General features: G+C 72.9%; 44 protein-coding genes (1 of these 44 running past the window's edge). 17 read left to right on the forward strand and 27 right to left on the reverse strand.

Annotated elements, in window-relative coordinates; translation table 11 throughout:
• Positions 1-347 precede the first annotated feature (347 nt).
• Both R2S09_RS02720 and ptsP read left to right on the forward strand, forming a co-directional pair.
• On the forward strand, positions 348-797 hold the full coding sequence (locus tag R2S09_RS02720; protein ID WP_306188358.1) for a PTS glucose transporter subunit IIA: 450 nt from the start codon (positions 348-350) through the stop codon (positions 795-797).
• A gap of 84 nt (positions 798-881) precedes the next feature.
• On the forward strand, positions 882-2,552 hold the full coding sequence (gene ptsP / locus R2S09_RS02725) for a phosphoenolpyruvate--protein phosphotransferase (protein ID WP_306188360.1): 1,671 nt from the start codon (positions 882-884) through the stop codon (positions 2,550-2,552).
• A gap of 68 nt (positions 2,553-2,620) precedes the next feature.
• Here the strand turns inward: ptsP and R2S09_RS02730 are convergent, their stop codons facing one another.
• On the reverse strand, positions 2,621-3,529 hold the full coding sequence (locus tag R2S09_RS02730) for a hypothetical protein (RefSeq protein WP_306188362.1): 909 nt from the start codon (positions 3,527-3,529) through the stop codon (positions 2,621-2,623).
• Between the two features lie 25 nt (positions 3,530-3,554).
• Positions 3,555-4,763 (reverse strand): MFS transporter, encoded by a 1,209-nt coding sequence (locus R2S09_RS02735; protein WP_316739619.1) that lies wholly within the window; start codon positions 4,761-4,763, stop codon positions 3,555-3,557.
• Positions 4,764-4,884: 121 nt separating this feature from the next.
• Between R2S09_RS02735 and R2S09_RS02740 the strand changes: the two genes are divergently transcribed.
• Positions 4,885-6,204: an aminotransferase class I/II-fold pyridoxal phosphate-dependent enzyme gene (locus R2S09_RS02740; RefSeq protein ID WP_316739621.1), complete on the forward strand. Its 1,320-nt coding sequence runs from the start codon at positions 4,885-4,887 to the stop codon at positions 6,202-6,204.
• Between the two features lie 9 nt (positions 6,205-6,213).
• Here R2S09_RS02740 and R2S09_RS02745 read toward each other — a convergent pair whose 3' ends face one another.
• Complete coding sequence (locus R2S09_RS02745) at positions 6,214-8,190, reverse strand: acetoacetate--CoA ligase (protein ID WP_316739623.1); 1,977 nt, start codon at positions 8,188-8,190, stop codon at positions 6,214-6,216.
• Between the two features lie 214 nt (positions 8,191-8,404).
• Between R2S09_RS02745 and R2S09_RS02750 the strand changes: the two genes are divergently transcribed.
• Complete coding sequence (locus R2S09_RS02750) at positions 8,405-10,771, forward strand: TIM-barrel domain-containing protein (protein ID WP_316739624.1); 2,367 nt, start codon at positions 8,405-8,407, stop codon at positions 10,769-10,771.
• 9 nt (positions 10,772-10,780) lie between these two features.
• Here the strand turns inward: R2S09_RS02750 and R2S09_RS02755 are convergent, their stop codons facing one another.
• Together R2S09_RS02755 and R2S09_RS02760 are read right to left on the reverse strand one after the other, a co-directional pair.
• Complete coding sequence (locus R2S09_RS02755; protein ID WP_306188372.1) at positions 10,781-11,317, reverse strand: NUDIX domain-containing protein; 537 nt, start codon at positions 11,315-11,317, stop codon at positions 10,781-10,783.
• Between the two features lie 58 nt (positions 11,318-11,375).
• Positions 11,376-12,188: a M15 family metallopeptidase gene (locus R2S09_RS02760; protein WP_306188374.1), complete on the reverse strand. Its 813-nt coding sequence runs from the start codon at positions 12,186-12,188 to the stop codon at positions 11,376-11,378.
• A gap of 228 nt (positions 12,189-12,416) precedes the next feature.
• Between R2S09_RS02760 and R2S09_RS02765 the strand changes: the two genes are divergently transcribed.
• Both R2S09_RS02765 and glpK read left to right on the forward strand, forming a co-directional pair.
• On the forward strand, positions 12,417-14,042 hold the full coding sequence (locus R2S09_RS02765) for a GGDEF domain-containing protein (protein ID WP_316739627.1): 1,626 nt from the start codon (positions 12,417-12,419) through the stop codon (positions 14,040-14,042).
• A gap of 449 nt (positions 14,043-14,491) precedes the next feature.
• Positions 14,492-16,012, forward strand: a complete 1,521-nt coding sequence (gene glpK, locus R2S09_RS02770; RefSeq protein ID WP_316739628.1) for a glycerol kinase GlpK — start codon at positions 14,492-14,494, stop codon at positions 16,010-16,012.
• Between the two features lie 104 nt (positions 16,013-16,116).
• On the opposite strand, the gene R2S09_RS02775 is transcribed toward glpK, so the two are convergent.
• The 5 genes from R2S09_RS02775 to R2S09_RS02795 are packed head-to-tail and all read right to left on the reverse strand — an operon-like array spanning position 16,117 to position 24,057.
• A complete protein-coding gene (locus R2S09_RS02775; RefSeq protein ID WP_306188380.1) occupies positions 16,117-16,722 on the reverse strand; it encodes an ATP/GTP-binding protein in 606 nt (201 codons plus the stop codon).
• On the reverse strand, positions 16,703-20,338 hold the full coding sequence (locus R2S09_RS02780) for a hydantoinase B/oxoprolinase family protein (protein ID WP_316739630.1): 3,636 nt from the start codon (positions 20,336-20,338) through the stop codon (positions 16,703-16,705). Before R2S09_RS02780 ends, R2S09_RS02775 begins: the two co-directional genes overlap by 20 nt.
• Positions 20,339-20,362: 24 nt before the next feature.
• The gene (locus tag R2S09_RS02785) at positions 20,363-20,758 is read right to left on the reverse strand and encodes a DUF742 domain-containing protein (RefSeq protein WP_306188383.1); all 396 of its coding nucleotides are present in this window, start codon (positions 20,756-20,758) and stop codon (positions 20,363-20,365) included.
• Positions 20,759-20,767: 9 nt separating this feature from the next.
• Positions 20,768-21,202: a roadblock/LC7 domain-containing protein gene (locus R2S09_RS02790; protein WP_316739632.1), complete on the reverse strand. Its 435-nt coding sequence runs from the start codon at positions 21,200-21,202 to the stop codon at positions 20,768-20,770.
• Positions 21,199-24,057 carry a nitrate- and nitrite sensing domain-containing protein gene (locus R2S09_RS02795; protein ID WP_316739633.1) on the reverse strand — a complete coding sequence of 953 codons (2,859 nt, stop codon included), beginning with the start codon at positions 24,055-24,057 and terminating at the stop codon, positions 21,199-21,201. The genes R2S09_RS02790 and R2S09_RS02795 overlap by 4 nt, the downstream gene beginning before the upstream one ends.
• A 420-nt stretch (positions 24,058-24,477) precedes the next feature.
• On the opposite strand from R2S09_RS02795, the gene R2S09_RS02800 reads away from it, so the two are divergent.
• Positions 24,478-25,044, forward strand: coding sequence for a hypothetical protein (locus tag R2S09_RS02800; RefSeq protein ID WP_306188389.1), 567 nt, complete (start codon positions 24,478-24,480; stop codon positions 25,042-25,044).
• Positions 25,045-25,155: 111 nt separating this feature from the next.
• Here the strand turns inward: R2S09_RS02800 and R2S09_RS02805 are convergent, their stop codons facing one another.
• From R2S09_RS02805 to R2S09_RS02820, 4 genes are all read right to left on the reverse strand, one after another.
• Positions 25,156-29,907 (reverse strand): hypothetical protein, encoded by a 4,752-nt coding sequence (locus R2S09_RS02805; protein ID WP_316739634.1) that lies wholly within the window; start codon positions 29,905-29,907, stop codon positions 25,156-25,158.
• Positions 29,908-29,999: 92 nt separating this feature from the next.
• A complete protein-coding gene (locus tag R2S09_RS02810; protein ID WP_316739635.1) occupies positions 30,000-30,893 on the reverse strand; it encodes a hypothetical protein in 894 nt (297 codons plus the stop codon).
• 31 nt (positions 30,894-30,924) lie between these two features.
• On the reverse strand, positions 30,925-32,454 hold the full coding sequence (locus tag R2S09_RS02815; RefSeq protein ID WP_316739636.1) for a hypothetical protein: 1,530 nt from the start codon (positions 32,452-32,454) through the stop codon (positions 30,925-30,927).
• A 231-nt stretch (positions 32,455-32,685) separates the two neighbouring features.
• A complete protein-coding gene (locus R2S09_RS02820) occupies positions 32,686-33,381 on the reverse strand; it encodes a GntR family transcriptional regulator (protein WP_306188395.1) in 696 nt (231 codons plus the stop codon).
• 195 nt (positions 33,382-33,576) lie between these two features.
• On the opposite strand from R2S09_RS02820, the gene R2S09_RS02825 reads away from it, so the two are divergent.
• Both R2S09_RS02825 and R2S09_RS02830 read left to right on the forward strand, forming a co-directional pair.
• Positions 33,577-34,896 (forward strand): MFS transporter, encoded by a 1,320-nt coding sequence (locus tag R2S09_RS02825; RefSeq protein ID WP_316739637.1) that lies wholly within the window; start codon positions 33,577-33,579, stop codon positions 34,894-34,896.
• A complete protein-coding gene (locus R2S09_RS02830; RefSeq protein ID WP_316739638.1) occupies positions 34,893-35,774 on the forward strand; it encodes a putative hydro-lyase in 882 nt (293 codons plus the stop codon). The genes R2S09_RS02825 and R2S09_RS02830 overlap by 4 nt, the downstream gene beginning before the upstream one ends.
• A gap of 307 nt (positions 35,775-36,081) precedes the next feature.
• Here the strand turns inward: R2S09_RS02830 and R2S09_RS02835 are convergent, their stop codons facing one another.
• The 5 genes from R2S09_RS02835 to R2S09_RS02855 all read right to left on the reverse strand — a co-directional run bounded on the left by R2S09_RS02835 (position 36,082) and on the right by R2S09_RS02855 (position 41,594).
• Complete coding sequence (locus tag R2S09_RS02835; RefSeq protein ID WP_316739639.1) at positions 36,082-36,936, reverse strand: SGNH/GDSL hydrolase family protein; 855 nt, start codon at positions 36,934-36,936, stop codon at positions 36,082-36,084.
• Positions 36,933-38,096, reverse strand: coding sequence for a glycosyltransferase (locus R2S09_RS02840; RefSeq protein WP_306188399.1), 1,164 nt, complete (start codon positions 38,094-38,096; stop codon positions 36,933-36,935). The genes R2S09_RS02835 and R2S09_RS02840 overlap by 4 nt, the downstream gene beginning before the upstream one ends.
• Positions 38,093-39,238 carry a glycosyltransferase family 1 protein gene (locus R2S09_RS02845; protein ID WP_316739640.1) on the reverse strand — a complete coding sequence of 382 codons (1,146 nt, stop codon included), beginning with the start codon at positions 39,236-39,238 and terminating at the stop codon, positions 38,093-38,095. Before R2S09_RS02845 ends, R2S09_RS02840 begins: the two co-directional genes overlap by 4 nt.
• A 210-nt stretch (positions 39,239-39,448) precedes the next feature.
• Complete coding sequence (locus R2S09_RS02850) at positions 39,449-40,867, reverse strand: HEAT repeat domain-containing protein (protein ID WP_306188403.1); 1,419 nt, start codon at positions 40,865-40,867, stop codon at positions 39,449-39,451.
• Between the two features lie 322 nt (positions 40,868-41,189).
• On the reverse strand, positions 41,190-41,594 hold the full coding sequence (locus R2S09_RS02855) for an ankyrin repeat domain-containing protein (protein ID WP_316739641.1): 405 nt from the start codon (positions 41,592-41,594) through the stop codon (positions 41,190-41,192).
• Positions 41,595-42,022: 428 nt separating this feature from the next.
• Between R2S09_RS02855 and R2S09_RS02860 the strand changes: the two genes are divergently transcribed.
• Positions 42,023-42,217 carry a hypothetical protein gene (locus tag R2S09_RS02860; protein ID WP_306188406.1) on the forward strand — a complete coding sequence of 65 codons (195 nt, stop codon included), beginning with the start codon at positions 42,023-42,025 and terminating at the stop codon, positions 42,215-42,217.
• 50 nt (positions 42,218-42,267) lie between these two features.
• A complete protein-coding gene (locus tag R2S09_RS02865) occupies positions 42,268-43,848 on the forward strand; it encodes a hypothetical protein (protein ID WP_306188408.1) in 1,581 nt (526 codons plus the stop codon).
• Between the two features lie 36 nt (positions 43,849-43,884).
• Here the strand turns inward: R2S09_RS02865 and R2S09_RS02870 are convergent, their stop codons facing one another.
• Positions 43,885-45,384 (reverse strand): PLP-dependent aminotransferase family protein, encoded by a 1,500-nt coding sequence (locus R2S09_RS02870; protein WP_306188410.1) that lies wholly within the window; start codon positions 45,382-45,384, stop codon positions 43,885-43,887.
• Positions 45,385-45,484: 100 nt separating this feature from the next.
• Between R2S09_RS02870 and R2S09_RS02875 the strand changes: the two genes are divergently transcribed.
• The 4 genes from R2S09_RS02875 to R2S09_RS02890 all read left to right on the forward strand — a co-directional run bounded on the left by R2S09_RS02875 (position 45,485) and on the right by R2S09_RS02890 (position 48,994).
• Positions 45,485-46,138, forward strand: coding sequence for a YitT family protein (locus R2S09_RS02875; protein ID WP_306188412.1), 654 nt, complete (start codon positions 45,485-45,487; stop codon positions 46,136-46,138).
• Positions 46,135-46,902, forward strand: coding sequence for a glycerophosphodiester phosphodiesterase (locus R2S09_RS02880; protein WP_316739642.1), 768 nt, complete (start codon positions 46,135-46,137; stop codon positions 46,900-46,902). The genes R2S09_RS02875 and R2S09_RS02880 overlap by 4 nt, the downstream gene beginning before the upstream one ends.
• Before the next feature lie 91 nt (positions 46,903-46,993).
• The gene (locus R2S09_RS02885) at positions 46,994-48,340 is read left to right on the forward strand and encodes an MFS transporter (RefSeq protein WP_316739643.1); all 1,347 of its coding nucleotides are present in this window, start codon (positions 46,994-46,996) and stop codon (positions 48,338-48,340) included.
• Positions 48,341-48,619: 279 nt separating this feature from the next.
• Positions 48,620-48,994 carry an RNA polymerase-binding protein RbpA gene (locus R2S09_RS02890; RefSeq protein WP_003977404.1) on the forward strand — a complete coding sequence of 125 codons (375 nt, stop codon included), beginning with the start codon at positions 48,620-48,622 and terminating at the stop codon, positions 48,992-48,994.
• A 211-nt stretch (positions 48,995-49,205) separates the two neighbouring features.
• On the opposite strand, the gene fxsA is transcribed toward R2S09_RS02890, so the two are convergent.
• The 4 genes from fxsA to R2S09_RS02910 form a co-directional block, all read right to left on the reverse strand.
• On the reverse strand, positions 49,206-49,763 hold the full coding sequence (gene fxsA, locus R2S09_RS02895) for an FxsA family membrane protein (RefSeq protein WP_316739644.1): 558 nt from the start codon (positions 49,761-49,763) through the stop codon (positions 49,206-49,208).
• Positions 49,764-49,804: 41 nt separating this feature from the next.
• Positions 49,805-50,605: a polyprenol monophosphomannose synthase gene (locus R2S09_RS02900; RefSeq protein ID WP_306188419.1), complete on the reverse strand. Its 801-nt coding sequence runs from the start codon at positions 50,603-50,605 to the stop codon at positions 49,805-49,807.
• Between the two features lie 585 nt (positions 50,606-51,190).
• Entirely contained in the window at positions 51,191-52,795 is a 1,605-nt protein-coding gene (locus R2S09_RS02905) for an amidohydrolase (protein ID WP_316739645.1), read from the reverse strand.
• 428 nt (positions 52,796-53,223) lie between these two features.
• Positions 53,224-53,664 (reverse strand): Lrp/AsnC family transcriptional regulator, encoded by a 441-nt coding sequence (locus tag R2S09_RS02910; RefSeq protein ID WP_306188601.1) that lies wholly within the window; start codon positions 53,662-53,664, stop codon positions 53,224-53,226.
• Positions 53,665-53,902: 238 nt separating this feature from the next.
• Between R2S09_RS02910 and R2S09_RS02915 the strand changes: the two genes are divergently transcribed.
• Together R2S09_RS02915 and R2S09_RS40510 are read left to right on the forward strand one after the other, a co-directional pair.
• Positions 53,903-54,340 carry a hypothetical protein gene (locus tag R2S09_RS02915; RefSeq protein WP_306188422.1) on the forward strand — a complete coding sequence of 146 codons (438 nt, stop codon included), beginning with the start codon at positions 53,903-53,905 and terminating at the stop codon, positions 54,338-54,340.
• Between the two features lie 156 nt (positions 54,341-54,496).
• The gene (locus R2S09_RS40510) at positions 54,497-54,745 is read left to right on the forward strand and encodes a hypothetical protein (RefSeq protein WP_078917231.1); all 249 of its coding nucleotides are present in this window, start codon (positions 54,497-54,499) and stop codon (positions 54,743-54,745) included.
• Here the strand turns inward: R2S09_RS40510 and R2S09_RS02920 are convergent.
• The 3 genes from R2S09_RS02920 to R2S09_RS02930 all read right to left on the reverse strand — a co-directional run.
• Complete coding sequence (locus tag R2S09_RS02920; RefSeq protein WP_306188424.1) at positions 54,708-55,880, reverse strand: acyl-CoA dehydrogenase; 1,173 nt, start codon at positions 55,878-55,880, stop codon at positions 54,708-54,710. The two genes, R2S09_RS40510 and R2S09_RS02920, sit on opposite strands and share 38 nt — an antisense overlap.
• A 258-nt stretch (positions 55,881-56,138) precedes the next feature.
• A complete protein-coding gene (locus tag R2S09_RS02925) occupies positions 56,139-56,798 on the reverse strand; it encodes a TetR/AcrR family transcriptional regulator (protein WP_316739646.1) in 660 nt (219 codons plus the stop codon).
• Between the two features lie 119 nt (positions 56,799-56,917).
• Positions 56,918-57,671, reverse strand: partial view of a peptidase C39 family protein gene (locus R2S09_RS02930; protein ID WP_306188428.1) — the 3' portion only. The gene runs 617 nt beyond the window's last position; 754 of the gene's 1,371 nt are visible here — the last part of the coding sequence; its start codon lies beyond the right edge, outside the window — the gene reads right to left on this strand; the stop codon is at positions 56,918-56,920.

A 57,671-nucleotide genomic window follows, 5' to 3' on the forward strand; every position in this document is an offset into this window, starting at 1 on the left:
AGGCGCTTCCCTTCGGTGATCCACACTCTATCAGGCTTTTCCGGTCTCTCTGACCACCGCCCCGCGGACATGCCGAAGGCGATCCAGAGATAGGATCTGACAAGTTGGGTGCTGCCCGAGCAAGGACGCTTGGTCCGCGTCACTCTCTCCCCCGGACAGGGGTACGACTCTACATCGGCCTGCAGAGCCGGTGCAAATCGACGCGTTTGGTGGTCTAGACCACCAACGTGAGCTGTCGTAAGCTCTCGCCCGGATCCGGTACTTACCGTGACATACCCTGCTGCACAGTGCGCCGTCCGGGACAGGCAGTGACGGCACATACGATCTCCACCCCTGGGAGGCTTCCCATGACCACCGTGACGTCCCCGCTCGCCGGACGCGCCATCGGACTGGCCGCAGTGCCGGACCCGGTCTTCTCCGGCGCCATGGTCGGCCCGGGCACCGCCATCGACCCTGTGCGTGAGCCCTCCGAGGCGGTGGCTCCGGTGGCAGGTGTCATCGTCTCGCTGCACCCGCACGCGTTCGTCGTCGTCGACGAACAGGGACACGGCGTGCTCGTCCACCTCGGCATCGACACCGTGCAGCTCAACGGCGAGGGCTTCGAACTGCTCGCGAACAAGGGCGACACCGTCACACGCGGCCAGGCCGTGGTGCGCTGGGACCCCGCCGCCGTCGAGGCCAAGGGAAAGTCGCCGGTCTGCCCGGTCGTGGCCCTGGAGGCCACCGCCGACTCCCTCTCCGATCTTCGCGACAACGGCGATGTGAAGGCCGGCGACAGCCTCTTCGCCTGGAAGTGACACCCCTGCTGTCCTCGAGGACGAGGACGGCGAACAGAACGACCACCGCGGCGGGAGCCGCCGCCCGAACCGGAGACCGGTGAGATGGAGACAACGCTGCGAGGCGTCGGTGTGAGCCACGGAGTGGCGATCGGCGAGGTACGGCACATGGGGACGGCGGTGCTCGAGCCGCCGGCCAAGCAGATACCGGCGGAGGACGCGGAGCGCGAACAGGGGCGCGCCCGCCAGGCCGTGGAGGCGGTGGCGGCCGATCTGATGGCGCGCGGCAACCTGGCCGGGGGTGAGGCCCAGGCCGTGCTGGAGGCGCAGGCCATGATGGCGCAGGACCCCGAGCTGATCGCGGACGTGGACCGGCGCATCGCCGTCGGCAGTACGGCGGAGCGCGCGGTGTACGACGCGTTCGCCGCCTACCGGGATCTGCTGGCCGGTGCGGGTGAGTACCTGGCGGGCCGCGTGGCCGACCTCGACGACGTGCGGAACCGTATCGTCGCGCGGCTGCTCGGCGTTCCCATGCCGGGTGTTCCGGACAGCGACGAGCCGTACGTCCTGGTCGCCCGTGACCTGGCGCCCGCCGACACCGCGCTGCTGGACCCGGGCCTGGTGCTGGGCTTCGTCACCGAGGAGGGCGGGCCGACGAGCCACAGCGCGATTCTGGCGCGTGCGCTCGGGGTGCCCGCGGTCGTCGCGCTGCCCGGTGCCGGGGAGCTGTCCGAGGGCACGTTGATCGCGGTGGACGGCAGCACCGGCGAGATCTTCGTGAACCCCAGTGACGAGAAGAAGGCGCAGTTGGAGGCGGCGGCCGCGGAGCGCAAGGCCGCGCTGGCGGCCTCGGTGGGTCCGGGCGCCACGTCCGACGGTCACAAGGTGCCGCTGCTGGCCAACATCGGCGGTCCCGCCGACGTGCCGGCGGCGGTCGAGGCCGGTGCGGAGGGCGTCGGCTTGTTCCGGACCGAGTTCCTGTTCCTGGACGACAACAAGAACGCGCCGTCCGAGGAGAAGCAGATCGAGGCCTACCGGCAGGTCCTGGAGGCCTTCCCCGAAGGCCGTGTTGTCGTGCGGGTGCTGGACGCGGGCGCGGACAAGCCGCTGGACTTCCTGACCCCGGCCGACGAGCCGAACCCCGCCCTGGGCGTGCGGGGTCTGCGGACGCTGCTCGACCACCCGGAGGTGCTGCGTACGCAGCTGACGGCGCTGGCCAAGGCGGCCGAGGGGCTGCCGGTCTATCTCGAGGTCATGGCTCCCATGGTCGCGGACCGGGCCGACGCCAAGGCGTTCGCGGACGCGTGCCGTGCGGCGGGGCTGCGGGCGAAGTTCGGTGCGATGGTCGAGATCCCGTCGGCGGCGCTGCGGGCCCGCTCGGTGCTCCAGGAGGTCGAGTTCCTGTCGCTGGGGACCAACGACCTCGCTCAGTACACCTTCGCCGCGGACCGTCAGGTGGGCGCGGTGTCCCGGCTGCAGGACCCGTGGCAGCCCGCGCTGCTGGACCTGGTGGCGCTGGCCGCCGAGGCGGCGAAGGCCGAGGGCAAGAGCTGTGGTGTCTGTGGTGAGGCCGCGTCGGATCCGCTGCTCGCGTGTGTGCTGACGGGTCTGGGTGTCACCTCCTTGTCCATGGGTGCGGCGTCGATTCCGTATGTCCGGGCGTCGCTGGCCAAGCACACGCTGGCCCAGTGCGAGCGGGCGGCGGCGGCCGCGCGTGCCGCGGACAGCGCCGACGAGGCGCGTAGCGCGGCGCAGGTGGTGCTGTCCGGCGAGTGAGGGGCCGGGCCCGTAGCGGGCCGGCTGTCGAGGGGCGCTCCACGTGGGTGGGGCGCCCCTTCGCGTGTTCAGTGGCGGTGCCGGGGGTTATGTCCCTTCTCTCCGAGGCCGTTCTCTCCGAGATCGGGTGGTACGCAGTAATCGACGCCGGATTCCGGGCCGATCAGGTCGCCGGATTCGGCGTCGGTGCAGTAGGCGTCGAAGACCTCGCCCTCGGTGAGGGGGGCCAGGCCGTCGCCGCGCAGGCGCCAGCCGTAGACGCGGTCGCGGGCGCCGGGCTGGGTGGTGCGCATGACGAGTCCACCGGGACTGCGGGCGGCCATGCCGAGGGCGAGGACCGTGGTGAACTCGAGTGCCTCGGCCTCGTCGAGCCGGGTGGCGCCGCTGTCGTCGGCATCGGCGTGGAGGGCGGCGACGAGGGTTTCGGCTGGGGCGGTGACGCTGCACACCAGGTGCCGCTCTCCCGGCGGTGCCGTCTCGAGGATGCGGGCGAGGAGGCCGGCGGCTCGGTCGAAGGCGGCGCGGCCGATGTCCTCGCCGCAGGTGGTGCAGGGGCCGAGCCGGCCGAGGAGTGTGGAGGCGTATTCCCAGGTGACCTGGCGGACGGCCTCGTCGACGAGGGTGGGTACGAGTTCGGTGAGGGGCCGTCCGTCGTAGGGGACGGTCGGGCCGGTGGTGGCGATCTGGGCGGTGAAGCGGGCGCGGCTGGCCGGGACGTCGGGGTCGAGGCCGGTGCCGGCGCAGTATTCGGCGTATTCCTCGGGGTCGAAGAGGGCCACCGCGGTGTGGCTGCCTTGGGCGGCCCGGGTCTTCAGGAGTGCTTCCACCTGCTGGAGGTAGGTGGTGTGGTCGTCGAAGGTGAAGCTGCGGTAGCGCCGCATGGCGCGGAAGTCGTGTTCGTCGGTGAGCAGGCCGATGGTGCCGGCGATTTCGCGGCGCAGGACGCGTCGCATGCTCTGGTGGTCGGTGTGCGCCATGTTCTCCCCCTGTGTGCACGGTCGATCACTGCTCACTCACAGTAACCGGCGGCACTGACAACGAGGGGCGGGCGAGTCGGTCACGGACCGTGCGGTGCTGGATGACGCAGGTCAGGGCGATGGTGGCGCCGAAGAGCGTCCATCCGGCGGGGCCCGCGGCGATGGCCGCGGTGACGGCGAGCGGTCCGATGCTGCGCTGTGCGGACTGTGCGAGTCCGTGCACGCCCAGGTAGGTGCCCTGGGCCTGGGCGGGGGCGAGTGCGACGGACAGTTCCCAGGAGATGGTGGCGTGGAGCATTTCCGCCGTGGTGAAGGCGGCGGCTGCGGCGGTCAGGAGCAGGGTGGCGCCGACGGTGCCGGCGGTCGCGGACAGCGCCATGGCGGTGCCGCCGGCGGCGTAGGCGGCCGAGAGCGGGATCAGGAGGCCACGGGCGGCTGCCGTGGTGGCGCCGAAGCGGGCCAGGGGGACCTGGAGGACGACCACCATCACGTTGTTGAGGACCATGAGCAGGGGTGCGAGGCCGTGGGGTGTGGTGCCGGTGTGCGCGATCCACAGGGGCAGGCCGACCTTGAAGACGGCGTCGTCGAGGAAGAGGACGGTTTCGGTGGCGACGTAGCGGAGGTAGGTGCTGTCCCGCCAGGGGCTGTTGGGCTTGGTGGCGGGCTCGGGGGTGTGTGAGCCGGCGACGGTCCTGGAGGGGGAAGGGGGTTCCGCGCAGCGCACGGTGAGAAGGGCGGCGGCGACGAAGGAGAGCGCGTCACCGATGAGCAGCCACCGGTAGGCGGCGGTGGTGCCGAGGGTGAGGGCGGCTGCGGCACCGAGCCCGCCGAGTGCCCAGCCGACATTGGCCAGGGTGCGGTTGAGGGCCTGGTAGCGGACGCGGTCGGGGCCGGCGACGCGGGTGGCGTAGAGCTTGGTGAGGACGCTCGCGGCGCGGTCGCCGAGGCTGCCCACGGCGGAGAAGGTGACCAGCAGGGCGTAGTTGTCGCTGGTGAGGAGGGCGAGGGAGGCGAGTGCGCGCAGGAGTTGCAGGGCGATGAGTACGCGGGTGAGGGGGAGGCGGTCGGCGAGGTGGCCGCCGAGGGGGGCGCCTGCGATGCCGACGGCTCCGGCGAGGGCGGCGAGGGTGCCGACCTGGGCGACGGAGAGGCCGGAGACGTAGGTGAAGTACAGGACGGAGACGGATGTCCACAGTCCGCTGCCGGTGCGGTCGACGAGGGCGACGGCGAGCATTCTGCGGCCGTCCCGTCCTCCGGGGATGCGTTGTCGTCCTGCTCCTGCGCGTCCTGTGCGGCGGGTGGCCCCCACTGCTCCCCCTTGCCATTAAGTTATGTACTGATACATAATTATCTGTGTGGCAGCACAATATGCGATCAGTGGTACGACGGCCAAGGGAATTGCCGCGTCCGTGGAGCGGGGCGTGGCGGAGGGCGCCCTGGCTCCGGGTACGGCGCTGCCGCCGGTGCGGCGGCTGGCCGACGATCTGGGGGTGAGTCCAGGGACGGTCGCCACCGCGTACAAGGAGCTGCGGGGGCGGGGCATCGTCGTCACCCGGGGCCGCGGCGGGACCGTCGTGGCGCCGGCCCCGGCGGTGGCCTCGCGCCGCCCGCCGAAGGTGCCCCCGGGGTTGCGGGACCTCGCTGGCGGGCATCCGGATCCCGCGTTTCTCCCTGGCCTGGTGCCGCCGTCGCGCCTGGCTCCGGGTGCCCGGTCGCACCGCTCGACGCCCCGGCTGGCGCGGCTGGAGGAGGTCGTGCGCGATTGGCTGCGGCCCGACGGGGTGCCGGTGGAGCACGTGACGTTCGCCCACGGTGCGCTGGATCTCGTCGGACGGCTGCTGTCCGTGGAGCTGCGGCCCGGTGACGCGGTGGCGATGGAGGATCCCGGCTACCACCATCTGCTGGACCTGGTCACGGCGCTGGGGCTGCGCAGCGTCCCGGTGGCGGTGGACGACGAGGGGATGCGTCCCGATGCCCTGCGGCGGGCGCTGCGGGCGGGCGCGCGGGCCGTGGTGTGCAGTCCGCGGGGCCAGAACCCGTACGGCGGGTGCTTCTCGCCGGAGCGTCGCGAGGCGCTGGTCGACGTACTGCGCGAGGCCCCGGACGTGCTGGTCGTCGAGAACGACCACGCCTCGGCGGTCACCGACGCGCCCCTGCGGACGCTCACCGCCGACGGTCCGGCGCGCTGGGTGCATGTGCGCACCGTGAGCAAGTTCCTGGGCGCCGATCTGCGCTGGGCCGCCGCGGCCTGCGACGCCACCACCCTGGCCCGTCACGACGGGCGGCTGCTGCTGACGTCCGGCTGGGTCAGCCATCTGCTCCAGGAGACGGTCCACGGGCTGATGACGGACGAGGGCACGCGCGCGCTGGTGTCCCGGGCACGCGCGGCGTACACGGCGCGCCGTGACGCTCTCCTCGGGGAGCTGGCGTTCAGGGGGATCCCGGCGCACGGGGCGAGCGGCATGAACGTGTGGGTGCCGGTGGCGGACGAGTCCGCCGTGGTGAACGGGTTGCGGTCCTATGGCTGGTGGGTCGCCGCGGGCGCGCGGTTCCGGCTGTCCTCGGGGCCCGGGGTGCGGATCTCCGTCGCCGAGCTGGAACCGGCCGACGCGGCGCGGCTGGCCTCGGACTTCGCCGCCGTGCTCGGCGAGTCCGAGGCCACCTACGGGGGCTGAGCGGTGTGGTCAGGCGCGCTTGCGGGCCAGGTCCTCGTAGAAGCGCAGCAGCTCGATGTCGTCGATGGACCCGGGGTTGACCGCCTTGTCCAGCGGGGTGCCCTGGAGGAGGCGCTTGACCGGTACCTCGATGCGCTTGCCGGTGAGGGTGTGCGGGATGCCGGGCACCTCGACGACCTCGTCGGGGATGTGGCGCGGGGAGAGCTGTTCGCGGATGGTCTGCCTGATCCGGTTCAGGAGCGCGTCGTCGAGGACGGCTCCGGGCACCAGATGCACGAACAGAGGCATCCAGTAGCCGCCGTCGGGCTGTTCGACGCCGATGACGAGGGATTCCTTGATCTCGGGCAACCGTTCGACGGCTTCGTAGATGTCGGCGGATCCCATGCGTACGCCCTGGCGGTTGAGCGTGGAGTCGGAGCGGCCGTGGATGATCACCGAGCCGCGGGAGGTGAGCGTGATCCAGTCGCCGTGGCGCCAGACGCCGGGGTACATCGCGAAGTAGCTGTCGTGGTAGCGGCTGCCGTCGGGGTCGTTCCAGAAGTGGATCGGCATCGACGGCATGGGGTTGGTGACGACGAGTTCGCCGACCTCGTCGACCAGGGGTTCGCCGCTCGGGTCCCAGGACTGCAGGTCGGTGCCCAGGCAGGGGGCCTGGAGCTCGCCGATGTGGACCGGGAGGGTCGGGACGGCTCCTGCGAAGCAGGAGCACACGTCGGTGCCGCCGCTGACGGAGGCGATCCACAGGTCGGCCCCGCTCTCCGCGAACTCGTCGTGCAGCCAGCGGAACCCGTCGGGCGGCAGCGGGGAGCCGGTGGTGGCCACGCACTGGACCTTGGACAGGTCGTGGTCGCGGGAGGGATGGATCTGCGCCTTGCGGCAGGCCATCACGTACGCGGCGGAGGTGCCGAACAGGGTGGCTCCGGTGCGCTCGGCGACCCGCCACTGGGCGCCGGTGTCGGGATGGCCGGGGCTGCCGTCGTACAGGACGATCGTCGTGCCGGTCAGCAGGCCGGAGACGAGGAAGTTCCACATCATCCAGCCGGTCGACGTGTACCAGAAGAAGCGGTCCTCGGGGCCGAGGTCGCAGTGCAGGCCGAGCTGCTTGAGGTGTTCGACCAGGATGCCGCCCTGGGACTGCACGATGGCCTTGGGCAGACCGGTGGTGCCGGACGAGTACAGCACCCACAGCGGATGGTCGAAGGGCACCTGTTCGAAGACGGGCTCGACGTCGCCGGAGGTCAGGGCCGACCACTCCAGGGCGCCCTCGGGGGCCGCGGTGCCGAGCAGGGGGATGTGGACGACGGCGCGCAGAGTGGGCAGTTCGCGGCGCAGTTCGGCGACGACGTCGCGGCGGTCGTGCTCCTTGCCGCCGTAGCGGTAGCCGTCGACGGTGAACAGCACGACCGGTTCGACCTGCTGGAAGCGGTCCAGGACGCTGCGGGCGCCGAAGTCGGGGGCGCAGGAGGTCCACACGGCGCCCACGGCGGCTGTGGCGAGGAGGGCGACGACCGCCTGGGGGATGTTCGGCAGGTAGCCGCTGACACGGTCTCCGGGGCGTACGCCGAGGGCGCGCAGTTCGCCGGCCAGGGAGCCCACCTGGCGGCGCAGCTCGGACCAGGTCAGCGGGCTCGGTTCGTGGGTCTCGTCGACGTACAGGAGGGCCGGCTCGTGTGCGCGGGTGTCAGCGGCGCGCAGGGCGTGCTCGGCGTAGTTCAGGGTGGCTCCGGGGAACCATTGCGCCCCGGGCATGGTGCGGTCGCCCAGCACGCGCGCGTAGGGGGTGGAGAAGCGTACGTCGAACCATTCCGTGACGGCCTTCCAGAAGGTGTCCAGGTCGTCGACGGACCAACGGTGCAGGGCCGCGTAGCCGCCCTCGGCGGGCGCTCCGTGGTGCTCGGCCGCCCAGGCCTGGAACTTCGTGATCCGTGCCTGGGCGATGCGCTGCGGATCGGGCTGCCAGAGCGGCAGGGGGTTCGCGGTCGACATGGGGCGGCTCCCGGACTGTGCGCGTCGTGTGCGTCGGTCCGCGCACGTGCTGGGGTGTGCGCGTGACGCGGCTGACACGGACGATGCCATGTGATCGACTTCTGCACCAGGGTGCGCCCCACATAGTCCGTGTCGTGACGATGTGGTCCGGGCCTGGGTGAACGGCAGTTGAACGACACGCGCGCGGAGCGCTGTCGATGGCAGGGTGAGCAGCATGGACGGTCGTGACCTGGTGCGTTCGGTGAAAGCGGTCGGCTCTGCGGGCGGGGCCCAGGGCCTGCGCACCGTACGGGCCGCCTGGCGCAGGCGGCGTGCCGACGCCAGGGCCCTGCCGCCACGGGGGCCCGAGCGCGCACGGACGCCGGGCGTGGTGCGGGACGCGGCGCCCGGGCCCGGGGGCGGGATCGTGCGGTTCAGCCGGTCGGAGCTGCGGATCCTGGTCGCGGTGAACGGTGCCGTCTTCTGGGGCTGGGACGGGGATGGCCCCGAGCCGTCGCACGCGCTGGCCGGCCGCTGCCCCGAGCCGGACCCCCGCGCGGTGCTGGAGCCGGACAAGGAGGGCGGCTGGCGGGTGGTGGCCGAGCGGGTCACCGTCGCGGTCTCGCGGCAGGGCGCGATCGAGGTGCGCACTCCCGGGGGCGTGCCTCTGCGGCGGGATCTGCCGCCCCGTTGGTGGGAGCCGGTCGGCGGGGGTCCGGCGCGCTGGCTCCAGCGGTCGGAGGTGGCGGCCGACGCGCGGTTCTTCGGCCTGGGCGGGCGGGCGTCCGGGCCTCGGTTGCGTGACGGCACCTATCGGCTGTGGAACACCGATCCCGGTCACTCGTTCGGACCCGGTGACGACCCGCTGTACATCACCATGCCGGTCCAGTGGGTGGTGGCCGACGCGGGCACGCATCTGGCGTTCCACGACAACACCTGGGACGGCACGGTCGTCCTGCGGGAGGGTGAGGAGGGTGCCGGCTCGGGCCACGACCGGGCCGGGGTGAGCGAACTGCGGATGGACGGCGGCCCGCTGCGCTGCTGGGTGATCGTCGGTACTCCCGCGCGCGTGGTGCACGCCTGGGCGTCGCTGACAGGGGCGGCGGCGCTGCCGCCCGCGTGGGCTCTGGGCCACCATCACGCACGGTGGGGTTTCGGCACCGAGGAGGAGGTGCGGCGGATCGTCGCGGGCTACCACGAGCACGGCCTGCCCCTGGACGCCGTGCACCTGGACATCGACCACTTCGACGCGCACCAGGTGTTCACCGTCGACCAGGACCGCTTCCCGAAGCTGCCGGTGCTGGCGGAGGAGCTGCGCCGGGACGGGATCAGGCTGGTGTCGATCGTCGACCCTGCCGTGCGGGCCACTCCGGGCAACGCCGTGTACGACACCGGCACGGCCGAGGACGCCTTCGTACGGGACGCCTCGGGCAAGGTCGTACGGGGCGTGGCGTGGCCCGGGGAGACGGTCTTCCCGGACTTCACGCACGCGCGCGTGCGGCAGTGGTGGGGCCGGCTGTACGAGGAGCGGCTGGCCGAGGGGTTCGCGGGCTTCTGGCACGACATGAACGAGCCGACCTCCTTCGCCGCCTTCGGTGAGACGACGCTGCCCCGGTCGGCCCGGCACGCCCTGGAGGGCCGGGGCGGCGACCACCGCGAGGCGCACAACGTGTACGGCCTCTGCATGGCCCGGGCCGGGTACGAGGGGCTGCGCGAGCTGGTACCCGGCGAGCGGCCGTACGTCTTCTCCCGCTCGGGGTGGGCCGGCCTGCAACGCTACGGCGGCACCTGGTCGGGGGACGTGGCCACGAGCTGGCCGGGGCTGAAGGCGTCGTTGTCGCTGGTGGTGGGCCTCGGGCTGTGCGGGGTGCCCTACTCGGGGCCGGACGTGGGCGGGTTCGACGGCAGTCCCTCGCCCGAGCTGTATCTGCGCTGGTTCCAGCTGGGCGCCTGGCTGCCGCTGTTCCGGACGCACGCGAGCCTGCGGGCGGGCCGGAGGGAGCCGTGGGAGTTCGGGCCGGAGGTGCTCGAGCACGCGCGCGTGGCGCTCGTCGAGCGCCGGCGTCTGCTGCCGTACTTCGTGACGCTGGCGCATCTGGCACGGCGCACCGGGGCGCCCTATGTGCGGCCGGTGTGGTGGGGCGCGCCGGAGGACCGCGCCCTGCGCGACTGCGAGGACGCCTTCCTGCTCGGCGACAGCCTGCTGGTGGCACCGGTGCTCCGGCCGGGCACGGAGCGGCGGGCGGTGCGGCTGCCACCGGGCCGCTGGTACGACACGGCCACGGGGCGGGCGTACGAGGGGCCGGGGCAGGTGCTGGTCGACGCCCCCTTGGAGCGGATTCCCGTACTCGCGCGCGCGGGATCCGTGATCCCCGTGCGGGGCGAGCAGGGCGGGCTGGAGCTGGAGGTGTGGGCGCCCGCCCCTGGCCGCACGGGGGGCGGGCTGGTGGTGCCGGACGCGGGCGACGGGTGGGACGAGCCGGAGATCGAGCGCTACGTGGTCCGCCTGCACGGCCGGCGGGTGGTCGTGGAGCGCGAGCGGGAGGAGGGGTTGGGTGCCCCGTCCCACCCGCTCCGCGTCCGGGGGCTCGGCGAGCACTGAGCGCACAGCTCAGACGTACCGGCCCTCGAACCAGGCGCGGACGGCCAGCGTGTGCAGCGGGAAGGCCAGCTCCTCGGGCCTGCGCAGCAGGTGCCATCCCTCCGTCTCGTCGGTGGCGGCGGACTGTGGCAGACCCTCGGCCGGACGTTCCGGGAGCAGCCCGAAGAGGAGCAGATGGCCGTCGGGCGAGCTCATGGCATCGGCGAGCCGCACGTCCCGGGCGGCGGCGTCGATGCCCGTCTCCTCCTTGAGCTCGCGGACGACGGCGTGCCGCCAGTCCTCTCGGTCGTCGATGTAGCCACCGGGCAGAGCCGTGCCCCCGCGCGCGGGGGTCACGGTGCGGGTGATCACGACCAGGGCGGTGCCCTTGGTGTCGTACACGGGCTGGAGGGCCACCGCGACCGGCAGCGGGTTGCGGTAGGCCACGGTCCCGCAGGCCCGGCAGGTGCGGGGCCAGCCGGAGATGCCCTCCCCATAGGGCGCTCCGCAGCTCGAACAGTGGGAGTCCGGTACGGAGTTGACAGTCAGGTGCTGATTTTCGGACACGCGCGGACTGTATCCGATCAGAGGAGGGGCGTCTCCTGTCAGATGTTCGGGCAGTCGCTCAGCGCCCCGGAGTGAGGGACTTCCGGGAGACCGGGAAGTCGAAGTAGGTGTCCGGGTAGGGCTCGGGCCGGTAGGTGTAGTGCCACCATTCCTCGGCGAGGTTCACGAATCCGAGGTTCTCCAGGGTGCTCTTGAGCAGCAGCCTGTTGGCACGCTGTTGTCCCTGGATCCTGGGGTCGAGCGTGTGCGCGAGGGTGTCGAAGCAGTCGAATCCGGTCCCCATGTCGAGGGAGTTGTCCGGAAAGCGCTGGTCCTTGGGCGCGTAGCAGGGCACGAGGGGCTGGCCGGGGACGTAGGGGTGGGTCGGCCGGGCCGGGAGCCGGACGATGGTGAGGTCCATCGTGGAGCCGCGACTGTGGCCGGATTTCGCCGCGATGTAGCCGTCGTCGAACAGCCGGGTCTTGTCGACGCGCGGATAGAACTCCGCCTTCATGGCCTGGTCGTCGAGGTCCTTGGCCCAGCGGACGAAGTGGTCCACTGCGCGTTGCGGCCGGTAGCAGTCGTAGACCTTCAGGCTGTAGCCCTTGCGCAGCAGTTCCTTCTGGGCCTTGTGCAGGCCCTCGGCGGCGGGCCGGGTGAGGATGCACATCGGCTGCTCGTAGCCGTCGACGCGCTCGCCGACGAAGTTGTGAGGCGTGAAGTAGCGCATCTCCTGGATGATCGTGGGATCCACGGCGCTCAGGGCCACGAAGTCCTTCGGCGCCCTGGGATCGGCCGGGGTGGCCCGGGCGGTGGCGGAGGCGGCGGTCACGGTCAGCAGGGCGGCCACTGCGGTGATCACACCGCGGAGGGCACGGGACAGACGTGTCATGTCTCCTACATCTATCGGGACGAGGTCCGCCGTGGGAAGCGTTTGCGCACCGTTCGGGCGGCGCGCGAGTGCGGTCGTGCGCGCTTCCGGTAGGGCGCGGATGCGGACGTACGCGCTCCACAAGGGACCGAAAGCCCTTTCGCATACGCGCTGTGATTGCTCTGGAATCCTGCGTTAACGTCTCATGAACTCGGCCTGGGGGTGCGCGGGCGGCGCCATCATGCTCCCGTGCATTCCTGGACGGATACTCTCCGCTTCGCCTTCCAGCCCGTGGTCAATCTGACCACCGGTGGGATCACGGCTCTGGAGGTCCTGGCCCGGCCGGAGAGCGGCGACGTCCTGGCCGACGCCCGCCGCGACCCCGAGCTCGACGGCCGTCTGGCGGTGTCGGCGCTCCGCGCGGCGACCCGTACGGAGACGCTGCTCCCCCTCCATCTCAACGTGTTCGCCGGCACCCTCGCCGACCTCGGGGGCCTCGGCCCGCTGCACGACGCCGTGCGCGGGGCGGGGCGGCTGCCGTGGGAGGTCACGGTCGATGTCGTGCCGCCGTACACGCACGTACCGCAGCGGGCGCTGCTGGAGGCGATCGCCGTCCTGCGCGCCGAGGGTTTCCGGATCGCCGCGGACGGCGTCGGCGATGGGGACGTGCCCCTGCGACTGCTCACCGACCTCGCCCCCGACCTGCTGAAGCTCGACGCCTCACTGCTGGCGCGGCCCGCGGCGGTTCGGGCGATGCGGACGCTGTGCGAGCAGCTGGGGGCACTGCTGGCCGTCGAGGGCGTGGAGACCGAACGCCAGTGCGCGCTCGCGCTGTCGGCCGGCGCCCAACTGGCGCAGGGCGAGCTGTTCGCGCCGCCGGCCCGGCTGCCCGTCGCGGACGTGTACGTTCCGCCGCGCTCCCCCGAGGCCCTGCCGGCTCCGCGCTCCGGGCCCTCGGTGCGGGAGTTCCTGCGGCCCGCCGCGATGCTGCCCGCCGACGCCTCCGCCGGCCAGGTCCAGGCGCTGCTGACCGGGTCGCCCGACGTGTCCGGCGTGCTCCTCGTGGACGCGCACGGAACGCCGCTGCGGTCGGTGCACCGGTCCCGCTTCCTGCTGATGATGTCGGGGCGCTACGGCCACGCCCTGTACGCCGACCGGCCGGCCGCCAGACTGGGCGACCCGCCGCGCACGGTCGGCGTCGACGCCACCGCCTGGCAGGTTCTGGACGTCGTCGCGGTCGGCGGCCGCGACCGCACGTCGGACGACGTCGCGGTCGTCGACCGGCGCGGGCGGTGCGTGGGCGTCGTCCGGCTGGCGGACCTGGTCCGGGCACTGGCGGAGTCCCGGGTGGAGGAGGCGGCGCGGCTCAATCCACTGACCCGGCTGCCCGGCTCGGACGCGATCACCGGTGAGGTGGACCGGCGGATTTCCGGAGGGCGGCCGTTCGCGCTGAGCTGGCTGGACATCGACCACTTCAAGCAGGTCAACGACGGTGCCGGGTTCGCGGCGGGCGACGAGCTCATCCGTTCGGTGGGGCGGGCGCTGCAGGGTGCGGCGAGCGGGCACGCGCGCGTGGGGCACATCGGCGGGGACGACTTCCTGGTGCTGGCGGAACCGGAGGGACTGGATTCCTTGTTCGCCTCCGTGCTGGACGTCTCCTGGTCGGCGGCCGGTTTTCCGGTCACGTTGTCGCTGGCCACGGTCGTCTGTGCGGCGGGCAGCGTGACCGACCACCGGCAGGCGGCGGCCTGCCTGGCGCCGTTGAAGAAGGCCGCGAAGGCACTCCAGGGACCGAGCTGGGTCCTGGGCCGGGCGGGCCGGCCCGGCCACGAGGTCCGCCGCGGGTCGGCGGTGGCGGCCACCCGGGCGGGCTGAGGCGCGCGGACGGGGGGCCGGAAGGGTCCGCAACCGCCGCGTGCGTGTTTCCGAGGAGGACGCCGCCTGGCCCGGCAGCGACCCGGGCGCGCCCGCTGTCACTGTCGCCGTCGGGCGCCTTGACGCTCCTTGTGCACGGGTGAACACTTTCCGTGCCAGTCGTCGTCCCCGCGCGTCTCCGGCGCGTCCTGGTCGGTTCCCGATGCACGGCCCGCACGCCCCCGGCCTCCTCCACGGGCGATCCGGCTGCCACGGCACGCACGTCACGCACCTTGTCGGCCATCTCGCGCAGTCCGCCGCACTACTGGGACAAACTGATACGAGCGAGGGCGGAAAGGTTGAAACCTCTCCGATCTCCCGCCTCCGCGCACCGCTTCCGTCGATCGGAGGTACGCCCGCGGGCGTCGACCACACCGCAGCATTCCGACCCTCGCCACCAAGGGGTAGCCATGACGGACAACGCCGAGAAGTACGTGGCCGCAATCGACCAGGGCACCACCTCCAGCCGCTGCATCATCTTCGACCACAGCGGGGCCGTCGTCGCCGTCGACCAGCGCGAACACCGCCAGATCTTCCCCAAGCCGGGCTGGGTGGAGCACGACGCCACCGAGATCTGGTCGAAGGTGCAGGCGGTGGTCGCGGGCGCGGTCGCCAAGGCCGGGCTTCGCGCCGACCAGCTCAGCGCGCTGGGCATCACCAATCAGCGCGAGACGACCGTGCTGTGGGACCGCGCCACCGGCAAGCCCGTGCACAACGCGATCGTCTGGCAGGACACCCGCACCGCGGCCCTGTGCAACCAGCTCGGCGGCTCCATCGGACAGGATCGATTCCGCGAGCAGACCGGGCTACCGCTCGCCAGCTACTTCTCGGGGCCGAAGGCGGCCTGGCTGCTCGACAACGTGGCCGGTCTGCGCGACCGGGCCGAGCGTGGCGAACTCGCCTTCGGCACCATCGACTCCTGGCTCATCTGGAACCTCACCGGCGGCACGGACGGCGGCCGGCACGTCACCGACGTCACCAACGCCGGCCGCACCATGCTCATGAACCTGGAGACCCTCCAGTGGGACGAGTCCATCCTGTCCGCCATGAACGTGCCCGTGGCGATCCTGCCCGAGATCAGGTCCTCCTCCGAGGTGTACGGGACCGCCGTCGGCCAGCTGGGGGGCGTACCGGTGGCATCGGCCCTGGGGGACCAGCAGGCGGCCGTGTTCGGCCAGGCCTGCTACGACGTGGGGGACGCCAAGAACACCTACGGCACCGGCAGCTTCCTGCTGCTGAACACCGGGAACCGGCCCGTGCCGTCCAAGAGCGGTCTGCTCACCACCATGGGCTACAAGATCGGCGACGAGCCGCCGGTCTACTGCCTGGAGGGGGCCATCGCGATCACCGGCGCGCTGGTGCAGTGGTTCCGCGACCAGCTCGGCATCATCCGCACCGCGGACGAGATCGAGCCCCTCGCGGCAAGCGTGGCGGACAACGGCGGGGCGTACATCGTGCCCGCGTTCTCCGGCCTGTTCGCGCCGTACTGGCGTTCGGACGCGCGCGGGGTGGTCACCGGCCTGACCCGGTACGTGACCAAGGCGCACCTTGCGCGGGCGGTGCTGGAGGCCACCAGCTGGCAGACGCGCGAGGTCGTGGACGCCATGTACCAGGACTCCGGGGTGAAGCTCACCACCTTGAAGGTCGACGGCGGCATGACCAAGAACAACCTGCTGATGCAGCACCAGGCGGACGTTCTCGGCGTCCCGGTGATCCGGCCCAGGGTCTCGGAGACCACCTGTCTGGGCGCCGCCTACGCGGCCGGGCTCGCGACGGGCGTCTGGAACGACCTCGACGAACTCAAGTCCCACTGGCAGATGGACGCCGAGTGGACTCCGTCCATGGAGGCCTCGGTCCGCGACCGCGAGTACCACAACTGGCGCAAGGCAGTGGAGAAGAGCTTCGGATGGCTCGAGGACGGAGAGGGCTGACCCGCGGTTGAACCGTCGTGACGCACGCGCGCGTGCCCATGGATCGCGGCCCGTACCCCGGTCGGCGGGGGTACGGGCCGTGCGGCGTCCGCCCGGTGGCGGCGTCAGGTGGTGACGGCCTGGCGGCGCTCCGCGGCAAGCGCCATCGCGTGCCGGACGACCCCGATGAGGACCGCCTTGACCGACTCCCGGTCGCGGGCGTCGCACAGCAGCACCGGGACGTCGTCGTCGAGGTCGAGGGCCCCGCGGACGGCCTCGACCGCGTAGCGGGGGGCTCCGTCGAAGCAGTTGACGCCGACCAGGAAGGGGATGGAGCGCCGTTCGAAGTAGTCGACGGCGGCGAAGCAGTCCTCCAGGCGGCGGGTGTCGGCCAGCACCACCGCGCCGAGCGCGCCCTCGGACATCTCGTCCCACATGAACCAGAAGCGCTCCTGTCCGGGCGTCCCGAAGAGGTAGAGCACCAGGTCCTCGCGGAGCGTGATCCGGCCGAAGTCCATGGCCACGGTGGTGGTGTGCTTCGCCTCCACACCGCTGACGTCGTCGACCGGGCGGCCCGCCTCGGTGAGCAGTTCCTCGGTGCGCAGCGGCCTGATCTCGCTGACCGCGCCGACGAGGGTCGTCTTGCCCACGCCGAAACCACCGGCCACCAGGATCTTGAGCGTGACGGGCTCCACCGGGGGCTTGCCGCGCTCAGAACGCCCGAAGATCATCGACTTCTTCTCCTGCTTGACGGGGGTCGGGCGGCGGGCCGTAGCCCCCGCCGCCGGGGGTTTCGATGACGAGTACGTCGCCGGGGGCGACGTCCGCCGAGTCACTGCCGCCGAGTTCGACGACGGTGCCGTCCGCGCGCTCCACCCGGCTCGCGCCCCGTGTGCCGGGCTCGCCGCCCGCCATGCCGTACGGCGGAATCCTTCGGTGCTGGGACAGCGTGGAGACGGTCATGGCCTGAAGGAACCGGATGCGGCGTACCGCGCCGTCCCCGCCGCGCCAGCGGCCGGCGCCGCCGCTGCCGCGCCGGACCGAGAACTCCTCCAGGCGCACCGGCAGCCGCCATTCGAGGACTTCGGGATCGGTGAGCCGGGAGTTGGTCATGTGGGTCTGGACGACGCTCGCGCCGGGGAAGCCGTCGCCCGCCCCGGAGCCCGAGGCGACGGTCTCGTAGTACTGGTGGCGTTCGTTGCCGAAGGTGACGTTGTTCATCGTCCCGGAGCCCTCCGCCTGGACACCGAGCGCGGCGTACAGCGCTCCGGTGATGGCCTGGGAGGTCTCCACGTTGCCCGCCACGACGGCGGCAGGCGGTTCGGGGCTGAGCATCGAGCCGGGCGGTACGACGATCTTCAGGGGCCGCAGACAGCCGTCGTTGAGCGGGATGTCGTCGGCGACCAGGGTGCGGAAGACGTACAGGACGGCCGCGTCGACGACGGAGAGCGGCGCGTTGAAGTTGGTGTCCAGTTGCGGTGAGGTGCCGGTGAAGTCGATCGCCGCCGACCGGTGCGCGCGGTCCACTCGGACGCGGACCCGGATGACCGCGCCCGAGTCGGTCTCGTACGCGTACTCGCCGTCGTCGAGGGCGTCGATGACCCGGCGGACGGCCTCCTCGGCGTTGTCCTGGACGTGCCGCATGTAGGCCTGGACGACGTCGAGTCCGAACTCCTCGATCATGCGGGCGACTTCGTCGACGCCCTTCTGGTTGGCCGCGATCTGGGCGCGCAGGTCGGCGAGGTTGGTGTCCGGGTTGCGGGAGGGGTATGGCCCCGCGGTCAGCAGCCCGTGGGTCTCCTCCTCGCGCAGCCGGCCACCCTTCGCGAGCAGCCAGTTGTCGAAGAGCACGCCCTCCTCGTCGATGGTGCGGCTGTTCGCGGGCATGGAGCCCGGCGCGATGCCGCCGATCTCGGCGTGGTGGCCGCGGGAGGCGACGTAGAAGAGGATCCGGTCACCGTGCGTGTGCGAGGTGTCGAAGACCGGGGTGATGACGGTGACGTCCGGCAGGTGGGTGCCGCCGTGGTAGGGGTCGTTGACCGCGTAGGTGTCCCCCGGCCGCATCCGGGGGCCGCGGCGGTGGATGACCTCCTTGACACTGGTGCCCATCGAGCCCAGGTGGACGGGGATGTGCGGGGCGTTGGCCACCAGGTTTCCGTCCGGGTCGAACAGGGCGCAGGAGAAGTCGAGGCGCTCCTTGATGTTGACGGACTGGGCCGTGGACTGGAGCCGGGCGCCCATCTGTTCGGCGATGGACATGAAGAGGTTGTTGAAGACCTCGAGCATGACCGGGTCGGCTTCCGTACCGAGATCGGAACTCTGCGTAACCGCCGTGCGTTCCATGACCAGATGCCCGTCGTCGGTGGCCACGGCCTGCCAGCCGTCGTCGACGACGGTCGTCGCACTGGCCTCGGTGATGATCGCCGGGCCGGTGACGGTGACACCGGGGGCCAGGTCCTCCCGGCGGTGCAGGGGTACGTCGCGCCAGGCGCCGCCGGTGTGGAGACGGACGGTCTCCGCGCCCGCGGGGCGGACGGCGCGGGCAGGTCGGTAGGGGGCGAGGGCGGACAGATCGGGGGGTTCGGTGATGCCGGTGGCTTCCACGGAGAGGGCTTCGACGACGATCGGGCGGTCGAGCGTGAAGGAGTACGTGGCGCGATGACGTTCTTCGAAGGCGTGCCTCATGGTGTCGGGCTCGGTGAGCTCGACGGTGAGGGTGGTGTCGGTGCCGTCGTAGCGCAGCTGGGCGCGCCGGGTGACTCGGATGTGCTCCTCGGGGATGTCCTCGGCCAGCAGTTCGGCGCGGGCCGCGCCCTCCAGGTCGTCGGCGGTCTTCAGGACGCCCGGCATCGCGGCGGGCTCCAGGTGTGCCTCGACCGACTGCTCACGCATGGCGGTGGTGTCGGCGAGGCCCATGCCGAGCGCGGACAGGACGCCCGCCATGGGCGGGACGAGGACGGTGCGGATGCCGAGCGAGTCGGCGACCATGCAGGCGTGCTGCCCGCCCGCACCACCGAAGGTGGTGAGGGCGTAGCGGGTGACGTCGTGCCCCTTCTGCACGGAGATCCGCTTGACCGCGTTGGCGATGTTGGCGACGGCGATCCGGAGGTAGCCCTCGGCGACCTGCTCCGGGGTGCGGTCGTCGCCGGTCTGCTCGCGGATCTCGTGGGTGAGGGCGGTGAACCGGTCGCGGACGAGCTCCCGGTCGAGGGGCTGGTCGCCGTCGGGTCCGAAGACCTTGGGGAAGTGCTCCGGCTGGATGCGGCCGAGCATGACGTTGGCGTCGGTGACGGCGAGCGGGCCGCCGCCGCGGTAGCAGGCGGGTCCCGGGTCGGCCCCCGCCGAGTCCGGGCCCACCCGGTAGCGGGAGCCGTCGAAGTGGAGTACGGAGCCGCCGCCGGCGGCCACGGTGTGGATGTCCAGCATGGGGGCCCGCAGCCGGACGCCCGCGATCTGCGCGGTGAAGACGCGTTCGTACACACCCGCGTAGTGGGAGACGTCGGTGGAAGTGCCGCCCATGTCGAAGCCGATGACCCGTTCGAAGCCGGCGAGCCGGGACATGCGGGCCATGCCGACGATGCCCCCCGCGGGCCCGGACAGGACGGCGTCCTTGCCCCGGAACTGCCCGGCCTCGGCGAGGCCGCCGTTGGACTGCATGAACATCAGCCGGACGTGCCGCAGTTCCTCGGCGACGTGCTGGACGTAGCGGCGCAGCACGGGCGACAGGTAGGCGTCGACGACGGCGGTGTCCCCGCGCGGGACAAGTCTCATCAGCGGGCTGACCTCGCTGGACAGCGAGATCTGCGGGAAGCCGATGCGCGTGGCCAGCTCGCCGACGGCCCGCTCGTGGGCGGGGTGCAGATGGCTGTGCAGGCAGACGACGGCGACGGCGCGGATCCCGTCGTCGTACGCCTGCTGGAGGGGCCCGGCGAGGGCGTCCAGGTCGGGCGCGCGCAGTACGGTGCCGTCCGCCGCGATGCGTTCGTCGACCTCGAGGACCCGTTCGTGGAGCAGTTCCGGCAGGTCGATGCGGCGGGCGAAGATGTGCGGGCGGTTCTGGTAGGCGATGCGCAGGGCGTCGCGGAAGCCCCGGGTGACGACGAGGACGGTCCGCTCGCCCTTGCGTTCCAGCAGGGCGTTGGTGGCCACGGTGGTGCCCATGCGGACGGACTCGACGGGGTCCGGGGAGTCGGCGAGGAGTGCGCGGACCCCGGCGACGGCCGCGTCGGCGTACCGCGCCGGGTTGTCGGACAGCAGCTTGTGGGTGACCAGACGGCCGTCGGGGCGCCGCGCGACGATGTCGGTGAAGGTGCCGCCCCGGTCGACCCAGAACTGCCAGGCTGCCATGTCGTCACCCCGCTTCCGCGCCGCTCACAGCGCCCGCAGGCCGTTGATCACGTCGCGGAGAATACTTTCGTCCGGCAGTTCGGCGGGCGGCACCGGGCGGCTCACGTGGACGTACTCCTCGTCCACGAGGTCACCGATGAGGACGCGCACCACACCGATGGGCAGGTCGAGTTCCGCGGCGAGTTCGGCGACCGACTGCGGAGTGTCGCGGCACAGCTCGACGATGTCCACGTGTTCCGGGGACAATGCGTGGTCCGCCTCCGGGTCCTCGACATGGGGTTCCGTGACGACCACCGCGATCAGGTCGAGGCGGTGCTGGGCCGCATGGCTGGTGCGGCCCCGTGTCATGGCGTACGGGCGGACCACCGGTCCGGCTTCGTCGTCGAACCAGTGGCTTGTTGCCTGACCGTCTCCGCTCATGTCATCCCACTACCCGCCGGAGGGCAGATCGGTGCGTGGAGCGGCCCCCAGATGTACGCCGACCCGTTTGACGAGGAGCGTCATCTCGTAGGCGACCTGGCCGACGTCGGAGTCGGCGTCCGACAGGACGGCGAGGCAGCTGCCGTCACCGGCGGCGGTCACGAACAGGAAGGCGTCGTCCAGCTCGACGACGGTCTGCCGGACACCGCCGGCGTCGAAGTGCCGGCCCACACCCTTGGCGAGGCTGTGGAAGCCGGAGGCGACGGCGGCCAGGTGCTCGCTGTCCTCCCGGGTCAGGTCCTCGGACACCCCCGTCGGCAGGCCGTCCCCGGAGAGCACGATGGCCTTGCGGATACTTGCGACCCGGTCCACGAGGTCGTCGAGGAGCCAGTTCAGCTCCCGTTTGTCGGTCGTGGTGTGGCCGGTCGCCTTCGGTGCGGTCATCGACCGTCCCCCTTAGTCGTTCCTGGTGCGGTGCTGCTAGTCGTTCCTGGTGCGGTGCTGCCGCCGCGGGCGTCGTCGGCCGCGGCGTTCTCCTCACGGCCGCGCTGCCAGCCGCGCTGGAGCGAGGCCATACGGCTGCGTACCTCGTCGGCGTCCCGGTCGACGGGGTCGGCCCGGTCCTCGGTGCGCCGCTCGGATGTCTGCCTGAGTTGCGGGGCGAGGTTCGCCTGCCGCACCCGCCGGGGCAGCTGCCCCGCGTCGGGCGCGGGCTCGCCGGACGCTGTGGCGGCCTCGCCGCCGGTGTCGTCGGGCCGGTCGGTGGGGAGAGCGGGCCGTCGGGCGCGCTGCGGAAGGTCGGGCAGCTCCCCGGCCGCCTCGCCGTGGGCCGGGGACCTCTCGCCGGCGGCCGGAGACGTCTCAGAGGTGCCCTGCCCGCCGGGGCCGTCCGCCGCCCGGCCGGCCGGCCTCAGCGGTGTCTCGCCGCGACGGCGGGCGGGCAGCGGGACGGCGGGGTCCGATTCGCTCTGGCCGCCGCCCGTGAGCGGCTTGTCGTCGGCTCGCTCGCGGCGGGACCGCTGCTCGGTGACCGGGCGCCCGTGGGAGCTGACCAGCTTGGGGGTCCGGCGTCGGGGCAGCTGTATCGGAAGGCTGTCGTCCTCGTCCTCGGGGATGCGCTCCGGTGTGCCGCGCAAGCCGGTGCCCTGCCGGGGCCGGCCGGGCTGGCGGGGTCGGAACAGACCGCCGCCTTCGCTGTCCTCGTCGTCGAGGGCGCCCGGGAAGTCCTCGATGGCGTCCAGATCGACGGGCGCCTCCAGTTCCACCGGTCCGTCCAGGAGCGAGACCGGCAGTCCCGGAAGCTGTACGGGGCCCGGGGAGAGGGCGGCTCTGCGGTTCTCCTCCCGCTCGGTCTTCCCGCTGGTTTGGTCTCGGTCGAGCCGGAAGCCGATGCCGTTGGTGTCGGGGACGTCGTCCGTGAGCAGCGCGTCGGGAATGAAGACGACGGCGGTGGTGCCGCCGTACGGGGAGGGCTGGAGCGAGACGCGGACGTTCTGCCGCTGGGCGAGCCGGCTGATGACGAACAGGCCGAGCCGGTCGGTGTCGGAGAGTTCGAACTCCGGGGTCTCGGCCAGCCGGAGGTTGGCATCCAGCAGCGTCTCGGCGGCCATGCCCAGACCCCGGTCGTGGATCTCCAGGGTGAAGCCGTTGGCGACCCGTTCGCCGAGGACCTGCACGGCCGTGTGCGGCGGGGAGAACACCGTTGCGTTCTCCAGGAGTTCGGCGACGAGATGGGTGAGGTCGGCGACGGCGGAGCCGGTCAGGGCGACCCGGGGCAGCCGGCGGACCTCGATGCGCTCGTAGTCCTCGACCTCGGCGACGGCGGCGCGTACGACGTCCATCAGCTGCACGGGTTTGCGCCACTGCCGGGAGGGGGCGGCGCCGGAGAGGATCACCAGGCCCTCGGCGTGCCGGCGCATACGGGTGGTCAGGTGGTCCAGGCGGAACAGGTCGGCCAGTTCCTCGGTGTCCTCGGTCCGGCGCTCCATGGCGTCGAGGAGGGTGAGCTGCTTGTGGAGCAGTACCTGGCTGCGGCGGGCGAGGTTGACGAAGACCTCGGAGACGCCGGCCCGCAGTTCGGCCTGCTTCACGGCGGCTTCGACGGCGGCCCGTTGCAGGGTGTTCAGGGCCTGGCCGACCTCGCCGATCTCGTTCTTGTCGTATTCGAGGCGGGGTACCTCGGTCTCCACGTCGACCTGTTCGCCGGCCGACAGGCGGCGCATCACGCTGGGCAGGCGGACACCGGACGCTTCGTGGGCGTCCAGGCGCAGTTGCCGGAGGTCGCGGATGAGGCCGCGGCCGATGCGTATGGACAGGAAGAGGGAGAAGAGCAGGGCGATCAGACCGAGGACACCGGCCACGGCCGCCTGCAGGATGACGTGCATGGCGACCGGGTGCACCCGGCCCTGGAAGCGGTCGTCGGCCTGGTCGTCGAGGGTGCCGAGGTCATCGAGCGCATCGGCGGCGGCGGTGTCCCAGCTCTTCGCGCTCACGCCCCGCGGCGTGCCGGAGCTGGTGGAGGCGGCGGCCTGCTCGGCCGTCCGCAGCGGGGCGGAGGCGGCGTTCGCCCAGAACCGCTGGTAGCGGCCGCGTTCGGAGGCCGGCAGCAGCGGCAGGCTGACGTCGTAGAGCAGGGAGCGCTGGGCCATGAGCTCGGAGATGTCGCGGCTCTCGTCCCGGGTGAGGGTGCCGACCACCAGGGAGGAGCCGAGCAACGCGTCCTCGCGGGAGAGGAGTTCGCGGGCCCGGGCCAGGTTGACCAGGGCGCGGTACTGCTTGTCCAGGTCGACGTCGTCGACGACGTGGAGGTCGGCGAGCAGGACGTAGCAGGGGTCGACCAGGCGGTTGTAGAGGTCGAGCGCCTGGGCGCGTCCTACGCTGCGGTCCTCGACGCCGCGGCGCAGGGAGTCGAGGCTGTCGAAGGCGTCCAGGGCGGCGGTCAGCCGTCCGGAGCTGCCGGTGCCCAATGCGTCGCGGACGTCGGCGTTCTCGGCGTTCCGGCGGAGCTCGGCCACGGCCTTGTCGGTGGCGGCCCGGCTGCGCTGCAGCGCGGCGAGACCGTCGGAGGCACGGGGGTCGGCGAGGTGGACGAGGGTCTGGCGGCGCTCCTGCTGCAGGACGCGGACGGTGTCCTCGGTGGGGTAGGCGATCTTCTCCACCACGGACGAGGCGTCGAACAGCTGGGTCGCCTGGCGCCCTGTGATCACCGTCGCGAAGGCCCAGATGGCGGCCAGGGACAGCAGCGGCACGAGAAGCAGCGCCACGATCTTCCGGCGGATGGACTTCCCGCGAAAGCGCATGGCCTCCCCCAGCTCGACCCCCGGCCGGCCGGGGGTACACATGTGCGTCAACAAACGGCGCGAGCCTACTACCGACGCACAGGTAACTCGAAGACCCGACCGGAAGATGAACTTCCGTTCCGATGGCGCGAGATGGCGAGTTGTCCGGGCATTGCGGGAGATGGCGCCCGTGGACGTGGAGATGGCAGGCCTGCCGGAACAGGTCGGCCGGCCCGGCCGGTTGGCCGATATTTTTCGCCCGCCGGGAATCTTCGTGGTGCTTCGTTCGTCCTTATCCATGGGGCATCGGGGCGGAATGGGCCACTGGAGCCGCATCCCGCACCTCGGCGGCGTAAAGCGACGCAAGCCGGGCAGTCAGTGGGGAGCCGGTTCTTCGGACACAGGGCGAGCGGCCTGCCGGCGGTGGGGAGTGACACGTTGATGGGCACGGTGGAGCGGCGCGAGCGGGCCGCCGACAGCGGTGGGGAGCCGCGGACGGTGGCACGGCAGGCGCCCGAGGTACCTGATCGCGACATTCCGGCGGTGGGGAGCGCCCGGGCAGGGGCATACGGCCTGCCTGCCGAGGCGGGTGCGAGCGCACCCGTCGAACAGCCCTACTACAAGCCGTTGTGGGTCGAGGAGCCCGCGCGGCGGCGCAGGCTGCCGGATCCCGTGCGCAAGTCGGCCGTGCGCGCGGTGCTGATCATCGCCGTGACGCTCGTCCAGGCCGTGGTGGCCTTCCTGTTCACCCTGGCCGGGTCCTGGCTGGCCTTCCCGATGGTCCTCGGCGGCGTGGCCGGCACGGTGGTGGCCACCTGGGCGGCGCTCGACGTCTGGGTGACCCGCCAGGTGTGGAACCAGCGCTACGGCGTGGTCTCGGCCCCCAGCAGCACCGCGCGGGTTCTGCGGCGCGAACGCCGCAGAACCCGGCGGGAGGAGCGGGCGGCCGAGCGCGCCCAGGAGCGAATACGCCGACGGGGCGGCGCGGGCCGGCTGTCTCACTCCTAGGTCCCGTCGCGGCGCAGTCGGGAGTGTGACGGCGGGGCCTGGCCCGGCCGGCCGCGACCACCTGGCCAGGTCGCTTCATCGGCCCCGGCCAGGCCCCGCCGCCAGGTGCGGCTAGGCGGGACGCTTGTACATCCGTGTCGCCGTGATCTCGCTGTGGACCGACTCTCCGGCGGGGGTCGGCTGGGGCAGGCCCGGGCGCAGGTGTTCCTCCACGCTGATGTACTTCAGCCCGGCCCTGAGGTCGGCGTCGTTGCGGAGGCGGATGACCAGCGGGAACTCCGCCAGCGCCGTCGTGTCGAACAGGCCGGTGGTGTACAGGAGCTGGACGCCGAGCGCGTCGGAGACGGCCCGCTGTAGCTCCAGCAGGTACGTGGCGTTGGCGCGGCCGATGGGATTGTCCAGGAACAGCGTGCCCGCGTGCCGGTGCTTGTCACGGCCGCGGTCGTTGGAGCGCAGCGCGGCCATCGTGCAGTACAGAGCGATGGCAGCGGTGAGCAGCTGACCGCCCGAGAACACGTCGCCCATCTGGCCGACGGGCACACGCTCGGCGCGCAGCACGGCGTCGGGCTTGAGGATCTCCACGGCGACGCCCTTGGGCTGGAGCGCGGCAGCCACCCCGCGCAGCAGCAGGGACATGCCGTCGCGCCGCAGGTCGGAGTTCTTCCTCACGGCGGCCCTGGTCGCCTCGTCGATGACCTCGCCCAGCCGCTCGGTGAGCGTGACCTGATCGGGTTCCTCGAAGCGGATGCGCAGGAACTCCTGCCCCGACCACTCGCCGAGGCCTTCGGGGAGGCGGGACAGGCGCTGGGCGGAGCGGAGGGTGGCGAGGGCCGACTCCACGAGGCCGCGCAGCCGGTCGACGATCGAGTCGCGGTTGCGTTCCAGCTGCGCCAGCTCGTCGGTGAGGACGCGCAGCCGGGGTGCGAAGGCCTCGGCCCACTTCTGGGCGTGCTCGGGCAGGGCGGCGGCGGGCAGCTCGCGGATCTGCTGCCGGGCGGGGGTGCGCACCTGCTCGTAGCGGGTGGAGTTGGCGTGCCGGACGAGGACGTCACCGGCCTCGCGCACCGCGGCCTCGGCGGTGGACAGGTCGGCGGCGCAGCCGCGCAGCGACCGACGGGCCTCGGCGGCGGCCTGCCGGGCCGCCTCCGGGCCGCCCGGGTACGCCTCCGGCTCCTCCTGCTCCTCGTCGACGCTGTGCTCGCGCAGCAGGTCCCGGAGCATGGCGGCGATCTCGTCGAAGCCGCTTGCCGCGTCCTCGGCGGCGCGGTGGGCCTCCAGGAGTTCCGCGTGCGCGCCGCGGGCCTGGGCCAACGCCTCCGTGCGGGTGGCGAGTTCGGCGGTGGCCGTGCGCAGCAGGGCCTGGGCGTGCTCGGCGTCGCGTGGGAGCAGTTCCTCGGGCAGCTCGGTGTGCGCCTCGCCGTCCTCGGGTGCCAGCCGCTCGGCCTCGCCGCGCAGTCGGCCGAGCTGTTCGCTCGCGGACGACATACGCGTCTCCAGGAGCTGCACCAGTTCCTCGGCGCGGGCCGCGGCGGCCTGCCGGGACGGACCGTCGGACCCGTCGGGTGACTCCAGGAGTTGCTCGGCGCGGGTGCGGACCTTGTTGCTCAGCCGGTCCAGTTCGGCGCGGGCCGCGCTCTCGTCGCTCTCCGCGCGGGCCTGTTCGGCGCGCAGATCGGCCCCGACGCCGACCTTCTCGTACACCTGGGAGGCGGCGCGGTAGGCCTCGCGGAGGGCCGGCAGGGACGTCTTCGGCGCGTCCCCGTCGGTCTCGGGCAGGTCGTCGGGGGCTCCGGCGATCTCCGAACGCTCGGCGCGCAGCGCGCGTGCGGTGCGGCGGGCGTCGTCGGCGGCGCGCTGGGCGGCGCGCCGGTCCTCGTCGGCGGCGCGGGCGCGGTCCAGACAGGTCTGGGCGCGGGCCTCCGACTCGGCGGCCTCGTCGGCGAGTTCGCGCAGCCTGGCCTGCCAGCCGGCGCGCTCGCGCAGCCGGAAGGCGAGCCCGGCGAGGGCGTCGGCGGCACGTCGGGCCTTCTGCGCGGCCTCCTGGCGCTCGTCGCGCACCTGTGTGGCCTCGGCGGCGGACTCCTCGGCCTCCGCCCGTACGGTCCGTGCCTCGCCGAGCTCGGTCTCGGCCTCCTCGGCGAACGCGCGGGCGTTGTGGGCGGCCTCGGCGAGTTCGGCCAGCCGCCCGGCCGGACAGCCGGTGCGCCAGGAGGCGAGCCGGGCGGCGAGCTCGCGGTCCTTGCCGAGCCGGGCGGCCATGCGGCGGATCTCCTCGTCCCGCTCGGTCGCCCGCGCGCGCAGCGCCTGCCGCTCCTCGTCGGCGGCGTGCTCGTCGTGCATGGCCGGGTTCGGCGGCACCAGGAAGACATCGGCGTTCGCCGAGTCCGCTGCCGGGGTGGGGGCGAGCAGGGCGGCCGCGGTGCCGACGGCCACGGCGGACCGGGGCAGCAGGGCGGCGTCGGCGAGTGCGTCACGGGCGCGGACGTGGGTGTCCGGGTCGGTGATGATCACGCCGTCGACCAGTTCGGGCCGGGCGGCCAGCACGCGCGCGTGGTCGGCGGGGTCGACGGCCTGGGCGAGGTAGCGCCAGCCGGGCAGGGCGGGGATGCCGTGCTCGCCGAGGAACTCGACGGTGGCGAGCACATCGGGGCCGGGCGGGAGCAGGCCGCCGTCGCCGAGCGCGCCCAGGATCCGGGCGTCGTCGGCGGCCGCCGTCCGCAGTTCGAACAGGTGCCGCTCGGCGGAGGAGACGGCGTCGTCGAGGAGTTCGCGCAGCTCGTCGGCGAAGCGGTCCAGGTCCTCGGGGGTGAGGGGCCCTTCGGCGGGCGGGCGCGGCCTGCCCTCGGCCGGGGCGCCCGCCGGGCCCGTGGCTCCGGTGCCGTGCCGCCCGGTTCCGTCGGCGTCGGAGCGCGCCTCGTCCGCCGCCTTTTCCTCCGTTTCGTCGACCGGGGTGCCGGCCGACGCCTCGTCCGATCCCGTCCGGGGAGCGGGTACCGCGGCTCGCCCGGACATGACGGTGCCGGGCAGGCTCAGCAGCTCGGCGAGCCGCTCCTCGGCCGCCAGCGCCTCGGCGATGCGCCGCTCGGCCTCGTAGGCGCGATCCGCCGCCGCGGTGGCGTCGGCCGCGCGGGCCGCGGTGAGCTCGGCGCGGGTCTCGGCGGAGGCCGCCTCGCGCGCGTGCTCCGTGGCCTTCCGGGCGGCCTCGCGGGCCTGGTCCCAGGCGGCGACGGCCGTCTTCTCGGCGTCGCTGGCGGCCAGCGCGGCGCGCGCCGGATCGGCGTCGGGGGCGCTGTCGTCGAGCCAGCCGGCGCGGACGGCCTCGGCGGTCTCCTGCTCGACCTCGGTCAGCCGCTGACGCAGGTGGCCGGCCTCGCTGCGGGCCCGCTGCGCCCCGGTGGCGGCGGCGGTCGCGTCGCGGTGGGCCGTCTCCCCCGCCTCCTGCAGGTGCGCGGACCGCTCGTCGCCCTCGTTGGCGAGGGCTTCGGCGCTCTCCGCGGCCGCGTGCAGGGCCCGTACGAGGTCCACGGCGGCCTTGGCGCGCGCGGCGAGCGCCGGAGCCGCGTCGCGCTCGGCCTCCTGGATGGCGGCGGAGACGCGGGCCACACGGTCGGAGGCGGCCCGGTGGCGCAGTACGGCCTCGGCGGCCTGCCACGCGGAGTGCAGGGTGCGGGCGTCGGCCAGCTCCCGCTTCTGCGCGGCGGCGGACTTCTCGGCGGCGGCCAGGGCCAGCGAGGCGTGCCGGTAGGCGAGTTCGGCGGCGATCAGCGCGCTGCGCTCCCGGGCGCCCTCGGAGTGCGTGACGGCGTAGGCGGCCGCGGTGACGCGCTGGGCGAGGTCGGCCGCACGCACCCGTTCCCGCACGGCCCGGGCGGACAGCCGCCGCGCCAGCGTGCGCGTGCGCCGCTCGGCCGAGGTGTGGATGTCACGCGCGCGGGTGCGGGCCTCGGCGGCCTCGACGATCCGTCCGAGCAGGTCGACCGAGCCCGCGGTGAAGTCCCGTTCGGCGATGAGTTCGGCGCGCCGGCCCAGCTTGTTGCCGAAGCCGCTGACCAGGTCGGCGAGTCCGTCGGTGTCGCGGGTGTCGGTGACTGCGCGCAGCAGCAGGTCCGTGAAGTCGGAGTCCTTCTTCACCGCGAACAGGCCGGCCGCCTCGCCCTCGTCGGCGTTCATCTCCCGCTGGTAGCGGAAGAGTTCCGGGTCGAGGCCGAGGTCTCCCAGGTGCTCCGTCCAGCGCTCGTGGATCTCCTCCCAGTGCACCTCCAGGTGCGGGTAGGCCTTGCCGGCCTCGGTGATCGCGTCACGGAAGCCCTTCATGGTGCGGCGCCGGCCCTGTGCGCCGGAGGTGCCCTCGGCGGGCGGCCGCACGGAGGTGGCCTCGGCGACCGGGAGGTTGTCCAGGGTGAGGCCGGGACCGGGCCGGAAGGAGTACCAGGCCTCGGCGAACTTGCGCGGGTCGCCCGAGACCTGGCGTCCGCGCCACTCGCTCACCTTGCCGACGACCACGCACTCGCCGGTCTGCACGTGCTGCCACTCCAGTGCCACGTGCCCGCAGTCGTCGGCGAGCAGGAACTTGCGCAGTACGCCGGAGCTGGCGCCGCCGAGGGTGTTGCGGTGGCCGGGCAGCATCACCGAGAAGATCAGCTTCAGGAGCACCGACTTTCCGCCGCCGTTCTCCAGGAAGAGCACGCCGGCGGGCGCGGGGCGGCGCGGCGGACCGACCGGCTCCTCCTCGAAGAACTCCACCTGGATGGGCGCGGGGTCGGGCACCGGCTCGCCCACGCCCCGAAGGTCGAGCACGGTGTCGGCGTAGCGCGCACCGGCAGGACCGATGGAGTAGAGGCGGACCCGGGACAGCTCGTACATGGCGGACTCTCGTCAGTCTTCCGGCAGATCGGGGGAGTTCTGGGTTGGGCGGGGGTGAGTGCTGGGCGGGGTGTCGAGTGCGGGGCGGGGGTTCAGTGCTCGGCGGGCGCGGCGTGGAACGGCAGTCCGGCGTCGGCCACCAGGTCCAAGTCGTCGGTGTCCTCGGCGGGCAGCAGGCTCGGGGTGCCGTCGGTCACCGGGACGACGCCCAGGTCGAGGAGTTCGGCCAGGGCGGCACTGCCCGCCATGTCACGCACCTGGAGCTGGTAGCGGGCCGTGGTGCGGTAGGTGCCGCCGCTCTCGTCGCCGGTGCGCTGCAGGAACCCGGAGTCGGTGAGGAAGGCCAGGGCCTTGGCGACGATGCCGGTCGTGGAGGCGGCGGGGCGACGGGCGTCCTTGGTGGCGCCGGTCGCGCTGCGTCTGGCCCAGATCCGCCAGGCCGCCTCCAGTCCGGGCGCGTCGGTGGCCGGGTCGGTGTTCTCGCCCTGTTCCTCGGCGCGCTCCTCCAGACGGCGGCAGGCCTGGCGGACGAAGGCGTCGACTCCGTTGACCGTGACGCGCCCGATGTAGCCGTCGTCGGCCAGGTCTTCGGGGCGCGGGAAGGCCAGGGCGGCCACGGCCAGGTGGGCGAGGCCGTGCAGGAAGCGGTCCCCGGAGTCGGCGGCGGTACGACGCGCGTAGTCACCCATGCGGACGGCGAAGACGGAGTCCTCGGCGGCGGTCACCGCCATGCCCGCGCGTGACGACACCTCCAGCACGACCAGTCCGAGGCCGGCGGCCACGGCGTCCGCGAGGCGTGCGAACGCCGGGTCCTCGCGGTGGCGGCGCAGCAGCTCGGCGTACTCCTGGTCGCGCGCGGGCTGCAGTTTGGGCTGCAGGCCGAAGGCGACGAGCCGGGCCGCGTCGGCCGCGTCGGCGGGGGTGACGGCGCTGGTCGCCGACGGGGCGGGGGTCTCCGCCTCGCTCCACTCGACGTGCTCGCTCACGGGTTGGGCTCCTTGTCACGCTCTTGATCACTCATGCTGCTTCCGTCCGGTCGGCCGCCATGCCGACCGCGTCCAGCAACGCGGTTCCGACGATCAGATCGGCGCCGCCGAACTCGGGGTCGTCCAGCTCGGTGCCGTCGTCCACGGCGAACAGCAGCTTCTCCTCGCCCTGCCGGTAGGCGGTGCCGACGGCCGGGCTGGCCGCGTGGACCGCCAGCAGGGCGACCAGGTAGGGGAGATCGGGGTCCCCGGTGCGCCGGGCCTCGGCCAGCAGTCCGGACAGCCTGCGCGGCGCGTCCGCCGGAAGGTCGAGCAGTTCCGTCGCCGCCGCCAGCTGTTCCTCGCTGAACCGGCTGTCGTCGGGGGTGGCGATCAGATCGGGCTCGGGCATCTCCGCGCCCAGGTGCTCCCGCTCCACGGGCGGGGTGAGCAACAGGTCCACGAGGTCGCCGACCCGGACGGACACCGGTGTGCGCAGCCCGGTGCCGTGCGCGAAGAAGGCGTCCGTGACGCGGATCGCCTGCGTCAGCGGCAGCGGCAGGACCGGCGCGAGCAGGTGGCCGTAGAGGTCCGTTCCGGAGGTGGTCAGGGGGGTGGCGAAGGCTTGGCGGTCCTGCTCGGCGCGGAAGAGGGGGCCGGCCTCCAGCAGCCGGGTCTGCAGCTGGGTGTGCCTGCGGATGCAGTCCTTGACGATGTCGACGAGCTCGGCGGCGCGCCGCTTGTGCTCGGGCTCCTCGGACTCGTCGCGCGCCTTGCGGATGTTGGTCAGGATCGCGTTCTCGTGCCGGTAGCGGTCGGCGACGTGGTCCAGGGCCTCGGTGATCATGTCCGGTACGGCGCGCAGCCAGTCCACCGCGCGGACGTTGCGCCGGGTGGCCTCCAGGGCCCGGCGCAGGGTCTCCGAGTACTGCACGGTGCGGTAGCGGGCCTGTTCGGCGGCGAGCTGGGCGTCGGCGAGGCGGCCGCGGCTGATGAGCACCTCCAGCTTGACCTCGGCGGCGATCTGCGCGCTGGTGACGTCGGTGTCGAGGGCGCCCACGAGGACGTTGACCGCTTCGTCCGTGGTGCGCAGGTAGACGCTGCCGCCGGGGCCGGGCACCTCCTCGATCAGCTTGAAGTCGTAGTCCCGGCGCACGTACGTACCGTCCGGCGCGAACGTGCCGTAGACCGCGCGGAAGCCCCGGTCGACGCTGCCGACGTTGATCAGGTTCTCCAGGACCCAGCGGGCCACCCGCTCGTGCTCGGCGGCCGGCCGCCGCGGGGCCTGGGCGGCGACGCGCGGCAGCAGCCGGGCCACGATCTGCTCGTGGTCGGCGCCGGTGTCGAAGTCCATGTTGAGCGTGACGAGGTCGATGGCGGCGAGCGCGACCTCGGCCATGCCGTACACCGAGTACGCGCCCGCGAGGTTCGCCTTGCGGGTGTCGAGGTCGTGCAGCGGCGCGGTGCAGGCGAGCGCGCGCAGCCTCCGCGCCAGCCCCTCGTCGGCGGCCGGGCCCGGGGCAGGGCGCGGCCCCGCGCTGAGCTGGGGCGGAACACGGTCCGTCGATGCAGGCGAAGTCACGGTGCACAGACTAGGTCCTCGGTCTGACATCGACCCAAACGGCGCAGACTCACCCCCCGGCGCCACCGCGATCGCACCCGGCGCGCGAGTCCCCCGAACCGGCTCCCGGCGCCCGGCTCCGGCTCCCGGCCCCCACCCGCGACCCCCGGCTTCCGGATGCCGGCTCGCGATCCCCGGCTCCGGCCCCGGACTCCCGGCCCGCGACCCCCGACTCCTGCTTCCCGCTCCCCCCTACGCGTCCTCGCCGACGCGCCGCCGGTACACCTCCACGACCTTCTCCAGCGAGTCGTCGAGATAGACGGCGAGCATCTTCTCCGCCCCGTCCCGGTCGCCGGCCTGGAGGGCCTGGAGGATCTGCTGGTTGCGGGTGAGGTACGGCTCGTGCAGCCGTCGCGGGTCGTCCACGACGTGGAAGGCGAGGCGCAGTTCGGCGAAGACGCTGCGCATCAGTTCGTCGGTGCGCTCACTGCCCGCGAGCGCCACCAGTTCGGTGTGGAAGTGGATGTTGGCCGTGCCCAGCTCTTTCCAGTCGCTTTCGCGGGTGGCCCGCCGTCCCTCGGTGACGGCCTCGGCCAGCCCGTCCAGCGCGTACGGCGACGGTCCGAGCCCCCGTACGACGGCGCACTCCACGAGGCGGCGGGTGCGGTAGATGTCCTCGACGTCCTCGACGGTCAGCACCCGCACGAAGACACCGCGGTTCAACTCGTGGACGAGCAGCCGCTCGTGCGTCAGCAGCCGGAACGCCTCGCGCAGCGTGTTGCGGGAGACGCCGAGCGCGCCCCCGATGCTGTCCTCGGACAGCCGGGTGCCGGGCGGGAAGTAGCCGTCGGCGATGCGGCTTCTGAGGATGTCCGAGACGCGCTCGGCGGTGCTGGTGCGGCCCAGCAGGGCTCGGTCGTCGGCCAGTCCCTTCAGCTGCTCTGCCATGCCCGGAATTCAACCGCAGATCCGAGAACGAGACAACGGGGGTATTGAAGGATCGTTCAACGATCCCCTACCTTGCTGGGCACGGCACCGCCCCGTCCCCGCCCACCTGGGCACCGGTGCCGCCGCTTCCGCACGGCACTGCTCACTCACCTGCACCCTCCGTCGCACCCTCCGTCCCTCAACTGCGAGGTGCCCATGAGCACGACCCCTCCACCACAGGCCCTGACCTCCGGCAAGCGCCCCCGTCGCGGTGAACGCGATGCCGGCGACGGCGCGTTGGGCTGGCTGCGGGCCCTGGATCCACGGGGCCGGCGCGCCTTCGCGGGCGCGTTCGGCGGCTATGCGCTGGACTCGTACGACTACTTCACGCTGCCGCTGAGCATGGTGGCGCTGGCCTCGTACTTCGGCCTGGACAGCGGCCAGACGGGCCTGTTCACCACCGTCACCCTGGTGGTGTCCGCGATCGGCGGCGCCGTCGCCGGCGTGGTCGCCGACCGGGTCGGCCGGGTCCGGGCGCTGATGATCACGGTGATCACCTACGCGGTGTTCACCGTCGCCTGCGGTTTCGCGCCCACCTACGACACACTGCTGGTCTTCCGCGCCCTGCAGGGCCTCGGTTTCGGCGGCGAGTGGGCGGTCGGCGCGATCCTGGTCGCCGAGTACGCGAGCGCGAAGAACCGGGGCCGCACGCTCGGCGCGGTGCAGAGCTCCTGGGCGGTCGGCTGGGCGCTGGCCGCGGTCGTCTACACGCTGGTCTTCTCCGTCGCCGGCGACGACCTGGCCTGGCGCGTGATGTTCTGGACGGGCGCGCTGCCCGCGCTGCTGGTGGTGTGGCTGCGCCGCCGTGTGCACGACGCGCCGGAGGCGATGGCGGTGCGCGAACAGAGCGCGCGCAGGGGCTCGTTCACGGCCATCTTCACGCCGGGCACGGCCGGCTCGCCGGGGCTGCTGCGCACCACGGTCTTCGCGGGCCTGCTCTCCACCGGCGTCCAGGGCGGCTACTACACGCTGGCCACATGGGTGCCGACGTATCTGAAGACGGAGCGGGGCCTGTCCGTCGTCGGGACCGGCTCGTACCTGACGTTCCTGATCTCGGGTGCCTTCGCCGGCTATCTGACCGGCGGTCACCTCACCGACCGGCTGGGCCGGCGGCGCAACATCTGGCTGTTCGCGCTGCTGTCGGCCCTGTGCGTCGTGGTCTACGCGAACATCCCGAGCGGTGCGAACACCCTGCTGCTGGTGCTGGGTTTCCCGCTGGGTTTCTGCATGTCGGCGATCTTCAGCGGTTTCGGCTCCTACCTCAGCGAGCTGTACCCGACGGCGGTGCGCGGCACCGGTCAGGGCTTCACCTACAACACCGGCCGGGCCGTCGGCGCGGTCTTCCCCACCCTGGTGGGCTTCCTGGCGGACAGCTGGGGCGTGGGCGGGGCGCTGGTCTTCGGCGCGATCGGCTACGGTCTGGCGGCGCTGGCGCTGCTGGGGCTGCCCGAGACGCGCGGGAAGGAGCTGGCATGAGCCACACGGACGCCACCGGGACCACGCGGGGCGTGCACGTCACGGACTCCCGCCGTCCGGCCGGGGCGCAGGACCTCCCTGTGGTCCTCGTCCACGAGCACGCGCGCGCGTGGAGCCCGCACACGGCCCGGGAACGCTTCCGGGACGGGCTGGCGGGCCCGACGGCCGGGGTCGCCGCCGGGCACACCCAGGTGAACCTGATCTCGGTCCCCGCGGACTGGGCGTACGAGACGCTGCTCTTCTGCCAGCGCAACCCGAAGCCGTGTCCGGTCCTGGACGTCACCGACGCCGGTTCCTTCCGGACCGTCCTCGCCGACGGCGCGGACCTGCGCACGGACCTGCCGCGCTACCGGGTGTGGCGGGAGGGCGAGCTGGTGGACGAGCCGACGGACGTGCGCGGGCACTGGCGCGCTGATCTGGTGACGTTCCTGATCGGCTGCAGCTTCACCTTCGAGTGGGCGCTTTCGTCCGCGGGCGTCCCGATCCGCCACATCGAGCAGGGACGCAACGTCCCGATGTATGTGACGAGCCGTCAGTGCAGGCCGGCCGGGCGGCTGCACGGCCCCATGGTGGTGTCCATGCGTCCGGTGCCGCCGCGCGACCTGCCGGCGGCCATCCGGGAGAGCGGACTGCTCCCGGCGGTGCACGGCAGCCCGGTTCACTGCGGCGATCCGTCCGCGCTGGGCATCGCGGACCTCGGCCGCCCCGACTTCGGGGACCCGGTGGCTGCCGAGCCGGACGACATCCCGGTGTTCTGGGCGTGCGGGGTGACTCCGCAGGCGGCGGTGATGGCCTCCCGGCCGCCGTTCGCCATCACTCACGCGCCGGGGCAGATGTTCCTGACCGACGCCCGCGACGAGCAGTACCGCGTGGCCTAGGTGCCGCAACAGGCAACGTTCGCCCCGTCGCGACGCCCCCACTCGCCGCACTGCCTTGACGGCGTGGGAGGTGCCCCCACTCGCCGCACCGGGCACAAGCCCAAGTACGTCCAGTACGAGGGCTCGCACCCGGCACTCCCTCCGGCCTTCGGCCGGGGGGACCCCAGAGCACGACCGGACGCCGCTCCTTGACGGGCAAACGTTGCCTGCCGCGGCACCAGCGACGAGCCGTACCGCGTGGTCCAGGCAGACACGACCGCCCCCGTAGTCTTCCCGGCCGGCCACCCGACCACCCGGCCACCAGCGGCTACGCCACCTCCGCTGGTGACGGCTCCGCCAGCGGCAGTGCGGCCAGGGCCGCCGACACCGCGGCCGATGCGCGCAGGTCGAGCCGGGACCGGGTGCCGCGGGCGTGGTGGCGCAGGTCGTCGACGGCCAGGGTGAGCAGCTGCGGCAGCAGGTCGGTGCAGCGGTGGGCCACCCAAGCGGTGCCCGCGGTGGCCAGCCACCACAGGCTCCCCCACCGGGTCGGAGCCGGGAACTCCGGCTCCGGCGACGGCGCGGGGCCTGACGCCACGCCCGCCTCGGCGAGCAGCGAGTGGAAGCGGAGGGCGAACTGCCGGTGCCCGCGCTCCGAGGGGTGCAGCCGGTCCGCGCTCCACATCGTCCGGTCGGTGAGCCACTCCCCCTCATCGGCGTGCAGGTGGACGGCCCCGTACCGGTCGGACAGCGCGTGTACGACGGTGTTGACCGCGCCCTGCCTGCGGGCCAGCGGGCGGGCCAGTGCGCTCGGCAGGCCCAGCATGGCCCCCGGATCGGGCAGGCACGCAGTGAGCAGAACGGCGCCCTGGCCGGTGCAGGCCGCGTACACCCGGTCGAGCCGGGCGGCCACGGCACGGATGTCGAAGGTGCGTCGCAGCGTGTCGTTGACACCGACGACGACGGACACGAGGTCGGGCCGCAGCGCCAGGGCGGGCGGTGTCTGCCGTTCCAGCACGTCCCGGGTCTGCGCCCCGCTGACCGCGAGGTTGGTGAACTCCACGGACTCCTCCGCGAGACCGTCCGCCAGCAGCGCGGCCCAGCCGCGCCGGCCGCTGCCGACGGGGACGCCCACCCCCTCGGTCAGCGAGTCACCGAGGGCGACGAACCGGACGGGGCTCATGGCGTCGCTTCCGGGGCGAGCCGGCGGGAGAGCACCGGTGCGTCGTGGGCGGCGAGGAACGCCGTCACGGAGGTGTCCCAGCCGAAGCACTCGGCACGCGCGCGTGCCGCCTGCCTCCGTTCCGGCTCGGGTCGTGCCAGGAGCGCCTCCACGGCGTCCGCGACGGCCTCGCCGCCCTCCCCGGCCGTGGCGCCGGCCGAGCCGATCACCTCCGGCAGCGCGGAGGAGGCACTCGCCACCACGGGCGTACCGCAGGCCATGGCCTCCAGGGCGGCCAGCCCGAACGTCTCGGCCGGCCCGGGAGCCAGGCAGACGTCGGCGCAGGCCTGGAGCGTGCCGAGCAGCGCCCGGTCGGAGACGTGTCCCAGGAAGGTGACCGGCAGCGCGCGTTCCCGCGCCCGCTGCTCCAGCCGGGATCGCAGCGGACCGTCCCCGGCCACCACGAGCACCGCGCGCCGCCCGCGCCGCAGCAGCGTCTCCAGGGTGTCCAGCGCGGTGCCCGGCCTCTTCTCCACCGACAGCCGGGAGCACATCAGCAGCAGCGCCTCGTCCACGCACGCGTGCCGGGCGCGCACCCGCGGGTCGCGCAGCGCCGGATGCCGCTCGGTCAGGTCGACGCCGAGGGGAGCACGTACGACATTGCGCGCGCCGATCCGCACGAACTCCCGCTCGGCGTACTCGGTGGTGCACACCACGCGCGCGTAGGTGTGCGCGGTGCGGATGTTGAGGGCGTCGGCGGCGCGCCGGGACAGATGCTCCGGCAGGCCCCAGGTGCGCAGCACTCCGTCGGCGGACTCGTGCGACACCATCACGGCGGGTATCCGGGCACGCCTGGCCCAGCGGCCGGTCCACCGCAGCGTGGTGCGGTCGCAGACCTCCAGACGGTCGGGGGCCAGCTGCTCCAGCAGGGCGGCCACGCGCCGCCGGTCGGTGAGGACGCGGTAGCCGCCGGTGCCGGGCAGGGGCGGGCCGGGCAGGGTGATCACACGGCCCTGCTCGGTCTCCCGGTCGGTGTGCCGCTCGCCGGGGACGATCAGCACCGGTTCATGGCCGGCCGCCCGGTACCCCTTGCCGAGCTCGCGCAGGGCGGTGCGCAGACCGCCGGAGGCGGGGGCGACGAAGTTCGCGAGCCGGACGATCCTGAGCGGTCCGCCGGTCATGCCGCCACCGCCGTCCGCCGCCCGGCCAGGACCTCGTCGTAGTGCCCGAGGAGCTGGTCGCCGACGGCCGCCCAGGTGCGGCCCTCGACGGTGGCCCGGCCGGCCGTCCCGTACGCCGTCCTGAGCATGGGGTCGGCGGCCAGCGACCGCACCGCCTCCCCTGCGGCGGCCGGGTCGTTCGGCGGGACGAGGAGTCCGGTGCGGCCGTGGGCGACCAGGTCGAGCGGGCCGCCGGCGGCGGGTGCGACGACGGGCACGCCGCAGGCCATGGCCTCCTGCACGGTCTGGCAGAAGGTCTCGAACGGGCCGGTGTGCACGAAGACGTCCAGCGAGGCGAAGAGCCGGGCGAGTTCGGCACCGGTGCGGCGGCCGAGGAAGCGGGCACCCGGCAGGGCCTCGGTCAGGCGTGCCCGGGAGGGGCCGTCGCCCACGACCACGACCCGCACGCCCGGCAGTCCGCAGGCCCCGGCGAGGAGTTCGACCTGCTTCTCGGGGGCGAGCCGGCCGACGTAGCCGACGATCACCTCGCCGTTCGGGGCGAGTGCGCGGCGCAGTGCCTCGTCCCGGTGGTCCGGGTGGAAGCGGACGGTGTCGACACCGCGCGGCCACAGCCTGACCCGGGGCACCCCGTGCGCCTCCAGGTCGCGCAGGGCCGCGCCGGAGGGGGCCAGGGTGCGGTCGGCGGCGGCGTGGACGGAGCGGATGCGGCGCCAGGCGGCGGCCTCCCCCGCGCCCATGTAGGTGCGGGCGTAGCCGGCGAGGTCGGTCTGGTAGACGGCAACGGCCGGGATGCCGAGCCGGGTGGCCGCCGCCATGCCCCGCACACCGAGGACGAACGGGCTGGCCAGGTGGACGAGGTCGGCGCGGTGCTCGCTCAGCGCGGCGGCGACCCGCCTGCTGGGCAGGGCGACGCGGACCTGGGGGTAGCCCGGGAGCGGCAGGGAGGGCACCCGGACGACGGGCACACCGGGGGCGTCGGCGTACGCCGGCTCGGCGCCGGCCTCGGACGGGGCGGCGGTGGCCGGAGCAACCACGAGCGGCGCGTGGCCGCGGGCGGCGAGGTGGCGGGCGGTCTGGAGCGCGCAGTGGGCGACGCCGTTCACATCAGGGGGAAAGGATTCGGTCACGATGACGACACGCATACCGGTGTTGTCGCCGTGCCGGACGTGAACGCGTCAACGTCGATCTTTCCGGCCGAGGAACGTCCCATGAGCGTTGGGCGCCCCACCCGGGCGGGTCAGCCCGTGTCCATGTGCCCCTGCCTCACGGGCAACCGGACGTTCACGTGACGGGCAGACCGAGGCCGGACCGGGACGTCCACGCGGCCGGCAGGTCGGAGCCGAACCCGGACGTCACGCGGCCGGCAGGTCGGGGTTGATCCGGCTGCGTACGGCCGTCTGGACCTCGGCCTCCTCGGCGGGGTCGGCGGCGAGCCGCCGCAGCTGCTCGACGACCCGGGTGTCGCCGGTCTCGGCGTACCGGGCGGCGAGTTCGCGGGTGGTCTCCTCGCAGTCCCACAGGCACTCCACGGCGAAGCCCGCGGGGAAGGAGGGGTCGGTGGCGGCCAGCGCGCGGGCGGCGCGGCCGCGCAGATGGGAGGAGGCGGTCTCGCGGTAGACGTGCCGCAGGACGGGTGCGGCGCAGGTGATGCCGAGGCGGCCGGTGCCGTCGACGAGGGCGCACAGGGTGGGTGCGTCGGGGCCTTCGCCCCGGACGGCCTCCCGGAGGGCGGCGAGGACGAGGTCGCGGTCCCGGGCTCCGCCGCGGCAGGCGAGCATCCGGCCGGCGGCGGCGCCCAGCGGGTCGGGGCGGCGGGCCCAGCCGCGGGCCCGGTCCACGGCGGCGACGCTGCGCATGCGTTCGAAGGCGTCCACGGCGGCCTCCACTACGCTGGCCGAGCCGTCGGACACGGCGGACTCGATCAGGTCGAGGGCATCGGGATCGTTGCCGTCGGCGAGGTAGCGCAGGGCGGTGCAGCGGGCGCCGTCCGTGCCCTGCCGGGCAGCTCGGAGGATCTCGGGCCGGTCCTCGGGACCGGCCACGGCGGCCAGGCAGCGGGCGGCCGGGACATGGAGGGCGGCGCCGCGGTCGATGCCCTGCTGGGCCCACTCGAACACGGCCTGCACGCTCCAGCCCGGGCGTGGCCCGGTGGGCCGCAGCTGTCGCTGCCAGCGGTCGAAGCAGCCGGCCTCGTGGGCGGCACGCACGCGCGTGGCGATCGATGCGCGCGAATCCTCCGCCCACAGCCGCCACGGCCGTGGCTCGAAAGCATCGCGTACGGCGGCGGCCAGCTCGGCCTCGCCCGCGGCGTCGGTGGAGAAGCGCGCGAGCACGGGCGCGGCCAGCGCGCGCAGCCCGGCGTCGTCGTCGCGCAGCGCCAGTTCGTCCAGGGCCCAGGCCCAGTTGGCGCCGGTCGCGGCGTACCTGCGCAGCAGCACGAGCGCGTCCCGCCTGCCGTAGGAGGCGAGGTGCCCGAGGACGGCGAGGGCGAGCCCGGTGCGGGACTCGTCGGTGTCGAGGGCGTCCTCGGGGTCGAAGAGGTGCGCCTCGATGGCGTCCAGCTCGCCGTTCAGGTCGAGGTAGAGCCGGGCGTAGTACAGGGAGCGGTTCTCCACCTGCCAGTCGTGGCGGGGGTCGTGCAGCACGCAGTGGTCGAGAGCCGCGAGCGCTTCGGCGCGCGGGGCGGTGAGCGCGTGCAGTGTGCCGTCGCCGCGGCCCCGCTGGAGCAGGCCGAGCAGCGTACCGCTGGGCGCTATGACCGGATCGAACATGGGAAACAGCCTCACATCAAGCGTCGACGCAACCGGGGAACACGCACTACCTGGCCGCGTGACAACACGTCGGGGCGCCCGCCGTCTCTTGCTTGCTGTAGACCATCTTCCTCTGCCTCTCGTCGGTGGCCCATGCGGACCGATCACGGTCCGCGCGGTGCGGCAACACCTGCCCAGCCATCGCGTCCGTGAATCACGACGTCATGATGACCCGGCGTCCGTGCCGCCGCGACCGAAATTTCCGGCGGCCCCGTACCGCCTCCCCCGTTTTCGGTGTCTTTACTGGTCTGAACGGTGTTTCAGCAGTCCGCGGCGCGGGGGTTCACTGCTCGCTCGGCTGCTCGCCGAACAGCCTCAGCAGCTCGGTCCGGCCGAACATCCGTGCCGTGTCCAGGGCCGACGGCGTGCCCGCGGAGGGGTCCGCGCCGCCCTCCAGCAGGGCCTTGATCACGTCCTGTTCACCCTTGAAGACCGCTCCGGCGAGGGGTGTCTGGCCCCGGTCGTTGACGCGGTCGGCATCGGCGCCACGTGCCAGCAGCGCGCGGACGGCGTCGGCGTGGCCGTGGTAGGCGGCGAGCATCACCAGGGAGTCGCCGCGGTCGTTGGTGAGGTCGGCCGGGACGCCCGCGTCGACGTACGCCACGAGCGCCTCGGTCCGCCCCTGCCGGGCCAGATCGAAGATCTTGGTCGCCAGCTCCACGACCTTGGGGTCGGGGGCTTCACTCATGGCCGGACCGCCTCTCACTGCGAGCGTTGGGGACTGCGGGTAGCGCGTGGGTACTGGTACTGCTGGTACTGCTGGTACTGCTGGGGACTGGTACTGCTGGTACTGCCGGGGAGTGCGTGCGGGTGCCGCTTCGCGGACCTGCGGGGAGAAGCGTACGACCGCGAGCGCTGCTCGGCCGTACGGGTGAATCGCCAGGGTACTGGCTCGCGCGGCACATGGTCCGGGGCACCCGAGGCAAAGATCACCACTGACCCGGGGCACAGGACAGGGCGTACAGGACCGGACTGTTCAGCGACCCCGCCCACCGACTCCGCCGACCGAGGGAAATCGAACGAAATTCACCCAGTTGCACCTTTTGTCATATGGATACATCCTGTGATGCTGGAAGGACTCAGGGTGACTGTCCCCTCGACACCAGGAGATCTCTCATGATCCTCTCCATCTCAGGCGTCGTCCTGTTCGGCACCATCGGCTTCATCTTCTTCCGCAAGGACGGGCTGAAGCCCTCACACGCATGTGTGTCGGTCCTGTTCGGTTTCTACCTCGCGAGCACCGCCGTCGCCCCGAGCATCAGAGCCGGCGGCGAGTCCCTGGCGAGCCTGCTCGGTGGCATGAGGTTCTGACGCCACCCACCCCGGGGACCCCTCGCCCGTACGTACGACAGGAGGCAGCAGTGGCCCGGCGCCCACTCCCCCGCATTCTGAGCACAGGCAGCGCGCAGCTCGCCCGGAGCCGGGAGCTGGCCCGGACGGCGGCGGACAACGCCACGGACATCCTCCACCCGCTGATCACCATCGCCCGCGGTCTGTGCCGGCTCGCCGCGGCCGGCCGGCGCAGATGGGTGGACACCCCCAAGGACCGGCGCGGGCCGCTGCTGTTCCTGGTGGCCTCGGTGATCCTGGTCCTGATGATGGTGCCGTACGGCCCGCTGCTCGCCACCGTCGTAGTGACGGCGGCGGCAGCCTGGCTCGGCCGCGACCGCGCACCGGCCGAGCCCGAGGGCCCCGACGAGTCGCACGTCCGCCGTCTGTCCTCGCTGTACGAGGCGCTGGTGCCGTACTTCTCGGCCGCCGAGGACCCGGCGCCGCTGTACGCGCACGGCGGTCAGTGGGAGAAGGCCTTCCCCTCGTACACGTTCGACGACTCGGGCCGCGTCTCCCACCTGCTGATCCGCTATCCGGCGTACTTCACCGACGGCGAGCCCGAGGCACGCGCCCGGATCGAGCACCTGCTCTCCGCCAAGGCCGGCCGCGGCCGCGAGTACCTCTTCGCCTGGGACGAGGAGGGCAACGAGCTCTCGGTCACCGCGCTCGCCCCGCTGCCCACCGGCATTCCGGCCCAGCGGTTCGTCACGGCGCCCGGCGAGACCGTGCTGGGATTCACCGATCCGAGCGAGGTCCAGCGCACGCTCCCTCTCGCCTTCGGCGAGAAACAGCACGATGTGCCGCCGGTCGTCTGGCGGACGGGCCAGCGCTCGACCGAGCCCCACCTGCTGGCCATGGGCCAGCCGGGCAGCGGCACCTCCACACTGCTGCGCTCGATCGCGCTCCAGGCCCTCCAGCACGGCGACGTGCTCGTCGTCGACGGCGGCGGCACCGGCGAGTACGCCTGTCTGACCGGCCGTGACGGCGTCCTGGCCGTCGAGTGCGGGCTGGCCGGGGTGCTGGCGAGCCTGGAGTGGGCCGCCACCGAGACCGAGCGGCGGCTGATCGCCGTCAACCGTGCGCGGCAGGCGGGCCACCCGCCGCCGGACGACACCAGGCGCCCGCTGTGGCTGCTGCTCGACCGGCCGACCGCCTTCACCCACCTGGCCGCCGCGAACGGCCGCAAGGATCCCCAGGCGCTGCTCCAGGTGCCGCTGCGGCACGGCCGTGCGGTCAACGTCACGGTCGTCGTGGCCGAGCAGTTCGACAGCGCGGAGGCGCTCGGTGATCCGCTGCGGCAGCACACCCGCGCGCGGGTCGTGCTCGGGCCGGCGACGGCGGAGCAGGTCAAGGCGGTGCTGGGGGTGCCGCCGCACACGACGGCGCCGCCCGTCTTCCCGCCCGGGCGGGGGTATGCGCGGCTGGGCACAGGGGCCGTGCACCGGCTCCAGGTTCCGGCGACGCCCGATCCGTACGACGACTCGGTGAGTGAGGGGTTGCGGGAGGCGGTGCTGGAGTTGTTGCCGGCGAAGACGATGCCGGCGGACGGGGAGACGGTGCCGGAACCCGGGGAGGCCGTGGCTGAGGCTGCTGTGGCCGAGCCGTCCTGAGGCTGCGGCTGTACGGCTGCGGCTGTGCGGCCGCGCCTACGCCACGAACGTCCTCGGGGACTCGCCGTTGCCCGATGCTCCTGTTTCCACCAGGCGGGCCGCTGCCGCGAGCCGCGTCGCGGCTTCCTCCGCCACCGCTCCTGAGACCGTGAACGGCAGGCGGACGTAGCCCTCGAAGGCGCCGTCGACCCCGAAGCGCGGGCCGGAGGGGACCCGTACGCCCACGCGCTCGCCCGTTTCAGCCAGGCGGGACCCGGACAGGCCGCCGGTGCGCACCCACAGGGTCAGGCCGCCCCGCGGGACCTCGAACTCCCAGTCGGGCAGCTCGCGCCGGACCGCCGCGACCAGGGCGTCACGGTTGTCGCGGGCCTGGCCGCGCCGGACCTCCACGGCCTTCTCCCAGCCACCGGTGCTGAACAGCCAGTTCACGGCCAGCTGTTCGAGCACGGGGGTGCCCAGGTCGGCGTAGGCGCGCGCGGCGACCAGGCTGCGGATCACGTCGGGGGCCGCCCGCACCCAGCCGATGCGCATCCCGGCCCAGAAGGCCTTGCTGGCGGACCCGACGGTGATCACCGTGGAGCCGGCCGGGTCGAAGGCGCACACCCGCCGGGGCATCTTCAGGTCCGGTTCCAGGTACAGCTCGCTCATCGTCTCGTCGACGACGAGCACGGTCCCCGCGGAGCGGGCCGCCTCGACCAGACGGCGCCGCTGGTCCTCGTCGGCGAGGGCGCCGGTCGGGTTGTGGAAGTCGGCGACGACGTAGGCGATCCGGGGCGCGGCCTCCCGCAGCACCTGGCGCCAGCGGTCCAGGTCCCATCCGGTGAGCCCCTCGGCCATGGCCACCGGAACCAGCCGGGCGCCCGCCTCCCGCATCAGCTGGAGGATGTTGGCGTAGGACGGCGACTCCACGGCGATGCGCTCGCCGCGCCCGCCGAAGAGGTGGCAGATGGCGTCGATGGCGCCCATGGCGCCCGTCGTGACCATGATCTGCTCCGGCATGGTCGGGATCCCGCGCGCGGTGTACCGCTCGGCGATCATCGAGCGCAGCGCGGGCAGGCCGGCCGGGTAGTCGCCGTGCGTGTGGGCGTACGGCGGCAGTTCCTCCAGGGCACCCTGCACGGCGCGGGTGAGCCAGGGTTCGGGGGCCTGGAGGGCCGCGGTGCCCAGGTCGATCATCGAGCCCAGTGCCTCCGGGGGCAGGGGTTCGAGCCCCCGCGCGGGCAGCGGGTTGCCGGCCGGGACGGCCGTCCAGCTGCCCGCGCCGCGCCGGGACTCCAGGAACCCCTCGGTGCGCAGCGCCTCGTAGGCGGCGGCGACCGTGGTGCGGCTGACGGACAGGGCCAGGGCCAGCTCGCGTTCGGCGGGCAGCCGGGCGGCCACCGGCACGCGGCCCTCCAGGACCAGCAGCCGGATGCCGTCGGCGAGGGCACGGTAGGCGGGCGGGCGGCGGGTGCCGGGACCGGCCGGGCGCTTCTGCTGGGAGACGAGCAGCCGAGCGAGCTGCGTGGCGCCCACCGCCGAAGTCCACTGCGCCATGACGACCAGTCCACCTTCCCTGAATTGGCCATGGATGGGTTGTGTTCCCCCGCCACAGAGTGTCACGAGTCAGGCCACTTCCACCACCAGGGGGGACATTTTGTCCACGCAGGGCCGCCTCGGGCGGCGACTCCTTCAGCTCTACGCCGGTCTCGTCCTGTACGGCGTCAGCTCCGGGCTCCTCGTCGAGGCGGGCCTCGGCCTGGAGCCGTGGGGTGTGCTGCACCAGGGGCTGGCCGAGCTCAGCGGCCTGACCATCGGTGTGGTGTCGATCGTCGTGGGCGCGGCGGTGCTGCTGCTGTGGATCCCGCTGCGCCAGCGGCCCGGCCTGGGCACGGTCTCCAACGTCGTCGTCATCGGCCTTGCCATGGACGGCACGCTCGCCGCGCTGCCGGGCGTCCACGCCCTGGCCGTGCGGATTCCGCTGCTCCTGGCGGCCATCGTGCTCAACGGGGTGGCCACCGGTCTGTACATCACCGCCCGTTTCGGACCCGGGCCCAGGGACGGGCTGATGACCGGGCTGCACCGGCGCACCGGCCGTTCGATCCGGCTGACGCGGACGGTGGTGGAGGTCGTGGTCGTCGTCACCGGGTTCGTCCTCGGCGGCACCGTCGGGGTCGGCACCCTGCTGTACGCCGTCTCGATCGGCCCACTGGCCCAGCTCTTCCTGCGTCTGTTCGCCGCGCCGACGGCCACCGGCGGCAGCACGGCCGTTGCCGCGGCGTCACCCGAAGGAGTGATACTGCGTCCGTGACCACACCCGCACGCCACCCGTTCCTCGACCACCCGGGGCCCCTCGCCTTCGCCCACCGCGGCGGAGCCGCCGACGGGCTGGAGAACACCGTGGCGCAGTTCCGGCGGGCGGTCGAACTCGGTTACCGGTACATCGAGACCGATGTGCACGCCACTGCCGACGGCCGGCTGGTCGCCCTCCACGACGCGACCCTGGACCGGGTGACCGACGGCGCGGGCCGGATCGCGGACCTGCCGTGGGAGGACGTGCGGCACGCGCGCGTGGCGGGCAGGGAGCCGGTGCCGCTCTTCGAGGAGCTGCTGGAGACCTTCCCCGAGGTGCGCTGGAACGTCGACGTCAAGGCGGAGCCCGCGCTGGGGCCGCTGCTGGACCTGATCGCGCGGACGGACGCCTGGGAGCGGGTCTGCGTGGGCTCGTTCTCCGAGGCACGCCTGGTGCGGGCCCAGCGGCTGGCCGGAGAGCGCCTGGCGACGTCGTACGGGACGCGCGGGGTGCTGGCGCTGCGGCTGCGCTCCTGGGGTGTGCCGGCCAGGCTGCGCCGGTCCGCCGTGGCCGCGCAGGTGCCGCTCTCCCATGCGGGCGTGCCGGTGGTCGATCCGCTGTTCCTCCGCGCGGCCCACGCGCGCGGGCTGCAGGTGCACGTGTGGACGATCAACGAACCGGAGCGAATGCACCGGCTGCTGGACCTCGGTGTCGATGGCATCATGACCGATCACATCGACACGCTGCGCAAGGTCATGGAGGAGCGGGGCGTCTGGGTCTGAGCCCCGGCGCCGTCTCGGGACCACCAGGTCCGGGCTCCGGCCCGGTCCATGGATCATGCGCGGCATCTGCGGCGGGGAAGCGAGGGCACGGGTGGGCACCGGTACCGTGCGGACACAGACGGACGACGAGGCCGCCGGGCGGCGGCGCGAGCAGCGCGGCTGGTACTTCTACGACTGGGCGTGCTCCGTCTACTCGACCAGCGTGCTCACCGTGTTCCTCGGCCCGTACCTCACCTCGGTCGCCCGGTCGGCTGCGGACGCGGACGGGTTCGTGCATCCGCTGGGGATCCCGGTGCGGGCCGGATCGTTCTTCGCGTACTGCGTCTCGGCGTCGGTGATCCTGGCGATCCTGGTGATGCCGGTCGCGGGTGCGGCGGCCGACCGCACCGGCCGCAGGAAACCGCTGCTGGCGGCCGCCGCGTACACGGGTGCCACCGCGACGACGGGCCTGTTCTTCCTGGACGGCGACCGCTATCTGCTGGGCGGCGTGCTGCTGGTCGTCGCCAATGCCTCGGTGGCCGTCTCGATGGTCCTCTACAACTCCTACCTGCCGCTGATCGCGCCGCCGGACGAGCGGGACGCGGTCTCCTCCCGCGGCTGGGCCTTCGGCTACGCGGCCGGTTCCCTGGTACTGGTGGCGAACCTGGTGCTGTTCACCGCCCATGACTCCTTCGGTGTCCCCGAGGCGACGGCGGTGCGCATCTGCCTGGCCTCGGCGGGGCTGTGGTGGGGCGTCTTCACCCTGGTTCCGCTGCGGCGGCTGCGCGACCGGCGCACGGCCCCGACCGCGGTGCCGGTGCACGGCTGGCGTCAGCTGGCGGCCACGATCCGGGACATGCGGGGCAAACCGCTCACCCTGGCCTTCCTGCTGGCGTACCTCGTCTACAACGACGGCATCCAGACCGTGATCTCCCAGGCCTCGGTGTACGGCTCGGAGGAACTGGGACTGAGCCAGTCCACCCTGATCACCGCGGTACTGATGGTGCAGGTGCTCGCGGTGGCGGGCGCCCTGGGGATGGGGCGGCTGGCGCGGAGGTACGGAGCGCAGCGCACGATCCTCGGGTCGCTGGTCGCCTGGACGGTCACCCTGGGGGCCGGGTACTTCCTGCCGGCCGGGGCACCGGTGTGGTTCTTCGTACTGGCGGCCGGGATCGGGCTGGTCCTCGGCGGCAGCCAGGCGCTGTCCCGGTCGCTTTTCTCACATCTGGTCCCGCCCGGCAAGGAGGCCGAGTACTTCTCCGCGTACGAGATGAGCGACCGCGGCATGAGCTGGCTCGGGCCACTGCTGTTCGGGCTCACGTACCAGCTGACCGGGAGCTATCGGGACGCGATCATCTCGTTGGTGGCGTTCTTCGCGATCGGATTCGTCCTGCTCGCCCGGGTCCCGGTGCGGCGGGCGATCCACGACGCGGGCAATCCGGTTCCTGATCGGATTTAGCACTCCGGACGAAAGGGCGGTAGTGTACGCGTTTGGCCTGCCAGGCGTACCGTTACTGCGCGTCAAAGATGCCGAAACGCTGGGTGACATCTCCTTGCAGATGTGACAAACCGGGCGCCGGTGGGTACTGCACTGGTTGACAAGGCTGCGGCTACGACGGCGACGCATGACCCGGAACGGGACATCGGAACGGGAATCTTTACCGCCGACCGGACGTTGACCGGATGACGACGACAGCGACACCTGTCCTGTGGGCGACAAGCCCGGGAGGCACGATTCATGAGTGAGCGAGCTCTTCGCGGCACGCGCCTCGTGGTGACCAGCTACGAGACCGACCGCGGTATCGACCTGGCTCCGCGCCAGGCCGTGGAGTACGCATGCGAGAAGGGGCACCGTTTCGAGATGCCCTTCTCGGTCGAGGCGGAGATCCCGCCGGAGTGGGAGTGCAAGGTCTGCGGGGCCCAGGCACTTCTCGTGGACGGCGACGGTCCTGAGGAGAAGAAGGCGAAGCCTGCGCGTACGCACTGGGACATGCTGATGGAGCGGCGCACCCGTGAGGAGCTCGAAGAGGTCCTCGAGGAGCGTCTCGCCGTTCTGCGCTCCGGTGCGATGAACATCGCCGTCCATCCCCGGGACAGCCGCAAGAGCGCGTAGTCCCTGCGGGGCTCGGGCGGCCGGTTTTCAGTGCACGTAAGTTATCGCGGGCGCCGTACGTCATGGTGACGTACGGCGCCCGCGGTTTGCCGTGGGTAGGGTTTTCGTTTTCCTGCGGATATGTGGGGTCACTGTTCCTGGGGGCTGCGCCCCCAGACCCCGCTTCGGACTTGACGGCCTCGTCCTCAAACGCCGGACGGACTGGTAGCACTCATCGAGTCAGAGGTGGGCGCTGCTCACTCGGGGGCTCGGTCGGCTCGTCCCTGATCACTTCGCCCTGGACGACCTTGCCGTCGGGGCGGCGGATGCGGGCCTGCTGGAAGGCGTCGCCCAGGGTGCCGGGGGCGGCCTCGCGGAGTCTGCGGTCGACCGTGCGCTCGGTGTAGCGGCCGACGGCGCGCTGGACCGGCGGGATCAGCAGGAGCAGGCCCACCGCGTCCGAGATCACGCCGGGGATCATCAGGAGCAGACCACCCAGCATCATCAGGCCGTTGCCGCCGCGGCGCGAGGAGGGGGCGCCGCCCCGCTGCAGTGCCTCGTTGAGGTTCTGGAAGGCGCGGCGGCCCGCCCGTTTGATCACCACGGCGCCGAGCACGAAGGCGGCGAGCAGCAGCAGGAAGACCGTGAACCCGCCCGCCGCGCCCGCGACCACGGTCAGCAGCCAGACCTCCAGCACCAGCCACACCGCGATGCCCAGCGGCAGCAGCCTGCGCGGCCGGGAGCGACGGGGCCGGGTGGAGTACGGAGAGGTCGGAGCGCCTGTCGTCATACTCCCAGTGTGCCTGGCGTCTGCTCAGCGCCGGATAAGTGCTATCCCGGGGACTTGTCGCCCCGGCCGGTGATCCTGGTCACCCGCTCCCCCACGCCCCAGGCGGTCACCCGCCACAGCGCCTCCACGAGGATGTCGCGGCTCATCTTGGAATCGCCGAGTTCGCGCTCGACGAAGGTGATGGGGACCTCGACGACGTGGTAGCCGGCCTTCACGGCGCGGCGCGCCAGGTCGACCTGGAAGCAGTAGCCCTGCGAGGCGACCTCGTCCAGCCCCAGGCCCTCGAGGGTCTCCCGGCGAAAGGCGCGGTAGCCGCCGGTGATGTCCCGCAGCGGCAGGTCGAGGGCGAGACGCGAGTACAGGCTGCCGCCCCGGGAGATGAACTCGCGGGTCCTGGGCCAGTTCACCACGCGTCCGCCCGGCACCCAGCGGGAACCGAGCACCAGGTCCGCGCCCTTGAGGGCGGTCAGCAGGCGGGGCAGTTCCTCGGGCTGGTGGGAGCCGTCGGCGTCCATCTCGACCAGCACGCCGTAGTCGCGCTCCAGGCCCCAGCGGAAGCCCGCGAGGTAGGCGGCGCCGAGGCCCTCCTTGCCCGTGCGGTGCAGCACGTGGACCTGCGCGTCCTCGGCGGCGAGCTCGTCGGCGAGCTTGCCCGTGCCGTCGGGGCTGTTGTCGTCGGCCACGAGGACGTGCGCCTCGGGGACGGCCTTGCGCACCCGGCCCACGATCGCCTTGATGTTCTCCGCCTCGTTGTAGGTCGGAATGATCACCAAGGCCGTGCCGAGCGGGCCGAACCGCCTCTCCTGGCCCCGAGCCACGCGGGTGCCGTCGCCGTCGTTCACTGCTGCCCCTTCATGTCCATACGCAGGGGACCACCATAGTGGCCACGGCCTGCGGGTATGCGACACCACGTGCGTACAGGGGTGTCAATTCGGCAAGAGCGGGGTAGGGACGCTCTCTTCGGGATGTGTTTCCGAGTGTGCCGGACGGGCCGCAAGGATCGGTTGTGCCGCGGGATCCGCGGTGCTGCGGAGGGGGGCCCGGCGCCCTTCGGGCCGACCTGGGACCCGCTGGCTGCGGATCGACCGAGAGCCGTTGTCTACTGAGCGGCCGGGCCCCACCCGGGTCACACCCTGCCGACCGTCCGGAACGTTCCCCCGCCGACGCGGACGCTGCGCCTGGCTCCCGTGACGGTGACCCGGTGCGGCACACCGTCCCTGACCCAGCGGCACTGCGACACGGGTACGGAAGTTCCCAGGTCGGGCGTCCGGTGGTGGACCCGGCAGAACCTACCGGCCCCCTGCCGTCGGCTGTCAAACAGTCATGTGAGGGGCCCCGTCGCCCGCCCCGAGCGGGTTGGCGCGGAGGATTCCCAGGTCGCGCGACGGGCACGCGCGCCCGGATCGTCACCGAGCCGGCCCTGGAGATCACTCGCCCGGCCGTACGAAGACCGTCCGTCCGCCGACCACGGTCCGCAGACAGAGGGGCAGGTCACGGCCCGGGTGGAGGTCGGGCAGGCCGGGAGTGCCGGAGCGGGGATCGGTGGACCAGCGCGCCACCCGGTCGTCGGGGGCCTGGACGACGAGCTCGTCCGTGCGCCAGACGGCGTAGTCCGCCGGGGCGCCGGGCACCAGGACGCCCGCGTCGTCCCTTCCGACCGCCCGCCAGCCGCCGCGTGTGTGGGCGGTGAAGGCGGCGCGCACGGAGACACGGTGCTCGGGGGTGCGGTGGAAGGCGGCCGCCCGGACCGTGCCCCACGGGTCCAGCGGCGTGACCGGGCTGTCGGAGCCGAAGGCGAGGGGTACGCCGGTGCGCAGCAGGGTCGCGAAGGGGTTCAGCGTACGGGCCCGCTCGGTGCCCAGGCGCTGTGCGTACATGCCGTCCTCGCCGCCCCACAGCGCGTCGAACGCGGGCTGAACGGAGGCGGTCAGCCCGAGGTCGGCGAAGGCCGCGACGGTCTCCGGGGTGAGCATCTCGGCGTGCTCGACGCGGTGCCGCGCGGCGCGCACGCGGGCCAGGCCCACCTTCTCGGCGGCGGCGCGCACACCCTCGACGACGGCGGTGACTGCGGCGTCGCCGATGGCGTGGAAGCCGGCCTGGAGGCCCGCCTCGGTGCAGGCGATGACGTGGGCGGCGACGGCACGGGCGTCCAGGTAGGCGGTGCCGGTGTGGTCGGCGTCGGAGTACGGCGTGTGCAGGCAGGCGGTGTGCGAGCCGATGGAGCCGTCGACGAACAGGTCGCCGGCCGCGCCGAGCGCGCCCAGCTCCCGTGCCTTGTCGACGTCCTCCTCCGCCCAGTAGCCGACGACACGGGGGCCGGGTTGCTCGGCGGCGAGCCGGAGCAGGCTCGTGAAGTCGTCCTCGGAGGAGATGTCCGGACCACCGCACTCGTGCACCGAGCCGATGCCCAGGGAGGCCGCGTGGGCGAGCGCGACGCGCTGCGCCTCGGTGCGCTGGGCGGGGGTGACCGCGCCGAACGCCGCGGCGCGCACCGCGTGGTGGGCGTCGGCGGTGAGCGGACCGTCCACGGGCCCCAGCCCGCCGCCCACCAGGTCGAGCAGGGCGGTGGTGACGACGGCGGAGTGGACGTCGATCCGGCTGAGGTAGAGGGGGCGGCCTCCGGTGGCCTCGTCGAGTTCCGCTCGCGTCGGGGGGCGGCCGCCGGGCCAGCGTGCCGCGTCCCAGCCGTGGCCGAGCAGGACCTTGTCGTCCGGGCGGGCGGCGGCGAAGTCCCGCACCCGGGCCAGGGCCGCCTCCAGGGAGGGCGCGTCGGACAGGTCGAGGCCGGTGAGCGCGAGGCCGGTGGCGGTGGTGTGTACGTGGGCGTCGGTGAACGCGGGGGTGACGAGGGCGCCGTCCAGGTCGATCACCTCGTCGACACCGCCGGCGAACGCGTCGGCCGCGCCCTCCGAGCCGACCCAGGCGACATGTCCCGCCTCGACCACCATCGCGGTCGCGAACGGGTCGGCGGGACTGTGGACCTCGCCGCGGCGTAGAAGAACGGTCTGCGGTTCGGCGTTGCGCTCACTCATGACCACCAGTCTCCCGCCTCCCCGGATCGAACCCGCACGCAGGGCGGCCGCACAGCGGGACACAGCTGTCCTCCCGGACCCGCGAGCGGGCATGCGGCGTCTCTGACCTCACCGGAGGAGGTCGCAGGCGCGGAGACGGACACGGGGAGGCCGCCCGCGGCGGGCGAGCGCACCGGAAACCGCGGACACGCCGCGTCCGGCGCCGACGCGTGGCGGACGGCACCGCTCGGACGAGTGGCGGGCCGGGCCGGACGCGAGGCGGGCGCGCCAGGCCTCCGGCCCTACGCGACCCCGGCCGGGACCGACTGAGTCAGCCGGATACCCCGACGGCTCAGGCCACGACCACGCACTGGAGGTCCCCGGCACACCGCAGGCGCCACGCCGGGCGCGGTGATCGGCGGGCTGAACGGGCCGGAGGGGGGCCCGGGTCAGATGCGGGGCGGGCGTGCCTCGTAGGGGGTGGAGAGGACCACTGTCGTGCGGGTCGAGACGCCGGCCAGGCTGCGGACGCGGGCCAGGAGTTCTTCCAGTTCGTGGGGGGTGGCCACGCGTACCTTGAGGATGTAGTTCTCGTCGCCGGCCACGCTGTGGCAGGCCTCGATCTCCGGGACGCCGGCCAGGCGGTCCGCGATGTCGTCGGGGGCGCTGGGGTCGAAGGGTTTGACCGAGATGAAGGCGGTCATGGGCAGGCCCACCGCCTCCGCGTCGACGACCGCGGCGTAGCCGCGGATGACGCCACGCTGCTCCAGCCGCCGCACCCGCTGGTGCACGGCCGACGTGGACAGGCCCGTGGCCTTGCCCAGGTCGGTGTAGCTCATCCGCCCGTCCTTGACGAGCAGCTGCACGATCTGTCGGTCCAGCTCCTCCATGGCGCAAGAACCTACAGTGCGGCTGATCTCCTCGGATACCTCGGCGGCCCAGGTCATGCCCCGTTCGCCGGGCGGCGGATCCCTCTCGGCGAGCACCTGCGCGCGGCATGTGACGAACGCCACAGCTCCCGGGCGCTCTCCGTGATGTTCTCGTGATTACCGCCGAGACCGGACGGGAAATGCTTGCTGTGGTCGAGGCCGCAGCGCCTTCACGGCCCAGCCTTAGGGGGAGAATCCCATGCAGAGTCTTAAGCGCCCTGGTCGTTCCGTGCCCATGCGGCAGCAGCCGGTCATCGAGCCTCAGCCGGAGGGCGTCGAACCCGGCGACTTCGACGGCGAGGAGATCGACGCCTACGACACCTTCGAGATGTACCGGGTGATCTGCCCGGAGTGCGCGCAGCCCATCGCCCTGCTGGCGGACGAGGAGGTCCTGCCGGAGCACGCGCTGTGCGCCTCGCCGTGGAACCCGTTCGGCCTCACGGTCTGCGCCGGCACCGGCCGCAAGGCCTCGGACGCCCGGCCGGCGGACGAGTCCGTCGAGCCGCAGGAACAGCAGACCGCCCTGTTGTTGACGCTCCCCCAGGGGCTCGACTGGCGGACGCAGCCCTTCTCGCACGTCGGCGGCCCGGGCTCGCGCCCCATGCGCGTGCCGACGATGCGCCGCCACGCCGCCTGAAGCGGGCGCTCCCACCTCCGGCACCTGCCCTGCACCACGGCGCACGGACCGCCCTGGTGCAGGACCAGTGCGCCGCGACGCGGGCCGGACGCCGGTGAACTCACTCTCGATTCCGGCGATCGGTGACCTGTCCGCCCGGCACCGCGTTGCCCAGGTATGACCCTCATCCAGTCGGCGACCGGGCGCCGGCGCCGGATCTTCGTGCCACCGCCCGCGGAACCGGTTCCGCCCGCGCCGCCGCAGCTTCCGGACCCGCCGATCTACCGCGACATGGTGCGCGCGTGGGCCGACCGGGGCCGCACCCTGCCGGGGCGCCACGACCCGGAGTGGGTCCGGCTCGCCGCGCCCTTTCCCGGCCTGGGGCAGTTCAGCGGGTCTCGGGACCCGCGACGTGACGGGCGATGACCATCCGCTGGATCTGGTTGGTGCCCTCGACGATCTGCAGCACCTTCGCCTCACGCATGTAACGCTCGGCCGGGAAGTCCGCGGTGTAGCCGTACCCGCCGAGCACCTGGACGGCGTCGGTGGTGACCTTCATCGCCGTGTCCGTGCAGAACAGCTTGGCCATGGCCGCCTGCCGCGCGAACGGCCGGCCCGCGTCGCGCAGCCGCGCCGCCGCCAGGTACAGCGCGCGGCCCGCCTCGATCTGCGTCGCCATGTCGGCGAGCATGAAGCGCAGCCCCTGGAAGTCGGCGATCGGCCGTCCGAACTGCTGCCGGTCGGTGGCGTAGGCGACCGCCTCGTCGAGCGCCGCCTGGGCGAGTCCGATGGCGCACGCGGCGATACCGAGCCGCCCCGAGTCCAGCGCGGACAGCGCGATGGCGAAGCCCTGGCCCTCCTCCCCGAGCCGGCGGTCGTCGGAGACCCGCACCCCGTCGAGGTGGATCTGCGCGGTCGGCGAGCCCTTCAGGCCCATCTTCTTCTCCGGTGCCGCCGCGCTCAGCCCCTCGGCGTCGCCGGGCACCAGGAAGGCCGTGATCCCGCGCGGTCCCTCCGCGCCCGTGCGGGCCATGACCGTGTAGAAGTCGGCGATCCCGCCATGGGTGATCCAGGCCTTGGTGCCCGTGATCACCCAGTCGTCACCGTCCCGGACCGCCTTGGTGCGCAGCGAGGCGGCGTCGGAGCCGGAGGCGGGCTCGGAGAGGGCGTAGGCGCCGAGCAGGCCGCCGCCGAGCATGGCGGGCAGGTGCTCGGTCTGCTGCTCCTTGGTGCCGTAGGCGGCCAGCCCGTAGGCGGCCAGGGTGTGCACGCTCAGCCCCAGGCCGACGGTGAGCCGGGCCGCGGCCAGCTCCTCCAGGACCTGGAGGTACACCTCGTACGGCTGGTCGCCGCCGCCGTACTCGGAGTCGTAGGGCAGGCCGAGGAGCCCCGATCGGGACATCAGGGTGAAGACCTCGCGCGGGAAGCGTCCGGCGTCCTCCTCCTCGGCCGCCTTCTGGGCGATCTCGTGCTGCGCGATGTCGCGGACGAGTGAGATCAGATCCCGGGCCTCGTCCGTGGGCAGTTGCCGGTCCACCGGCTGCGGGGCGCGGTCGGGCATGGCGACGCTCTCCTCCCTGTCGGGCACATCGGCGGACGTGCGCCTTGGGTGGGGCGGCTCCGCCGGAGTCTTCCTCAGCCGGCCGATGCTCGCGCTCTCGGGTCACGGAAGCGGCTGACCAGCGGCTGTGCGCTGTGAGTATGCCCGATCGGCGGCACGGAGTCACCGGTTAACGACCGCTTACTTCAAGAAAGGGCCGACCGCCTCCCGCAGCACCGGACCGGACGGCCGCTGTCGGGGCGGTTCCGGCCGTCCTTCTCAGCCGTCCCGGCGGGCGGCGGCGGGGGCGGGATAGGCCGGGTCCAGTTCCTCCACGGCCCGCAGGGCGCCGCCCAGCGTCCTCACCAGCAGTTCGCGCATGGCGTCGCGGGAGAGTTCCGGGCGGTCGATCCAGTCCAGGGTGGCACCCTCGACGCCGCACACCCAGGAGAGCAGGCCCATCCGGGCGAGCGGCGCGACGGCGGCGCGGCCGTAGGCGCCCTCCGCGATGGTCGCGACGATCGCCTCGCGCACGCCGTCGCGGATGGCGTGCACCTCCGCGTCGAAACCGACGCCGCCGCTGACGATGGTGCGGTAGGCGGCCTGGTTGTGCTCGGCGTAGCGGAGATAGCCGTCGACGGTGCGGTGCACCCGCTCCACGGCCGGAAGGTCCCGGCCGCTTCCCGCGAAGGTGACGAAGTCGGCGACCGAGTCCTCGACGATGGCCAGGTAGTAGCCGCGCTTGGACTGGAAGTAGTAGTAGATCAGCCCCTTGGCGACATGGGCCTGCCGCGCGATGTCGTCCATCGACAGGGCGTCGTAGGAGGTGTCGGCGAACAACCGCCGCCCGATCGCGATGAGTTCGGCGCGACGTGCCGATGAACGCTCGGTGCCGCGCACCCGGGGGTGGGCGCTCTCGCGGTGTTCACTCGTATTCAATTTCGGCCCCGGTCTCCAACTGGCGGTCGACGCCCGCAGTATGGCAGGTCCGGGTATGAGTCAGCTCACAGAGCGCACAGAGGGAAAGGCCCCGGTCTCCCGGGGCCTTTCGCCCGCGGTCAGCGCACACCCACCGCCGCGAGCGCCATGCGCTGACGGGGGGTCGGGTGCGCCGGGAAGTAGAGGTAGCAGACGCCGCCGCTGCCGGAGACGACCTTGCCGGAGGCGTTGTACCGCTTGGTCCTGAGCCAGATGTTCTCGAACTCCCGGCGCAGGTACACGCGCCGCACCGCCGCGTCGCTGGGTGAGGCCGGGTCGTTGGCGATCACGTCGCCGTCGGCGGTGAAGCCGATGACCGTCATCAGGTGGCCGGAGGTGCCGTAGCCCGCGCCCGTCAGCTCGGTCTTGAGGAAGGACTGGGACGTTATGGCCGGGATCCCGGCGGCGATCAGCGTCTCCACGTCGTTGAGGGAGCCGAGGCGGGTGACGACGCCCTGCAGTCCGTCGAAGGTCGCCGCGTAGGCCGCGTTGAAGGGCCAGTTGCCGCAGCCCGCGTACTGGTAGTCGTACGTGGACCGGGCCGCGTGGCAGACCTGGGGGTCGGCGTAGGACGGGTCGACCCAGGAGAGCTGCTCCGGGGTGAGCCGGCCGCCCCAGTACTCGATGATCATCTGCGAGGAGGTGGGGCTGCACCAGGCCTCGCCGCCGTTGTCGTACTGGGGGTACTGGCCCGCGTGGATCTCCTGCGAGAAGCGCGGGACGATCAGTTCTCCGGCGGGTGCGGCGGGTGCGGAGGCGGCGACGGTGAAGCGGTCGGGGATGTCGGAGCCCATGGCGCCGACGCGCCACACCGTCGGGGTGAGGCCGGTGCCG

The organism is Streptomyces sp. MK7 (assembly GCF_032658145.1).
Classification (GTDB): Bacteria; Actinomycetota; Actinomycetes; order Streptomycetales; family Streptomycetaceae; genus Streptomyces; species Streptomyces spiralis.

Bases quoted from the DNA above. Each gene is read 5' to 3' on its own strand.
- R2S09_RS02890 (WP_003977404.1), top strand. From the start codon at position 48,620: ATGAGTGAGCGAGCTCTTCGCGGCACGCGCCTCGTGGTGACCAGCTAC.
- R2S09_RS02820 (WP_306188395.1), bottom strand. From the start codon at position 33,381: ATGGCAGAGCAGCTGAAGGGACTGGCCGACGACCGAGCCCTGCTGGGC.
- R2S09_RS02920 (WP_306188424.1), bottom strand. From the start codon at position 55,880: ATGCCCGACCGCGCCCCGCAGCCGGTGGACCGGCAACTGCCCACGGAC.
- fxsA (WP_316739644.1), bottom strand. From the start codon at position 49,763: ATGACGACAGGCGCTCCGACCTCTCCGTACTCCACCCGGCCCCGTCGC.
- R2S09_RS02805 (WP_316739634.1), bottom strand. From the start codon at position 29,907: ATGTACGAGCTGTCCCGGGTCCGCCTCTACTCCATCGGTCCTGCCGGT.
- R2S09_RS02835 (WP_316739639.1), bottom strand. From the start codon at position 36,936: ATGAGCCCCGTCCGGTTCGTCGCCCTCGGTGACTCGCTGACCGAGGGG.
- R2S09_RS02850 (WP_306188403.1), bottom strand. From the start codon at position 40,867: ATGTTCGATCCGGTCATAGCGCCCAGCGGTACGCTGCTCGGCCTGCTC.
- R2S09_RS02825 (WP_316739637.1), top strand. From the start codon at position 33,577: ATGAGCACGACCCCTCCACCACAGGCCCTGACCTCCGGCAAGCGCCCC.
- R2S09_RS02720 (WP_306188358.1), top strand. From the start codon at position 348: ATGACCACCGTGACGTCCCCGCTCGCCGGACGCGCCATCGGACTGGCC.
- ptsP (WP_306188360.1), top strand. From the start codon at position 882: ATGGAGACAACGCTGCGAGGCGTCGGTGTGAGCCACGGAGTGGCGATC.
- R2S09_RS40510 (WP_078917231.1), top strand. From the start codon at position 54,497: ATGACCCTCATCCAGTCGGCGACCGGGCGCCGGCGCCGGATCTTCGTG.
- R2S09_RS02745 (WP_316739623.1), bottom strand. From the start codon at position 8,190: ATGTCGACCGCGAACCCCCTGCCGCTCTGGCAGCCCGATCCGCAGCGC.
- R2S09_RS02780 (WP_316739630.1), bottom strand. From the start codon at position 20,338: ATGGCAGCCTGGCAGTTCTGGGTCGACCGGGGCGGCACCTTCACCGAC.
- R2S09_RS02785 (WP_306188383.1), bottom strand. From the start codon at position 20,758: ATGAGCGGAGACGGTCAGGCAACAAGCCACTGGTTCGACGACGAAGCC.
- R2S09_RS02915 (WP_306188422.1), top strand. From the start codon at position 53,903: ATGCAGAGTCTTAAGCGCCCTGGTCGTTCCGTGCCCATGCGGCAGCAG.
- R2S09_RS02730 (WP_306188362.1), bottom strand. From the start codon at position 3,529: ATGGCGCACACCGACCACCAGAGCATGCGACGCGTCCTGCGCCGCGAA.
- R2S09_RS02830 (WP_316739638.1), top strand. From the start codon at position 34,893: ATGAGCCACACGGACGCCACCGGGACCACGCGGGGCGTGCACGTCACG.
- R2S09_RS02905 (WP_316739645.1), bottom strand. From the start codon at position 52,795: ATGAGTGAGCGCAACGCCGAACCGCAGACCGTTCTTCTACGCCGCGGC.
- R2S09_RS02845 (WP_316739640.1), bottom strand. From the start codon at position 39,238: ATGCGTGTCGTCATCGTGACCGAATCCTTTCCCCCTGATGTGAACGGC.
- R2S09_RS02860 (WP_306188406.1), top strand. From the start codon at position 42,023: ATGATCCTCTCCATCTCAGGCGTCGTCCTGTTCGGCACCATCGGCTTC.
- R2S09_RS02800 (WP_306188389.1), top strand. From the start codon at position 24,478: ATGGGCACGGTGGAGCGGCGCGAGCGGGCCGCCGACAGCGGTGGGGAG.
- R2S09_RS02870 (WP_306188410.1), bottom strand. From the start codon at position 45,384: ATGGCGCAGTGGACTTCGGCGGTGGGCGCCACGCAGCTCGCTCGGCTG.
- R2S09_RS02735 (WP_316739619.1), bottom strand. From the start codon at position 4,763: ATGCTCGCCGTCGCCCTCGTCGACCGCACCGGCAGCGGACTGTGGACA.
- R2S09_RS02910 (WP_306188601.1), bottom strand. From the start codon at position 53,664: ATGGAGGAGCTGGACCGACAGATCGTGCAGCTGCTCGTCAAGGACGGG.
- R2S09_RS02795 (WP_316739633.1), bottom strand. From the start codon at position 24,057: ATGCGCTTTCGCGGGAAGTCCATCCGCCGGAAGATCGTGGCGCTGCTT.
- R2S09_RS02760 (WP_306188374.1), bottom strand. From the start codon at position 12,188: ATGACACGTCTGTCCCGTGCCCTCCGCGGTGTGATCACCGCAGTGGCC.
- R2S09_RS02840 (WP_306188399.1), bottom strand. From the start codon at position 38,096: ATGACCGGCGGACCGCTCAGGATCGTCCGGCTCGCGAACTTCGTCGCC.
- R2S09_RS02775 (WP_306188380.1), bottom strand. From the start codon at position 16,722: ATGATCTTCGGGCGTTCTGAGCGCGGCAAGCCCCCGGTGGAGCCCGTC.
- R2S09_RS02750 (WP_316739624.1), top strand. From the start codon at position 8,405: ATGGACGGTCGTGACCTGGTGCGTTCGGTGAAAGCGGTCGGCTCTGCG.
- R2S09_RS02790 (WP_316739632.1), bottom strand. From the start codon at position 21,202: ATGACCGCACCGAAGGCGACCGGCCACACCACGACCGACAAACGGGAG.
- glpK (WP_316739628.1), top strand. From the start codon at position 14,492: ATGACGGACAACGCCGAGAAGTACGTGGCCGCAATCGACCAGGGCACC.
- R2S09_RS02855 (WP_316739641.1), bottom strand. From the start codon at position 41,594: ATGAGTGAAGCCCCCGACCCCAAGGTCGTGGAGCTGGCGACCAAGATC.